Source organism: Burkholderia pseudomultivorans (assembly GCF_902499075.1).
Classification (GTDB): domain Bacteria; phylum Pseudomonadota; class Gammaproteobacteria; order Burkholderiales; family Burkholderiaceae; genus Burkholderia; species Burkholderia pseudomultivorans.
This window is the reverse complement of the sequence record NZ_CABVPP010000031.1, coordinates 1-54,536: the sequence shown is the minus strand read 5'-3', so window position 1 is coordinate 54,536 and position 54,536 is coordinate 1. Positions and strand designations below refer to the sequence as shown.

Sequence of the window (54,536 nt, the reverse complement as noted above, 5' to 3'; positions counted from 1 at the left end):
GGGATTCGATTCCCGTCACCGTGCTGGACGTGTCGGACAACCGCGTGACGCAGATCAAGACTGTTGAAACCGACGGCTACACGGCCGTTCAGGTTGCATTCGGCTCCCGCCGCGCATCGCGCGTGACGAAGCCGCTGGCAGGTCATCTCGCCAAAGCCGGTGTCGAAGCCGGTGAAATCCTCAAGGAATTCCGCATCGATGCGGCCAAGGCAGCCGAGCTGTCGAATGGCGCCATCGTCGGTCCGGACCTGTTCGAAGTGGGCCAGAAGGTCGACGTGCAAGGCGTGTCGATCGGTAAGGGCTACGCCGGTACCATCAAGCGCTACAACTTCGGTTCGGGTCGTGCATCCCACGGTAACTCGCGCTCGCACAACGTGCCGGGCTCGATCGGTATGGCGCAGGATCCGGGTCGCGTGTTCCCGGGCAAGCGCATGACGGGTCACATGGGTGACGTGACGGTGACGGTGCAGAACCTCGAAATCGCTCGTATCGACGCAGAGCGCAAGCTGCTGCTCGTCAAGGGCGCGATTCCGGGTGCGAAGGGCGGCAAAGTGTTCGTCACGCCGGCCGTGAAGACCAAGGGGGCGAAATAATGGAACTCAAGCTCCTGAACGAAAATGGTCAGGAAGGTGCAGTGGTCAACGCATCGGACGTCGTGTTCGGTCGTGACTACAACGAAGCGCTGATCCACCAGGTCGTCGTCGCTTACCAGGCGAATGCTCGCCAGGGTAACCGCGCGCAGAAGGACCGTGAGCAAGTCAAGCACACGACGAAGAAGCCGTGGCGTCAGAAGGGTACGGGCCGCGCTCGTGCCGGTATGTCGTCGAGCCCGTTGTGGCGTGGCGGTGGTCGTATCTTCCCGAATTCGCCGGAAGAAAACTTCTCGCACAAGGTCAACAAGAAGATGCATCGCGCAGGTCTCTGCTCGATCTTCTCGCAGCTGGCCCGCGAAGGCCGTCTGTCGGTCGTGGAGGACATCCTCCTCGAAGCGCCGAAGACCAAGCTGCTGGCCGACAAGTTCAAGGCCATGGGCCTCGAATCCGTGTTGATCATTACCGACACGGTCGACGAAAACCTGTACCTGGCTTCGCGCAACCTGCCGCACGTGGCAGTTGTCGAGCCGCGCTACGCTGACCCGCTGTCGCTGATCTACTTCAAGAAAGTGCTGGTCACGAAGGCTGCGGTCGCCCAGATCGAGGAGTTGCTGTCATGAGCGAGATTCGCAAGAACGATCATCGTTTGATGCAGGTCCTGCTCGCACCGGTGATTTCCGAAAAGGCGACGCTGGTTGCCGACAAGAACGAGCAAGTCGTGTTCGAAGTCGCGCCGGATGCCACGAAGCAGGAAGTGAAGGCGGCTGTCGAGCTGCTGTTCAAGGTTGAAGTTGATTCCGTCAACGTGCTGGTTCAGAAGGGCAAGCAAAAGCGCTTCGGCCGTTCGATGGGCCGCCGCAAGGACGTGAAGAAGGCATACGTGTGCCTGAAGCCCGGCCAGGAAATCAACTTTGAAGCGGAGGCCAACTAACCATGGCAATCGTCAAAGTCAAGCCGACATCGCCGGGTCGCCGCGCGATGGTCAAGATCGTCAACAAGGACCTGCACAAGGGCAAGCCGCACGCTGCGCTGCTCGACACGCAGAGCTCGAAGGCCGGTCGCAACAACAACGGTCGCATCACGACGCGTCACCAGGGTGGTGGTCACAAGCAGCACTACCGCGTGATCGATTTCCGTCGTACGAAGGACGGCATCCCGGCGAAGGTCGAGCGTCTCGAGTACGACCCGAACCGCAGCGCGAATATCGCGCTGGTGCTGTACGCCGACGGCGAGCGCCGCTACATCATCGCGCCGAAGGGCGTGACGGTTGGCCAGCAGCTCATGTCGGGTTCGGAAGCGCCGATCCGTGCAGGCAACACGCTGCCGATCCGCAACATTCCGGTCGGTACGACGATCCACTGCATCGAGATGCTGCCGGGCAAGGGCGCGCAAATGGCGCGTTCGGCCGGTACGTCGGCCATGCTGCTCGCACGTGAAGGCGTGTACGCGCAGGTTCGTCTGCGCTCGGGCGAAATCCGCCGCGTGCATATCGAATGCCGTGCAACGATCGGTGAAGTCGGCAACGAAGAGCACAGCCTGCGCCAGATCGGCAAGGCCGGTGCGAATCGCTGGCGCGGTATCCGTCCGACGGTGCGTGGCGTGGCAATGAACCCGATCGACCACCCGCACGGTGGTGGTGAAGGCCGTACCGCAGCGGGCCGCGACCCGGTGAGCCCGTGGGGCACGCCGACGAAGGGCTTCCGTACGCGTCGCAACAAGCGCACGACGACGATGATCGTCCAGCGCCGTCACAAGCGTTAAGGAGTAGGCAATGGCACGTTCTGTTAAAAAAGGTCCGTTCTGCGACGCCCATTTGCTGAAGAAAGTTGAGGCGGCTGCAGCTTCGCGTGACAAGAAGCCGATCAAGACCTGGTCGCGTCGCTCGACGATCCTCCCGGATTTCATCGGTCTGACGATCGCCGTTCACAACGGCCGTCAACACGTTCCGGTGTACATCTCGGAAAACATGGTCGGCCACAAGCTTGGCGAGTTCGCACTGACCCGTACGTTCAAGGGTCACGCGGCCGACAAGAAGGCCAAGAAATAAGGGGCTATCAAGATGGAAGTGAAAGCAATTCATCGCGGTGCCCGCATCTCGGCGCAAAAGACGCGCCTTGTGGCTGACCAGATCCGCGGTTTGCCGGTCGACAAGGCGCTGAACGTTCTGACGTTCTCGCCGAAGAAGGCGGCTGGCATCGTGAAGAAGGTCGTGCTGTCGGCGATCGCGAATGCGGAGCACAACGAAGGCGCCGATATCGACGAGCTCAAGATCAAGAGCATCTACGTCGACAAGGCTGCATCGCTCAAGCGGTTCACCGCGCGCGCCAAGGGCCGCGGCAACCGCATTGAGAAGCAATCCTGTCACATCACTGTGACGGTCGGGAATTAAGGAGCCATACGATGGGACAGAAAATTCATCCGACTGGCTTCCGCCTGGCTGTCAGCCGCAATTGGGCTTCGCGCTGGTACGCGAACAACAACAATTTCGCGGCGATGCTGCAGGAAGACATCGGTGTTCGTGAGTACCTGAAGAAGAAGCTGAAGAACGCTTCGGTCGGTCGCGTCGTCATCGAGCGTCCGGCCAAGAATGCGCGCATCACGATTTTCAGCTCGCGTCCAGGCGTCGTCATCGGCAAGAAGGGTGAGGACATCGAACAGCTGAAGACGGAACTGCAACGCCGCATGGGCGTGCCGGTTCACGTCAACATCGAAGAGATCCGCAAGCCGGAAACCGATGCTCAGCTGATCGCCGACTCGATCACGCAACAGCTCGAGCGCCGGATCATGTTCCGTCGTGCGATGAAGCGTGCGATGCAGAACGCGATGCGTCTGGGTGCCCAGGGCATCAAGATCATGAGCGCGGGCCGTCTGAACGGTATCGAAATCGCTCGTACGGAGTGGTATCGCGAAGGTCGCGTGCCGCTTCACACGCTGCGTGCCGATATCGACTACGCGACCTCGGAAGCGAAGACGACCTACGGGATCATCGGCGTCAAGGTGTGGGTGTACAAGGGCGATACCCTTGGCCGCAACGACGCGCCGGTGGTGGAAGAAGTAGCCGAAGACAAGCGTCCGCGTCGCAATGCGCGTCCGGGCGACCGTCGTCCGCGCCGTGACGGCGAAGGCGGCGCTCCGGGTGCTCGTCGTGGCGCACCGCGCCGTGGCGCCGGCAAGCCGGAAGACGGCAAGACTGGAGAATAACGATGCTGCAACCGAAACGCAGGAAGTATCGCAAAGAGCAGAAGGGTCGTAACACCGGCAAGGCGACGCGCGGCAACGCCGTGTCGTTCGGTGAATTCGGCCTGAAGGCGATCGGTCGCGGTCGTTTGACCGCACGTCAGATTGAAGCGGCGCGTCGTGCCATGACGCGTCACATCAAGCGTGGCGGCCGCATCTGGATTCGCATTTTCCCGGACAAGCCGATTTCGCAGAAGCCGGCCGAAGTACGTATGGGTAACGGTAAGGGTAACCCGGAGTACTACGTGGCCGAGATTCAGCCGGGCAAGATGCTGTACGAAATGGACGGCGTATCCGAAGAACTGGCACGTGAAGCGTTCCGTCTGGCTGCAGCGAAGCTGCCGATCCAGACCACGTTCATCGTGCGCCAGCTCGGCGCCTAAGGAGAAAACATGAAGGCTTCCGAACTTCTCCAGAAAGACCAGGCCGCGCTCAATAAAGAGCTGGCGGACCTGCTGAAGGCGCAATTCGGCCTGCGCATGCAACTCGCGACCCAGCAGCTCACGAACACGAGCCAGCTGAAGAAGGTTCGTCGCGACATCGCACGTGTGCGGACCGTCATGACTCAGAAGGCGAACCAGAAATGAACGATAGCGTGAAAACCTCGCTGAAGCGGACGCTGGTCGGTCGGGTCGTCAGCAACAAGATGGACAAGACCGTCACCGTGCTGGTCGAGCACCGCGTCAAGCACCCGATCTACGGCAAGTATGTCGTGCGTTCGAAGAAGTACCACGCGCACGATGAAGCGAACACCTACAACGAAGGCGATCTCGTCGAAATCCAGGAAACCCGTCCTGTTTCGAAGACGAAGGCCTGGTCGGTGGCGCGTCTCGTCGAGGCAGCCCGCGTCATCTAAGCGGGCGGAGCAGTAGAAGTAACAGGCACTTCTCCACGAAGTGCTTGAAATCGCAAAGTTTTTGCTTGCGGGACCAGGATTATTTGTTATAATCCTGGTCTTCCCTCTTTATGGGAGCCCCGTCGCGGGCGAAATTGGTGGGGGAAGCGGACAGGCGCCAGCCTGCTCCGAAAGATTCACCGAATTGCGATGGCGGGTTTCGTTTGCCGTCGCTGCTGTTCCAACCCAAGCAGCCGATTGGCTGACGGGACCAAGACTGACCGAATGCATCATGGTGGTGCATCCGGATTAAGTTGGGAAAGACAAACCATGATCCAGACCGAATCTCGGCTTGAAGTAGCCGACAACACGGGTGCGCGTGAAGTCATGTGCATCAAGGTGCTCGGCGGCTCGAAGCGTCGTTATGCCAGCATTGGCGACATCATCAAGGTGAGCGTCAAAGAGGCAACGCCGCGCGGGCGTGTGAAGAAAGGCGAAATCTACAACGCCGTGGTGGTCCGCACCGCCAAGGGCGTGCGCCGTCAAGACGGCTCGCTGATCAAGTTCGACGGCAACGCCGCTGTGCTTTTGAATAACAAGCTCGAGCCGATCGGCACCCGTATCTTCGGGCCGGTCACGCGTGAGCTGCGTAGCGAACGATTCATGAAGATCGTTTCGCTGGCGCCGGAAGTGCTGTAAGGAGTCGCGATGAACAAGATTCGCAAAGGTGACGAAGTCATCGTCATCGCAGGCAAGGACAAGGGCAAGCGCGGTGTCGTGCTGGCAGTCGCCGCCGACCGCGTGACGGTTGAAGGTATCAACCTCGTCAAGAAGCACGTCAAGCCGAACCCGATGAAGGGTACGACGGGTGGCGTGGAAGCGAAGACGATGCCCCTCCACATTTCGAACGTCGCAGTTGTCGACGCGAACGGCAAGGCGTCGCGTGTTGGCATCAAGGTCGAGGAAGGCAAGAAGGTTCGCTTCCTGAAGACGACCGGTGCTGTACTGAGCGCCTGACGCAGCGGAGTAAAAAATGGCTCGTTTTCAAGAGTTTTACAAAGAAAAGGTTGTGCCCGGTCTGATCGAGAAGTTCGGTTACAAGTCGATCATGGAAGTGCCGCGCCTCACCAAGATCACCCTGAACATGGGTCTTGGCGAAGCCGTCGCCGACAAGAAGGTGATCGAGCACGCCGTCGGCGATCTGGCGAAGATCGCAGGTCAGAAGCCGGTCGTGACGAAGGCTCGCAAGGCAATCGCAGGCTTCAAGATTCGCGAAGGCTACCCGGTCGGTGCGATGGTGACGCTGCGTGGTCAGGCGATGTACGAATTCCTCGACCGTTTCGTGACGGTTGCGCTGCCCCGCGTGCGCGACTTCCGCGGCGTGTCGGGTCGTGCGTTCGATGGCCGTGGCAACTACAACATCGGTGTGAAAGAGCAGATCATTTTCCCCGAAATCGATTACGACAAGATCGACGCGCTGCGTGGGCTGAACATCAGCATCACGACGACCGCGAAGACCGACGACGAAGCGAAGGCACTGCTCGCCAGCTTCAAGTTCCCGTTCAGAAACTGAGGTTACCGTGGCTAAACTGGCACTGATCGAACGTGAAAAGAAGCGCGCCCGCCTGGTCGCGAAGTTCGCAGCAAAGCGCGAAGCGCTGAAGGCGATCATCGAAGACCAAAGCAAGTCGGAAGAAGAGCGCTACGAAGCACGCCTGGAGCTGCAGCAACTGCCCCGCAACGCAAACCCGACCCGCCAGCGCAACCGCTGCGCGATCACGGGTCGTCCGCGTGGCACGTTCCGCAAATTCGGCCTCGCGCGCAACAAGATTCGTGAAATCGCATTCCGTGGCGAGATTCCTGGCCTGACCAAGGCGAGCTGGTAATAGGAGAAACGTAAATGAGCATGAGTGATCCTATCGCCGATATGCTGACTCGCATCCGCAACGCGCAGATGGTCGAGAAGGTATCGGTCGCGATGCCCTCGTCGAAGGTCAAGGTTGCAATCGCACAAGTCCTGAAGGACGAAGGTTATATCGACGACTTCGCGGTGAAGAGCGAAGGCGCGAAGGCAGAGCTGAACATCGCGCTGAAGTACTACGCTGGCCGTCCGGTCATCGAGCGCCTCGAGCGCGTGTCGAAGCCGGGCCTGCGCGTGTACCGCGGCCGCAACGACATTCCGCAGGTCATGAACGGCCTCGGTGTGGCAATCGTGTCGACGCCGAAGGGCGTGATGACCGACCGCAAGGCGCGCGCTACGGGCGTCGGCGGCGAAGTCATCTGCTACGTCGCTTAACCGAAAGGAGAGAGAAACATGTCTCGAGTAGGTAAGAGCCCGATCGCGCTGCAAGGCGCGGAAGTCAAGCTGGCCGACGGTACGATTACCGTCAAGGGCCCGCTGGGCACGATCACGCAAGCGGTCAACCCGCTCGTGAACGTGGCGAACAACGACGGCACGCTGAATCTGTCGCCGGCGGACGAAAGCCGCGAAGCAAATGCAATGTCGGGCACGATGCGAGCGATTATCGCGAATGCCGTGCACGGCGTGACCAAGGGTTTCGAGCGCAAGCTGACGCTGGTTGGCGTCGGTTATCGTGCGCAAGCGCAAGGCGACAAGCTGAACCTGTCGCTGGGTTTCTCGCACCCGGTGGTGCACCAGATGCCGGAAGGCGTCAAGGCAGAAACCCCGACGCAAACCGAAATCGTGATCAAGGGGATCAACAAGCAACAAGTCGGTCAAGTGGCTGCGGAAGTCCGCGGTTACCGTCCGCCGGAGCCGTACAAGGGCAAGGGCGTGCGCTATTCCGACGAGGTTGTGATCCTCAAAGAAACGAAGAAGAAGTAAGGGTGCGCAATCATGGATAAGACTCAATCTCGCCTGCGCCGCGCTCGCCAGACGCGTATCAAGATCGCCGAGCTGCAGGTCGCGCGTCTCGCCGTGCATCGCACGAACACGCACATCTACGCTCAAGTGTTTTCGCCGTGCGGCACCAAGGTGCTGGCAAGCGCGTCGACGCTGGAAGCCGAAGTGCGTGCAGAGCTCGCAGACAAGTCGGGCAAGGGTGGCAACGTCGCCGCCGCGACGCTGATCGGCAAGCGTATTGCCGAGAAGGCCAAGGCCGCCGGCATCGAATCCGTCGCCTTCGACCGCTCGGGCTTCCGCTACCACGGCCGCGTGAAGGCGCTGGCTGAGGCAGCTCGTGAAGCTGGGCTCAAGTTCTAAGGAAGGAATTCGTCATGGCAAAGATGCAAGCGAAAGTTCAGGCTGACGAGCGCGACGACGGCCTTCGCGAAAAGATGATTTCGGTCAATCGCGTGACCAAGGTCGTGAAGGGTGGCCGTATTCTCGGCTTCGCCGCACTGACCGTGGTCGGCGACGGTGATGGCCGCGTCGGTATGGGCAAGGGCAAGGCGAAGGAAGTGCCGGTCGCTGTCCAGAAGGCGATGGAACAAGCACGCCGCAACATGTTCAAGGTGCCGCTGAAGAACGGCACGCTGCAGCACGAAGTGCACGGCAAGCACGGCGCATCGTCGGTCCTCCTCGCTCCGGCGAAGGACGGTACGGGCGTGATCGCCGGCGGCCCGATGCGCGCAGTGTTCGACGTGATGGGCGTTCAGAACGTCGTGGCGAAGAGCCACGGTTCGACGAACCCGTACAACCTCGTCCGTGCGACGCTGGACGGTCTGCGCAAGCAGTCCACCCCGGCAGACATCGCGGCGAAGCGCGGCAAGTCCGTCGAAGAAATTTTGGGCTAAGCCCGGGTGGTCACCATGTCTGAAAAAACTGTCAAGGTTCAGCTCGTCAAGAGCCTGATCGGGACCCGCGAATCGCACCGCGCGACCGTGCGTGGCCTGGGCCTGCGCCGACTCAACTCGGTCAGCGAGCTTCAGGACACGCCGGCGGTCCGCGGCATGATCAACAAGGTCTCGTACCTCGTTAAGGTCATCGCGTAAGCGGCCCTACGGATCAAGGAGTTGATATGGAATTGAATAACCTGAAGCCGGCCGCTGGCGCCAAGCACGCCAAGCGTCGCGTCGGCCGCGGCATCGGTTCGGGCCTCGGCAAGACGGCTGGCCGTGGTCACAAGGGTCAGAAATCGCGTTCGGGCGGCTTTCACAAGGTCGGCTTCGAAGGCGGTCAGATGCCGCTGCAACGTCGTCTGCCGAAGCGCGGCTTCACGTCGCTGACGAAGGAATTCGTCGGTGAAGTGCGCCTGGGCGACCTCGAGAAGCTGCCTGTCGATGAAATCGATCTGCTCGCACTGAAGCAAGCCGGCCTGGTCGGCGAGCTGACGAAGAGCGCGAAGATCATCGCCACGGGCGAACTGAAGCGCAAGATCGTCGTGAAGGGTCTCGGCGCCACCAAGGGTGCGCGCGCTGCGATCGAAGCGGCTGGCGGTTCGTTCGCCGAGTGACACGCGTAGCGCGTCGTCACTTGCATTCATCGGAGAAGGTACTTGGCTAACAGCCCGAGTCTTGCAAAACCCGGTCGAAGCACGGCGAAATTCGGCGATCTGCGCCGGCGAGCGATGTTCCTGCTCCTGGCGCTGATCGTCTATCGCATCGGCGCGCACATCCCCGTGCCGGGCATCGATCCGGATCAACTGGCTAAGCTGTTCCAGAGCCAGGCGGGCGGCATCCTTGGCATGTTCAACATGTTCTCGGGTGGCGCACTGTCCCGCTTCACGATCTTCGCGCTGGGGATCATGCCGTACATCTCGGCGTCGATCATCATGCAGCTGCTGGCGATCGTATCGCCGCAGCTCGAAGCGCTGAAGAAGGAAGGGCAGGCAGGGCAGCGGAAGATCACGCAGTACACGCGGTATTTCACCGTGGTGCTCGCGACCTTCCAGGCATTCGGTATCGCGGCCGCGCTGGAAAACCAGCCTGGTCTCGTGATCGATCCCGGCATGCTGTTCCGGCTGACGACGGTCGTGACGCTGGTCACCGGCACGATGTTCCTGATGTGGCTCGGCGAGCAGATCACCGAGCGAGGTCTGGGCAACGGTATCTCGATCATCATCTTCGGCGGGATCGCAGCAGGGTTCCCGAATGCCGTCGGTGGGTTGTTCGAGCTGGTGCGTACGGGTTCGATGAGCATCATTTCGGCGATCATCATCGTCGTTCTGATTGCCGCGGTGACTTACCTGGTCGTGTTCATCGAACGCGGTCAGCGCAAGATCCTCGTGAACTACGCGAAACGCCAGGTCGGCAACAAGATCTACGGCGGGCAGTCTTCCCACCTGCCGCTGAAGCTGAACATGTCGGGCGTGATTCCGCCGATCTTCGCATCGTCGATCATCCTGTTCCCGGCAACGATTCTCGGCTGGTTCAGCACGGGTCAGCCGTCGGGAAGCTGGATCTCCAACACGTTGCATAACGTCGCGGAGGCGCTGAAGCCGGGCCAGCCGGTCTATGTGCTGCTGTACACGCTGGCAATCGTGTTTTTCTGCTTCTTCTACACCGCACTGGTGTTCAACAGCAGGGAAACTGCGGACAACCTGAAGAAGAGCGGCGCGTTTGTTCCGGGCATCCGTCCGGGCGATCAGACCGCACGATATATCGACCGCATCCTCACGCGTCTGACGCTGGCCGGTGCGATCTACATCGTCTTCGTGTGTCTGCTGCCGGAATTCCTGGTGCTGCGCTGGAACGTGCCGTTTTATTTTGGTGGAACGTCGCTGCTGATCATTGTCGTCGTCACGATGGACTTCATGGCGCAGGTGCAGTCGTACGTTATGTCGCAACAGTATGAGTCGCTGCTCAAGAAGGCCAACTTCAAGGGCGGCAACATCCCAATGCGTTAAAAAGGACTTATGGCCAAGGACGATGTAATCCAGATGCAGGGCGAGGTGATCGAAAACCTCCCGAATGCGACCTTCCGCGTGAAGCTGGAAAACGGCCATGTCGTGTTGGGGCATATCTCCGGAAAGATGCGGATGCACTACATCCGCATTCTCCCGGGCGACAAGGTGACGGTTGAATTGACGCCTTACGATCTGTCTCGTGCGCGGATCGTGTTCCGGGCGAAGTGATTTGAAAAAAGGGTATTATCATGAAAGTGATGGCATCGGTTAAGCGCATTTGCCGCAATTGCAAGATCATCAAGCGCAAAGGCGTCGTTCGCGTGATCTGCAGCTCGGATCCGCGCCACAAGCAGCGCCAAGGCTGACCGCGCGTTTGTTTGCGCTTTTTGTTTGAGGAAAAACAATGGCTCGTATCGCAGGGGTTAACATCCCGAATCACCAGCATACCGAGATCGGCCTGACGGCTATCTTCGGTATCGGCCGCACCCGTTCGCGCAGCATCTGCGTGGCAGCTGGCGTCGATTTTTCGAAGAAGGTCAAGGATCTGACCGACGCAGACCTGGAAAAGCTGCGTGAAGAAGTGGGCAAGTTTGTCGTCGAAGGCGATCTGCGCCGTGAAGTGACGATGAACATCAAGCGTCTGATGGACCTCGGTTGCTACCGTGGCGTTCGTCATCGCAAGGGCCTGCCGATGCGCGGTCAGCGTACGCGTACGAACGCACGTACTCGCAAGGGTCCGCGTCGTGCAGCGCAAGCGCTGAAGAAGTAAGCGGAACTGACAGTTACAGGAAAACGTAATGGCTAAGGCTTCGAACACCGCGGCGCAACGCGTTCGCAAGAAGGTTAAGAAGAACGTCGCTGAAGGCGTGGTTCACGTTCACGCGTCGTTCAACAACACGATCATCACGATCACCGATCGCCAAGGCAACGCACTGGCATGGGCGACGTCGGGCGGCCAGGGCTTCAAGGGCTCGCGCAAATCGACGCCGTTCGCTGCTCAGGTTGCTGCCGAATCGGCCGGCCGCGTCGCGATGGAATATGGCGTGAAGAATCTGGAAGTGCGGATCAAGGGCCCGGGCCCGGGTCGCGAGTCGGCAGTGCGCGCACTGCACGGCCTCGGCATCAAGATCACCGCGATTTCGGACGTCACCCCGATTCCGCACAACGGCTGCCGTCCGCCGAAGCGTCGTCGTATCTAAGGATGTGCTGGCACGTTCGTGCTGGCACATTGCCTGTCGCCGCACAGCGTCGACGGGCGTTGCTTTTTTGATTGACTAAGCCCACCGTTCGCCCCAAAGGGCGCGAACTAGCGCGGATCCCGATCCGCGTGACTGATTGATAAAGGAATGCAACGTGGCACGTTATATCGGCCCCAAGGCCAAGCTGTCCCGCCGTGAAGGCACCGACCTGTTCCTGAAGAGCGCACGCCGCTCGCTCGCCGACAAGTGCAAGCTCGACAGCAAGCCGGGCCAGCACGGCCGTACCTCGGGCGCACGTACGTCCGACTACGGTACGCAGCTTCGTGAAAAGCAAAAGGTCAAGCGCATCTACGGTGTGCTGGAGCGTCAGTTCCGCCGCTACTTCGCTGAAGCCGACCGCCGCAAGGGCAACACGGGTGAAAACCTGCTGCAACTGCTCGAGTCGCGCCTCGACAACGTCGTGTATCGCATGGGCTTCGGCTCGACCCGCGCTGAAGCGCGTCAGCTCGTCAGCCACAAGTCGATCACGGTGAACGGCATCGTCGCGAACGTGCCGTCGCAGCAAGTGAAGGCAGGCGACGTGATTGCGATCCGCGAAAAGGCGAAGAAGCAGGCGCGTATCGTCGAAGCGCTGTCGCTGGCCGAGCAAGGCGGCATGCCGAGCTGGGTTGCAGTCGATGCGAAGAAGTTCGAAGGTACGTTCAAGCAAGTGCCGGAGCGCGCCGACATCGCCGGCGACATCAACGAAAGCCTGATCGTCGAATTGTATTCGCGTTAATCCGATTGACGGCCGAGGTACCCCGATTGCGTGCAGCAAGGGGTGACCTCGGCTGTTTATTTTCAGGGTGTTACCGGTCAGCCTTATCGGTGTAACGAGCCGAGGGTATTGAAAAGGAAAACCTATGCAAACCAGTTTGTTGAAACCCAAGATCATCGCCGTGGAATCGCTGGGCGAGAACCATGCGAAGGTGGTCATGGAGCCGTTCGAGCGTGGCTACGGCCATACCTTGGGCAATGCGCTCCGCCGCGTGCTGCTGTCGTCGATGGTTGGCTACGCGCCGACCGAAGTCACGATCGCGGGCGTGGTGCACGAGTATTCGACGCTTGATGGTGTGCAAGAGGACGTCGTCAACCTGCTGCTGAACCTGAAGGGCGTGGTGTTCAAGCTGCATAACCGCGACGAAGTGACGGTGACCCTGCGCAAGGAAGGTGAAGGCGTCGTCACGGCCGGCGATATCGAGCTGGCTCATGATTGCGAAGTCATCAACCCGAATCACGTGATCGCGCATCTGTCGAAGGGCGGCAAGCTCGACGTTCAGATCAAGATCGAGAAGGGCCGCGGCTATGTGCCGGGCAACGTGCGTCGCTACGGCGAAGACACGGCCAAGATCATCGGCCGCATCGTGCTGGACGCGTCGTTCTCGCCGGTTCGCCGCGTGAGCTATGCAGTCGAAAGCGCACGTGTCGAGCAGCGTACCGACCTCGACAAGCTCGTGATGAACATCGAGACGAGCGGCGTGATCACGCCGGAAGAAGCGATCCGTCAGTCGGCCCGCATCCTGGTCGACCAGCTGTCCGTGTTCGCGGCGCTGGAAGGCACGGAAACGGCTGCCGAGGCACCGTCGCGCGCACCGCAGATCGATCCGATCCTGCTGCGTCCGGTGGACGATCTCGAGCTGACGGTCCGTTCGGCGAACTGCCTGAAGGCCGAGAACATCTACTACATCGGCGACCTGATCCAGCGCACGGAAAACGAGCTGCTGAAGACGCCGAACCTCGGTCGCAAGTCGCTCAACGAGATCAAGGAAGTCCTCGCTTCGCGCGGTCTCACGCTGGGCATGAAGCTCGAGAACTGGCCGCCGGCCGGCCTCGACAAGTAAGCGCGCCTGTCGTCCGGTTGTAGCGGTAGTCGCTGAAGTTGGCAAAGATGCGGATTTTCCTTTAAAATCCGCATCTTGCTTTTTTTCGTTACCGGCCCGTGCTCCCCTTCGGGTGCGATAGAAGAGCTGGATCAAAACTTTGAATCAAGGAAACTGAAATGCGCCATCGTCATGGTCTGCGGAAACTGAACCGCACGAGCAGCCACCGTCTGGCTATGCTCCGTAACATGTCCAACTCGCTGATCGAGCACGAAGTCATCAAGACGACGCTGCCGAAGGCGAAGGAACTCCGTAAGGTCGTCGAGCCGCTGATCACGCTCGGCAAGAAGCCGTCGCTCGCAAACCGTCGCCTGGCGTTCAACCGCCTGCGCGATCGTGATTCGGTGGCGAAGCTGTTCGACGTGCTCGGTCCGCGTTTCGCGAACCGTCCGGGCGGCTACCTGCGCATCCTGAAGTTCGGCTTCCGCGTCGGCGATAACGCACCGATGGCACTGGTCGAGCTGCTGGATCGTCCGGAAGTCGACGAAACGGAAAACGTGCAAGAAGCTGAATAAGCTTTGCGCATGGGGCAGTAACCGGAAAGGGCTGAGCGATTGCTTGGCCCTTTTTGTTTTTGCGGCGGGCGCAGGCTGCGATCGATTGTCGCAGGTGGCCGCCGGCAGCACCGCGCGGGCTGCGATACGATACGGGGCGACCAGCGTGGGCGACCAGCGTGGGCGACCGGCGTGGGCGACCAGCGTGGGCGACTGGCGTGCGCTGTCCTCACGGTCGGTCCGTGCCGGCGCAAAGCCGGCCAATGAACCAGGAGGGCGCGTATGGTGGTGGTGCTGATGCTGACGACGGTGCCTGATGCGGCGACGGCCGCGGCGCTCGCCGACGGTGCGCTCGACGCGCGGCTTGCCGCGTGCGTGTCGGAACTCGGCGCGATCAAGTCGCGCTATCACTGGCAGGGCAAGGTCGAGACGGCCGACGAGATCCAGTTGCTGTTCAAGACGAGCGCCGTGCGGGCGCTCGAACTGGAGCGATTTATTCTCGCGCATCATCCGTACGAGACGCCCGAAATCGTGTCGTGGCAGGCGACGGCATCGCCGGCATACGGCCAGTGGGTGACCAGCGAAACTCAACGTCTATTTCATGTTTAACGGTATGGCGCTTCCCGTGCGCGTGCGCGCGCTGCGGTTCCTTGCAGTCCTGTTGTCGTTCGTGCTCGTGCTCGGCGGCATGTCGGCCGCGCGCGCGGCCGACGATTTCCTCGATCCGTCGGTCGCGTTCAAGTTCAGCGCGAGCGAGTCGCCCGGGCAGGTCGATGTCCGCTTCAAGGTCGCGGACGGCTATTACCTGTACCGCGAGCGCTTCGCGTTCGCCGTGAAGAGCGGGCAGGCGACGCTCGGCGAGCCGCAGCTGCCGGCCGGCCACGTGAAGTTCGACCAGACCTTCCAGAAGAACGTCGAGACCTATCGCGGCGAGCTCGTGATCCACGTGCCCGTCAAGCAGGCGGCGGGGCCGTTCGAGCTCGCGGTGACGTCGCAGGGATGCGCGGACGAGGGGATCTGCTATCCGCCCGCCGAGCACGTCGTGAAGGTCGACGGCGCCGCGCTGGGCGCAACCGCCGCGGCGCCCGGCGACACGGCGGCCGGCGGCAGCTGGTTCGACAAGGTCACGAGCGCCGATTTCGCGCAGTCGCTGCTCGAAGGGCACGGCTTCTTCACGATCGTCGCGCTGTATTTCGTCGCGGGCGTCGTGCTGAGCCTGCTGCCCTGTTCGTATCCGATGATTCCGATCGTGTCCGCGATCATCGTCGGCCAGGGCACGCGCGTGACGCATGCGCGCGGCTTCGCGCTGTCGCTGACCTACGTGATCGGGATGGCGCTCGTCTATACGGTGCTCGGCGTGGCCGCGGCGCTGGTCGGCCAGAGCCTCGGCGCATGGCTGCAGAACCCGTGGGTGCTCGGCGCATTCGGCGTGCTGCTCGCCGTGTTCGCGGTGTTGCTGATCTCGGGCAGGGACATCGCGTTGCCGCAGCGCTGGCAGAACGGCGCGGCCGAGGCATCGAGCGCGCGTCAGGGCGGCCATTTTGCGGCGGTCGCGGCGATGGGCGCGCTGTCGGCGCTGGTGGTCGGCGCCTGCATGACGGCGCCGCTGTTCGCGGTGCTCGCGTTCATTGCGCACACCGGCAACGCGCTGCTCGGCGGCGCGGCGCTGTTCGCGATGGGGCTCGGCCTCGGCGTGCCGCTGCTGGTGGTCGGCGTCGGCGCGGGCACGCTGCTGCCGCGCGCGGGCACGTGGATGGACGGCGTGAAGGTGTTCTTCGGCATCGTGCTGCTCGCCGCCGCGTTGTGGATCGTGTGGCCGGTGCTCGGCGGCGCAGCGAAGATGGTGCTGGCCGCGTTGTGGCTGCTCGTCGCCGCCGCGGCGCTCGGACTGTTTACGCCCAATGCAGGCGCCGCGACGATCTGGCGCCGACTCGGCCGCGGTCTCGGCGCAGCGCTCGCGATCTGGGCCGCGACGCTGCTGGTCGGGCTGGCCGCGGGCTCGACCGATCCGGTCAAGCCGCTGGCGGTGCTGGCGTCGCGCACGGTGGCGTCCGGCGGCGACGCGTCCGTTGCCGGGCCCGCCGCGCATGACGGGCCTGCGTTCGCGGCGGTGCGCTCGGGCGCCGAGCTCGATGCGCTGCTGAAGACCTCGCCGCAGCCCGTGATGCTCGACTTCTACGCGGACTGGTGCGTGAGCTGCAAGGAGATGGAGCATCTGACGTTCACCGATTCGCGCGTCCGGGCGCGGCTCGCGCAACTGCACCTCGTACGCGCGGACGTCACCGCGAACAACGCGGACGACCAGGCGCTGCTCAAGCGTTTCGGCCTGTTCGGGCCGCCGGGCATCATCTTCTTCGATCGCAACGGCAAGGAGATTGCGCGCGTGGTCGGCTACCAGGCCGCGGACACGTTCCTGCGCAGCCTCGATCGCGCGTCCGCGCCGACGGTCTAACCGCGCTGCCGGCGGCGCGGCGCTGCCGACCCGAATCGGCGCCGGACGGCGCCAGCCGGCCCGGGAAGTTCATCGGGCAACAAAAAACGGCGGAACACCGAAGTGTTCCGCCGTTTTTTTTCGGACGACCTACTGCAGCGCGGTTCAGCGCTGCGCTTTCAGCAGACGCGCCGCGTCGAGCGCGAAATACGTGAGTACGCCGTCGGCACCCGCGCGCTTGAACGCGAGCAGCGATTCGAGCACGACCTTGTCGTGGTCGAGCCAGCCGTTCATCGCGGCGGCCTTCAGCATCGCGTATTCGCCGCTGACCTGGTACACGTAGGTCGGGAAGCGGAATTCGTCCTTCACGCGGCGCACGATGTCGAGATACGGCATGCCGGGCTTGACCATCACCATGTCGGCGCCTTCGTCGATGTCGAGGCGCACTTCGCGCAGCGCTTCGTCGCTGTTCGCCGGATCCATCTGGTAGGTCATCTTGTTGCCCTTGCCCAGGTTGGATGCGGAGCCGACCGCGTCGCGGAACGGACCGTAGAACGCCGACGCGTACTTCGCCGCATAGGCCATGATGCGCGTATGGATATGGCCGTCGCTTTCGAGCATCTCGCGGATCGCGCCGATGCGGCCGTCCATCATGTCCGACGGCGCGACGATGTCGACGCCGGCTTCCGCCTGCGCGCGCGCCTGGTCGATCAGGATCTCGATCGTGTCGTCGTTGATCACGTAGCCGTTTTCGTCGAGCACGCCGTCCTGGCCGTGGCTCGTGTACGGATCGAGCGCGACGTCGGTCAGCACGCCGAGTTCGGGGAAGCGCTTCTTCAGCTCGCGCACCGCGCGCGGGATCAGCCCTTCCGGATTGGCCGCCTCGCGGCCGTCCGGCGTTTTCAGCGCGGGCTCGATGGCCGGGAACAGCGATAGCACCGGCACGCCGAGTTCGACGCACTGCTCGGCGACCTGCATCAGCAGATCGACCGACACGCGCTCGACGCCGGGCATCGACGGCACCGGCTGCCGTTCGTTGGTGCCTTCGACGACGAACACCGGATAGATCAGGTCGTCGGTGGTCAGGCGGTTTTCGCGCATCAGGCGGCGGGAGAAGTCGTCGCGGCGCATCCGGCGCGGACGATGAAGCGGATGAAAGCTCATGGCGGATCGGGAAGAAAACAGGGCAATAAGGACCTTACGGAACCCTTAGGTCATTTTCGGGAACGTTGGTATATGATAGCGATCGAGCGCCACGCGTTGCGTGATGCTCCCCGCTTCTCCTCCCTGAGCGGGTGCCTGTCGTTATTCGATTAGGCTGTTTGACCCGCCGTTCGACGGCGGGTTTTTTTATGAGCCGGCCGAATCGCAGGCGCCGTCAGGTGCGCACAGCCGCTGCGGCCGCGCGTTGCCCGATCATTGTGCTACAGGCTCGTTTTTTTCGTCGGCGACGGACGGCCGCACCCAGCTCTCGATCAGCGCATGGGCTTCGTCGAGCCCGGTGCGCTTCAGCGCCGAGAACAGCTGGACCGTCAGCTTGCCGGTCACGCCCTGGTCGCGATACGCATCGAGCCCCTTTTGCGTGGTGCGCAGCGCGTTGATGCTCTCCTGCCGCGTCAATTTGTCGCACTTCGTCAGCAGCGTATGGATCGGCTTGCCGGTCGGCGCGAACCACTCGATCATCCGGCGATCGAGATCGGTCAGCGGGCGGCGCGAATCCATCATCAGGATCAGGCCGCAAAGCTGCGAGCGGGTTGCCAGATAGGACGACAGCAGCATTTCCCAGTGCGCCTTCGCGGCGCCCGGCACTTCCGCGTAGCCGTAGCCGGGCAGGTCGACGAGATTCGCGACGGGCTCGGCGGCCGGACCCACGGAGAAGTAGTTGATGTGCTGCGTGCGGCCGGGCGTCTTCGACGCGAACGCCAGCCGCTTCTGGTTGCACAGCACGTTGATCGCCGTCGACTTGCCGGCGTTCGAGCGGCCCGCGAACGCGATTTCCGGCTGCACCGTGGGCGGCAGGTCGCGCAGGTGGTTGACGGTCGTGTAGAAGCGGGCTTGATGGAGCAGAAAGGCCATGGGAACCGGACGGACGGGCGGCGCGAGCCGCTTGGTGGAGGCGGGGTAGCCCCGATAGGCGCAGGGGCTTTCAGCGCGATATTGTACAATACGGCGGTTTTACCGAAGCCCTCCGGGCGCCGGTCGCGCGCTTTTATGCAGCTTCTGCGGTAGACTGAACGCCGTCGTTTTTTGCAGAACCTCAAATTCCCACAAGACGAAACAGGGTGTGCGAATGAATCGACTGTGCAAGTCTCTGATGGTGCTTCAGGTTGCAGCAGGGTTCGTAGGTTTTGTAGCAGAGGCAAATGCGGCGGATGCGGCCAAGAAGCCGGATCTGGACCGCGGCAAGGCGATTGCCGGGCAGGTGTGCGCGTCGTGTCACGGCGCCGACGGCAACAGCGCGTCGGGCAGTTTCCCGAAGCTCGCCGGCCAGCATCCCGAATATCTGGTCAAGCAGTTGAACGACTTCAAGGCGCAGCCGGGCGCGAAGGGGCCGGCGCGCAACAACGCGGTGATGGTCGGATTCGCGAGCGCGCTGAGCGCGGACGACATGCGCAACGTCGCCGCGTACTACGGGTCGCAGACAGCCAAGCCCGGCACCGCGCGCGACGCGGCGACCGTGCCGATCGGCCAGAAGATCTACCGCGGCGGCATCGCGGACAAGGGCGTGCCCGCCTGCGCGAGCTGCCACGGGCCGACGGGGCAGGGGATTCCCGTCCAGTATCCGCGTCTGTCGGGGCAGTGGGCCGACTATACGGTCGCCCAGCTGACGGCGTTCCAGCAGGGCGTCGGTGCGCGGAACAACAACGAGGCGATGCATCAGATCGCCTCGCGTCTGTCGGACAGCGAAATCAAGGCCGTCGCGGATTACATCGCCGGCCTGCATTGAGCGGTCCGTTGCGAACGGAATGACCGGGCGCCGTAACGGCGGCCGGAGTCAGAACAAGAAAAGGGTGGGGCGCCGCGCCGTTGCGGCTGCCTTGCCCTTTTTTGTTGTCAGTCGGAGTTTGAATGAGCGTTACCACGTCGGGGTTGCAGTCGAAGTCGGGCCAAAGCGCAGCGAAGCGCGCTGTCGAGCTGATCAGCTCGATGCGTTTCGCGATCGCGCTGCTGGTGGTGCTGTCGATCGCGAGCATCATCGGCACGGTCCTGACCCAGGACGATCCGTATCCGAACTACGTGAACCAGTTCGGGCCGTTCTGGGCCGACATCTTCCGCTCGCTCGGCCTGTACAACGTGTACAGCGCGTGGTGGTTCATGCTGATCCTGATCTTCCTCGTCGCGTCGATCTCGCTGTGCGTGATCCGCAACGCGCCGAAGATGCTCGCCGACGCGAAGAGCTGGAAGGACAAGGTTCGTGAAGGCAGCCTGCGGGCGTTCCACCACAAGGCCGAATACTCGGCCGCCGGCACGCGCGCGGCCGCGACGGCGACGCTCGCCGCGTTCGTCACGAAGGCCGGCTACAAGCACGTCGTGCGCGAGAACGACGGCGCGACGCTGATCTCCGCGAAGCGCGGCGCGATGACGAAGTGGGGCTACATTTCCGCGCACCTCGCGATCGTCGTGATCTGTATCGGCGGCCTGCTGGACAGCAACCTGCCGATCAAGTTTCAGATGTGGATGTTCGGCAAGAGCCCGGTCAACACCAGCGCGACGATCAGCGAGATCTCGCCCGACCACCGCCTGTCCGCGTCTAACCCGACGTTCCGCGGCTATGCATGGGTGCCCGAGGGCCAGTTCGTGTCGACCGCGATCCTGAACCAGCCGAGCGGGTCGCTGATCCAGGACCTGCCGTTCTCGATCCAGCTCAACAAGTTCATCGTCGACTACTACACGACCGGGATGCCGAAGCTGTTCGCGAGCGACATCGTCGTGATCGATCGCGAGACGGGGCAGAAGATCCCGGCGCGCGTCGAAGTCAACAAGCCGTTCACGTACAAGGGCGTGTCGATCTACCAGTCGAGCTTCCAGGACGGCGGCTCGCAGATGCAGATGACGGCCTACCCGATGACCGGCGACAGTGCGAAGTCGTTCCCGGTGAACGGCACGATCGGCAGTTCGGCGCCGCTGCAGGCGCCGGGCGCCGACGGCGATACGATCGAGTTCTCCGACTTCCGCGCGATCAACGTCGAGAACATGGCGGACGCGAACGGCAAGCCGGACGTGCGCGGCGTCGCGAAGACGGAGTCGCTGAAGGAAGCGTTCGACGAGCGACTCGGCTCGGGTGCGAAGACGTCGAAGCCGATGCAGCTGCACAACATCGGCCCGTCGGTGCAGTACAAGATCCGCGGCAGGGACGGCCAGGCGCGCGAATTCAACAACTACATGCTGCCGGTCGACATGAACGGCGAGCGCGTGTTCCTCGCGGGCGTGCGCGCGAGCCCGAACGATCCGTTCCGCTACATGCGGATCCCGGCCGACAGCCAGGATTCGATCGGCGAATGGATGCGCCTGCGCGCGGCACTCGAGGATCCGGCCGTGCGCGCGGAAGCCGCTGCGCGCTTCGCGCAGCGTTCGCTGCCGGCCAACGATGCGTCGCTGCGCGATCGCCTGCAGGACAGCGCGTCGAAGGTGCTGACCCTCTTTGCGGCACGCGACGACAGCGTCGGGCGCGGCGCGGACGGCCAGCCGATCGGCGGCTTCCAGGCGGTGGCGACGTTCATCGACCGGTCGGTGCCGAAGGAAGAACAGGAGAAGGCCGCGAGCCTGCTGCTGCGCATGCTCGAAGGCTCGATGTGGGAAGTCTGGCAGATCGCCCGCGAACGCGCCGGCGAGCCGGCCGCGCCGCGGAGCAACGATACGGTCCGCTTCGTGCAGAACGCGATCAACGCGCTGTCCGACAGCTTTTTGTATGGTTCGCCGGTCTATCTGCAGCTCGACTCATTCAAGCAGGTGCAAGCTTCGGTATTTCAGTTGACGCGCGCACCCGGCAAGAATCTGGTGTATCTTGGCAGCCTGCTGCTGGTCGCCGGCATCTTCTCGATGTTCTATGTGCGCGAGCGGCGCCTCTGGTTCTGGCTCAAGGATGCCGGCTCGGGCGTCGACGTGGTGATGGCGATGTCCACGGCCCGCAAGACCTTCGATTTCGAGAAAGAATTCGTGCAGACGCGCGACGCGGCCGGCGTCGCATTGCGCGCCGCACCTCGAGACGCCGCGCCCGCAGGCGCAGCATCGACGGCCCGCCCGCCCGCCGGCGGCGGTTCCGACTCCGAGAATTCCACCCGGTAACATCATGGATCTCACTCAAGTTTCTTCTGCCCATTCGGCGTCGACCCAGGCCCCGGTTGCGGCCGCGCCGTTCGACGATCGTCCGTTCTTCGCGCGCCTGTCGCTGGTCGACTGGCTGTTCGCGCTGGTGCTCGTGGCGGGCGCGGGTTATGCGCTCGTGCACTACAACGCGCACATGAATTACTACGACAAGGCCGTGCTGGTCGGCACCGTGCCGGCGCTGATCGCGCTCGGCTGGCGCTGGAAGCCCGCGCGGCTGCTGATGGCGTCGATCGCGGTGCTGGCGCTGCTGGCGATCCGGATCTACCAGGGCGACCTTGCTCGCGCCGATTCGGCGTTCTTCCTCAAGTATTTCCTGTCGAGCCAGTCGGCGATTCTGTGGATGAGCGCGCTGTTCGTGCTCGCGACGCTGTTCTACTGGATCGGCCTGCTCGCGCGTTCGGAATCGGGGTCGGCGATCGGCCAGAAGCTCACGTGGGTCGCGGTGCTGATGGGCTTCACCGGGCTGATGGTGCGCTGGTACGAGTCCTACCTGATCGGCGCCGATGTCGGGCACATCCCGGTGTCGAACCTGTACGAAGTGTTCGTGCTGTTCAGCCTGATCACCGCGCTGCTCTATCTGTATTACGAAGGCCACTACGGCACGCGTGCGCTCGGCGCGTTCGTGCTGCTGGTCATCAGCGCGGCGGTCGGCTTCCTGATGTGGTACTCGGTCGCACGCGATGCGCAGCAGATCCAGCCGCTCGTGCCGGCGCTGCAGAGCTGGTGGATGAAGATCCACGTGCCGGCGAACTTCATCGGCTACGGCAGCTTCGCGCTGTCGGCGATGGTGTCGGTCGCGTACCTGATGAAGGAACGCGGCGTGCTCGCCGATCGCCTGCCGACGCTCGACGTGCTCGACGACGTGATGTACAAGTCGATCGCGGTCGGTTTCGCGTTCTTCACGATCGCGACGATCCTCGGCGCGCTGTGGGCGGCCGAAGCATGGGGCGGCTACTGGAGCTGGGATCCGAAGGAAACCTGGGCGCTGATCGTGTGGCTCAACTACGCGGCGTGGCTGCACATGCGCCTGATGAAGGGGCTGCGCGGCACGGTGGCCGCATGGTGGGCGCTCACCGGCCTGCTGGTGACGACCTTCGCGTTCCTCGGCGTCAACATGTTCCTGTCCGGGCTGCACAGCTACGGCAAGCTGTAAGATTTCCGACGCTCGTCCGACTAAAAGACCGCCGGCGCACCGTGTGCCCGGCGGTTTTCTTTTTGTAACGGGCGGGCGGTCCGGGCGTCGAACGGCGCATGATGGATCGGGTCGAACGCCGGTGCGGCTCCGGCTGCAGCGGAGCCCGCCCCTGACGAAGCGTGCGCGCGGCGCGCGCAGGAGGAACTGCACGATGTGGATCAAGCGTCCTTTCCGGAACGTACTGCTCGGCGACGACATAGCGCGCAGCGAGATCACGCCGCGCGCGCTGTTCGAGAATCGGCGGCGCGTATTGCAGGCGGCCGGCGTGGCGGCGGCGGGCGGGCTGTTCGGCGGCAGCGGCGGCGCGTTCGCCGCGTATGCGTCGCCCGATGCGCGGGCGGCGAAGCTGGTCGCGAAAACCAACCCGAAGTTCGTCGCGGCCGACAAGGTGACGTCGTTCAAGGACATCACGACCTACAACAACTTCTACGAATTCGGCACCGACAAGGGCGATCCGGCGCAGAACGCCGGCACGCTGAAGCCGCGCCCGTGGCGCGTGAGCGTCGAGGGCGAGGTGCTGCACCCGAAGGTGTTCGATCTCGACGAGCTGCTGAAGCTCGCGCCGCTCGAGGAGCGCGTGTACCGGCTGCGCTGCGTCGAAGGCTGGTCGATGGTGATTCCGTGGATCGGCGTGCCGCTGTCCGAGCTGATCAAGCGCGTGCAACCGACCGGCAACGCGAAATACGTGCAGTTCGTCACGCTTGCCGATCCGTCGCAGATGCCGGGCCTGTCGACGCCCGTGCTCGACTGGCCGTATTCGGAGGGCCTGCGGATCGACGAGGCGATGCATCCGCTGACGCTGCTGACGATGGGCGTCTACGGGCAGGTGCTGCCGAACCAGAACGGCGCGCCGGTGCGGATCGTGGTGCCGTGGAAGTACGGGTTCAAGAGTGCGAAATCGCTGGTGAAGATCCGCTTCGTCGACCGGCAGCCGAAGACGAGCTGGAACACCTATGCGCCGAACGAGTACGGGTTCTATTCGAACGTGAACCCGAACGTCGATCACCCGCGCTGGAGCCAGGCGACCGAGCGGCGTATCGGCGAGGACGGCTTCTTCACGCCGAAGCGCAAGACGCTGATGTTCAACGGGTACGGCGATCTCGTCGCGTCGATGTATCAGGGCATGGACCTGAAGAAGAATTTCTGAGTGCGACGGTGAGAAACGACATGACGCCCACGACGCTGACGCCCGCGCGCGCGGACGGCACGCGCTCGGCCGCCGGCACCGCCCGCGGCGGCACGGTGCGCACCGCCGTGCCGCGCTGGCTCGCGCCGGCCAAGCTGCTGGTTTTCGCGGCGGGGCTGTACCCGCTCGCGCGTCTCGTGCTGTTCGGGCTGACCGACCGGCTCGGCGCGAATCCGATCGAATTCGTCACACGCTCGACCGGCCTGTGGACGCTCGTGCTGCTGTGCGTGACGCTCGCCGTCACGCCGCTGCGACGCGTGACGGGCGTCGCGGCGCTGCTGCGCTTTCGCCGGATGATCGGGCTGTTCGCGTTCTTCTACGCGACGCTGCACTTCACGACCTATCTGTGGTTCGACAAGTGGTTCGACGTCGTCGCGATCCTGAAGGACGTCGGCAAGCGGCCGTTCATCACGGTCGGCTTTGCCGCGTTCGTGCTGCTGATCCCGCTCGCCGCGACGTCGCCGCGCGCGATGGTGCGCCGCCTCGGCCGCCACTGGGCGACGCTGCATCGCGCGATCTATGCGATCGCGGCGTTCGGCGTGCTGCATTTCTGGTGGATGAAGGCCGGCAAGCACGATCTCGCGCAGCCGAAGCTGTATGCGGCGATCGTCGCGGTGCTGCTCGGCTGGCGGCTGATTGCGTGGGGCTGGCGGCGCCGGCGCGCGTGACGGCGCCGGCCTGAAAAAAACGAAAGGCGACGACCGGACGGTCATCGCCTTGTTTGCCGGGCCGGGCGCGTTACTGGGCGGACGGGCTGGAGGCCGGGGCGGGAGCTTTGCCGGCGCCGCCCGACAGTTCGGGCGACAGCGTGAGCGAGCTACCGGACGTGCTGTCGTCGGACGCGTTTTCGTCGGTCGGCGTCACGTCCGACGGCGGCGTATCCTGCTGCTGGATCGGCTTTTGCGGCAGTGGCGGCACGGTGGGCAGATAGAGCGGACCGCGTTGACCGCAGCCGGCAAGAATCGCCAAAGCCGCTACAATCGCGCTCATCCGGAAAACGACTCGCATGATCGTCCCTGAACAATTGAACCGATAGAGTTTAGCATGTCCGATACCGAATACCTGACCCGTGCCGAGGCCGTGCTGGCGGCCGTCGAGCGTACCGTGGACGCCGCCAACGACGGCGATCACGACATCGATCTGGAGCGCAACGGCAGCGTCCTGACGCTGACGTTCGAGAACGGCTCGAAGATCATCGTCAACCTGCAGCCGCCGATGAAGGAAGTGTGGATCGCCGCGAAGGCCGGCGGTTTCCACTACCGCTACATCGACGGCGCATGGCGCGATACGCGCTCGGGCACCGAGTTCTTCGCGGCGCTCACCGACTACGCGACCCAGCAGGCCGGCCTGCCGATCACGTTTAGCGCGTGACGCGCAGGGCTGTCGCCCGGCCTCGGGCGGGCATCGCTCCGAGATCCGAGACGTCGCACCCATGACAAAAGCGCCCCGCGGGGCGCTTTTGTCGTTTTCGGGCGTTCGTCAGTGGCCGCGGAACAGGTTCATGATGTCCTGCTTTTCCTGCTCGTCGACATGCGGCACGGCCTCGTCGGTATTTTGCGCAGGCGCCGCCTGCGGCACGCCGACCGTCGACACGAAGCCGTGGCCCGGCGTGAAGTCGGTGAAGTACAGCTCGCCGCCCAGCGATTCGACACCTTCGGGCATCGTCGGCTTGTACTCGGGCACGCCCTTCAGCGCGGCGCCCATGTAGTCGATCCACACCGGCAGCGCGAGGCCGCCGCCCGTTTCGCGATCGCCGAGGCTGCGCGGATTGTCGTAGCCGATCCACGCGATCGCGGCGAGCGTGTGCTGGTAGCCGGCGAACCATGCATCGTGCGAGTCGTTGGTCGTGCCGGTCTTGCCCGCCAGGTCGGTGCGCTTCAGCACGTTGGTCCGCGCCCCCGTGCCGCGCTGCGCGACGCTCTGCAGCAGGCTGTTGGTCACGTACGCGTTGCGCGCATCGATCGCGCGCGGCGCGTTCTGATCCGCGACGAGCGGCTGCGCGCGCGCGACGATCGCGCCGTTCGGATCGGTGACTTCGGCGATCAGGTACGGATTGATGCGGTAGCCGCCGTTCGCGAACACCGAGTACGCGCCGGCCATCTGCAGCGGCGTGACCTGGCCCGCGCCGAGCGCCATCGGCAGGTAGGCCGGGTGACGATCGGCGTCGAAGCCGAAGCGCGTGATGTATTGCTGCGCGTACTTCGTGCCGATATGGTTCAGGATCCGGATCGACACGAGGTTGCGCGAGCGCTGCAGCGCGGTGCGCATCGTCATCGGGCCCTCGAAGCCGCCGCCGTAGTTCTTCGGCTCCCACGGCTGGCCGCCCGTCTCGGCGGCGCTGAAGTACAGCGGACCGTCGTTGATCACCGTGGCCGGCCCAAGGCCCTTGTCGAGCGACGCCGAGTAGATGAACGGCTTGAACGACGAGCCGGGCTGCCGCCACGCCTGCGTGACGTGGTTGAACTTGTTCTTGTTGTAGTCGAAGCCGCCGACGAGCGAACGGATTGCGCCGTCCTGCGGGACGATCGAGATGAACGCGCCCTCGACCTGCGGCAACTGCGTGATCGACCACTTGCCGGCATCGTTCTTCACGACGCGGACGATCGCGCCGGGGCGGATCCGGCGGTTCGGCTGCGCATTGGCGGACAGCGCGCCCGACGCGAAGCGCAGGTTGTCGCCGTCGATCGTCGCGCTGCTGCCGTCGATGAACGCGACCGTGATCTGCCGCGGGCTCGCAGCCGTGACGACCGCCGCGATCAGTTCACCGTTGTCCGGGTGTTCGAGCAGCGCGTCGTCGATCGCCTGTTCGCGGTCGTCGGCGGCGGCCGGCAGCTCGATGAAGCCTTCCGGCCCGCGATAGCCGTGGCGGCGCTCGTAATCCATGATGCCCTTGCGCAGCGCGGTGTATGCGACCTGCTGGTCGGCGGAGTCGATCGTCGTGACGACGTTGAAGCCGCGCGTATAGGTTTCCTCGCGGTACTGCGCATACATCATCTGCCGGACCATTTCCGCGACGTACTCCGCGTGCACGCTGTATTCGCGGCCTGCGCCCTTCACGACGAGCGGCTGCGCGACGGCTTCGTCGTACTGCTCGCGCGTGATGAAGTTCAGCTCGAGCATCCGCTGCAGGATGTATTCCTGGCGCACCTTCGCGCGCTTCGGGTTGACGACCGGGTTGTAGGCGGACGGCGCCTTCGGCAGGCCCGCGAGCATCGCGGCTTCCGCGAGCGTGATGTCCTTCAGGTCCTTGCCGAAATAGACCCGCGCGGCGCTCGCGAAGCCATAGGCGCGCTGGCCGAGATAGATCTGATTCATGTAGACCTCGAGAATCTGATCCTTCGTCAGCGCGCGCTCGATCCGGTACGCGAGCAGCATCTCGTAGATCTTGCGCGTGTAGGTCTTCTCGCTCGACAGGAAGAAGTTGCGCGCGACCTGCATCGTGATCGTGCTGGCGCCCTGCGACGCGTGACCATTGGTCAGCGCGACGAAGCCGGCGCGGACGATGCCGGTCAGGTCGACGCCGCCGTGATCGTAGAAGCGCGCGTCCTCGATCGCGAGGATCGCCTTCTTCAGCGAGTCGGGCACGTCCTTGAAATGGACGATGTCGCGGCGCTCCTCGCCGAATTCGCCGATCAGCACGTGATCGGACGTGTAGATGCGCAGCGGCACCTTCGGCCGGTAGTCGGTCAGCGCGTCGAGCGACGGCATGTTCGGCCACGCGACGACGAGCGCATAGCCGAGCACGAGGCCGCCGGCGACGACGAGCGCGACGCACATCGCGGCGAGCCCGAGCAGGGCTTTCTGCCACCAGGGACGCTTCTTCGGTTCCGGGGCGGGAGGCGGGGACGTAGGAGACGTGGATTGCATAGGCATACCGGAAAACAGTCCCGCGATTATAGCTGCCCGGTAAGACCGGTCCTGACGCGGGGGCCGCCGGGAAACCGCGGGCCGCGATGTCGCCAGCATAGCCCGTCGGCGGCCGCTGCGAACCTGGGCTGGCCGTTCGGCCGACTGTCGGCCGCGTGCGCCGCTCCGCAGAATCAGGCCTCGGATCGCGGCATGGGCCGCGACGATCGCGGGAGGCTGGGATGACAGGACGATGGACGGCTGCGCGGTTCGTGCAGGGCCGGCACCGGTCGACGGGAATCGACGTCGGCGAGGACGAGGTCAGGGTGGTGGTGCTGAGCCGGCGCGGCCGGATTGCGGACGTTCGCATCGAGGGGCTCGAGCGCGAGCCGGTCGCATTGTCGGCCGGGCCGGAAGCGGCGCGCTGGGCGGCGGTCGCACGGGCACTGGCGGCAGCGGCGGAGCGGCTGTCCGCGGCGGGCGTGCGGTGCGACGCGCGCGGCGTGATGGCACTGCGCGACGACGAGATGCATGTCGCGACGCTCGATCTGGCCGGGCGCGCCGACGTCGCGGATGCTGCGCGGCAGGCCGCCGAGCAGATCTCGGGGCTGGCGCCGGACGCCGTGGCGTACGACTGGCGGCAGGGCGACGGCGAGCAGGCGGGCGAAATCGCGGTCGCGGCGGCGCCGCTGGCGCTGCTCGAAAGGCGGATCGACGTCGCCGCGCAGGCCGGGATCGACCTGACGGCCGTCGACGGCGAGTCGGCCGCCGCGCTGCGTGCACTGCGTTATGCCGCGCAGTTCGAGCTCGACGCGCAAGGCGCTTACGCGGCGCTCTGGTTCTCCGATACGGGTGTGCGCGGCTGGCGGGTCGACGGGGCGCTGGCGTCGCCGGCGCTTGCGCTGTCCACCGGCATGACGGCGGCATTTGCCGATGCGCTGCGCCACGGCACGCTCGGATCGGCCCGCTGCGTGCTCGTGGCCGGCGACGCGCGCAGCGTCGGGCGTTTCGGCCTGTCCGTCGCCGATATCGGCGACGTGCTCGGTGCGAACGCGGTGCCGTTCGACTGTACCGGGTGGGACGGGCGGCCGTCGGCTCCGGCCGGGGCGTCGAGTTGCCCGGCGTTTGCGGTCGCGTTCGGGCTGGCCTTGCGCGGGGTGTGGGAATGAGGGCCGGGCGCGTGGGTGCGGCGGGGTACGGGCTCGGTGGCTTCAACCTGCTGCCGTACCGCGAGCGGCTCGCGCAGGCGCTGCGGCGGCGCCGGGCTGCGCAGTGCGGGGCGGCGATACTGCTCGGTGTGCTGGGCGTCGGCCTGTGGACTGCGGGCGCGGCATGGCGGCGGACGGGGCTGGATGCCGAGCGCGCCCGGGTGGAGGCGCGCTTGCGGCGGGTGCAGCCGCAGGTCGATGCGGCCACGCGCGCTGCGAGCGCGGCTGCCGGCGTCGCGCAGCGCGATGCGCAGGCGGCCGTGCTGGCCGCGCCATACCGGCGCATTGCCGCGCTGCTGGCGATGCTGGCACGGGCACGCGACGGCGCCGTGAGGCTCGACGCGCTGCACGTGACGTTTTCCGGCGCGACGCTCGACTTGCATGCGACGAACTATCGGGCGGCGGCGCAATGGCTCGCCGGCGTCGCGCGCGAACGGCAGGACTGGCGAATCGATGTCGGCTCGCTGAAGCCGGCTCCGGCCGCGCAGGCAGACGCGGCCGCGGCACCGTTCCGGTTCTCCGTGCAACTGCGCTGGCGCGACGAAGCGCCGCCGCAACCGGGCGCGGCGGGAGGTGGCGCATGACGGCGATCGCGCACCGCTTTGCATTGGCCGGCGAGGCGCGGCCGACCGGGCGGCGCCTGCCGCCGGCCGTCGCACATGCGGCCGGCTGCGCGCTGGCATTTGCGGTTGTGCTGGCGGGCGGCATGCATCTGGCCGATGCGGGCGACTGGAGCGGGCTCGCGCGCAGTCGTGCGTTGCTGGAAACGACGCGGATGCGCGCGGCCGACGCGGAACGCGTGCTCGCCTCAGCGTCGCAACATCGCGGCGCGCCGCCGGCGCATGGCGATCGCCCGGCGCGGGCGCTCGAGTGGGCCGCGCTGATGCTGGAACTGGCCGACCTCGCTGCGTCGAGCGGGCTGCAGATCGTGTCGATCGAACCGCAGCGACCGGACGAGGCGGCGCCGGACGGGCGCCGCGCCGTGCGTCTCGTCGCGGACGGCGGCTTTCCGGCGTTGCTGCGCACGATCGACGGGCTTGCCGGTTTGCCGGTGCTCGCGGTGCCGGCGACGCTGCGCATCGAGCGGGCGGCATCGATGCCGCGCGTGGACATGTCGCTGGACGTTTTTCCTGCGTTTCCGGGCCTCGCGGTCGTGCAGTCTACGGCGTCGGTTCCCGATGTCGTGCCAGATCACGACCCGTTCGGCCGCGCCGAAGCATTCGCGGCAGGCGGCGGTCGATCACCCCGCCTGGCCGGCGTGATCCGCGATGCGCGCGCCGGTCTCGCCCTGTTCGACGACGGCGACGGTGCGTTCACGGCGGTGGCGCCCGGTGACGCGCTCGGAGCGTCGCATGTCGCGCGGGTCGACGCCCGGACCGTCACGTTCGCGACGGTGGGCGGGCCGAAACGGTTTGTCCTCGACGACGGAGGCCGGCCATGACGAAGTACATATGGCGCACGATCGCGGTCTGGATCGGACTCGGCATTGGTGCAGCGCGCGCGGCCTTGCCGCCGCTGCCGGCCGTCTGGCCGGTCGCCGCGACGCAGGACGCGGCGGCGCCCGACGTGCCGCTGCCGCAGCGCCTGCCCGACGGCGCGAACCTTGCCGCGCCCACGCCGGAACCCGCTGACGCCGGTCCACCGTCGTTCGACCATGCAACGCGAGCGGCGCTGCAGGCCGGCACGGCAACTCAAGCAACCACGGCGCCCGCGCTCGAAGGGCCGCCGATTCCGCTGCTGCCGCCGGCACGCATGAGCGACGCGACCGCGCATCGGCCCGGCGACGCGGACGACGCGCGACGGATCTCGCTGAACCTGCAACAGGTCGGGCTCGCGGCCGCGTTCGATGCGTTCGCGCGATTCACCGGACTCAATATTGTCGTCAGCGAACAGGTGAGCGGCACCGTGACCTTGCGTCTGAACAATGTGCGCTGGCGCGAGGCCTTCGACACGCTGCTCGATACGCACGGGCTCGCGATGTCCCGGCGCGGCGACGTGATCTGGGTCACGCCGGCGGCCGAACTGGCCGCGCGCGAGCGCGAGCGCTTCGAAATGCATGCGCGCGCGGCCGATCTGGAGCCGCTCGCGAGCCGCACGTTCGCACTGCGCTACCCGCGCGCGCAGGAGGTGCAGCGGCTGCTGGCCGGCGCGACCGGCCAGCGCCTGCTGTCGAAGCGCGGCGCTGCGGCGGCCGATCCGCGCACGAACCTGCTGTTCGTCACCGATCTCGCGCCGCGCGTCGCGCAGATCGCCGAACTGATCGACGCGATCGACCGGCCGTCCCGGCAGGTCCGGATCGAGGCGCGCATCGTCGAGGGCGAGCAGGGTTTCTCGCGCAATCTCGGCGTGCGCGTCGCGCTGCGCGCCCAAGGCCGGCCGGCGGCGGCCGACGGCACGCCGTTCGCGGACGGTGCGCGCAACGCGCTCGACCTCGCCGCCCGTCCGACCGGCGGCTTCGACGCGGCGACGGCCGGTTTCACGCTGTTCGCCGCGCCGCTCAGCCGCGTGCTCGACATCGAGCTGAGCGCGCTCGAGGCGCAAGGGCGGGGCCAGATCGTGTCGCGTCCGCGCGTCGTGACGGCCGACCGCGCGAAGGCGGTCGTCGAGCAGGGTGCCGAATTGCCGTATCAGGCCAAGGTCGGCAACGGCGTGAGCGGCGTGCAGTTCCGCCGCGCGACGCTCAAGCTCGAAGTCGAGCCGCAGATCACGCCGGACGGGCGCGTGGTGCTCGATCTCGACGTCACCAAGGACAGCGTCGGCGAGCCGACGGCGGCCGGCCCCGCGATCCATACGAAGCACGTGCAGACGCGCGTCGAGGTCGAGGACGGCGGCACGGTCGCGATCGGCGGGATCTACGAGCGGCTGCGCCGGGATGATGTGACGCAGGTGCCGCTCTTGGGCAAAATACCGGTTCTGGGTGCGCTTTTCCGGCATCGTGCCCAGCGCGAGCAGCGCAGCGAACTGGTCGTCTTCATCACGCCGACGGTCGTGCGCGCAGGCTGCGACGCGGCCGGCGCGGGCGACGAAAACCCGGAGGAAACGGGGCCGGAAGCAGCCGGCGCAGGCTCGACAAGGCAGCCGCTTTGCCAGTAAGCTGCGCCACACACCAGCAAGATTGAAGCAGAGGAAGCCGTTGCAAGCGCGGGACCCACACGCAAACGTATTTTTCGTCGGCCTTATGGGAGCGGGTAAGACCACCGTGGGCCGCGCGGTCGCGCGCCGTCTCGACAGGACGTTCTTCGACTCCGACCACGAGATCGAGGCCCGCACGGGCGCACGCATTCCGGTGATCTTCGAACTGGAGGGCGAAGCCGGGTTTCGCGACCGCGAAACGCAGGTGATTGCCGAACTCACGCAGCGCGAGAGCATCGTGCTCGCGACGGGCGGCGGCGCGGTGCTGCGGCCCGAAAACCGCGAATGCCTGAAGCAGCACGGCATCGTCGTCTATCTGCGCGCCAATCCGCACGATCTGTGGCTGCGCACGCGCAAGGACAAGAATCGCCCGCTGTTGCAGACCGAGGATCCGAAGGCGCGCCTCGAGGCGCTCTACGAAGTGCGCGACCCGCTGTACCGCGAATGCGCGGATTTCGTCATCGAGACCGGCCGCCCGTCGGTCAACGGTCTCGTCAACATGGTGCTGATGCAACTCGAACTGGCCGGCGTCGTCGCCAAGCCGCTACAAGCATGATTACTGTCAACGTCGATCTGGGCGACCGCGCCTACCCGATTCACATTGGCGCCGGCCTGATCGGCCGCGCCGAGCTGTTCGCCCCGCACATCAAGGGTTCGTCCGTCACGATCGTCACCAACACGACGGTCGATCCGCTGTACGGCGACGCGCTGCGCGCGGCGCTGGCGCCGCTCGGCAAGCGCGTGTCGACGGTCGTGCTGCCCGACGGCGAGGCGTACAAGAACTGGGAAACGCTGAACCTGATCTTCGACGGCCTGCTGACCGAGCGCGCGGACCGCAAGACCACGCTCGTCGCGCTCGGCGGCGGCGTGATCGGCGACATGACGGGCTTCGCCGCCGCGTGCTACATGCGCGGCGTGCCGTTCATCCAGGTGCCGACCACGCTGCTGTCGCAGGTCGATTCGTCGGTCGGCGGCAAGACCGGCATCAACCACCCGCTCGGCAAGAACATGATCGGCGCGTTCTACCAGCCGCAGGCGGTGATCGCCGACATCGGCGCGCTGACGACGCTGCCCGCGCGCGAACTCGCGGCCGGTATCGCCGAGATCATCAAGACCGGCGCGATCGCCGATGCGGCGTTCTTCGACTGGATCGAGGCGAATATCGACGCGCTGAACCGCCGCGAGCCGGCGGCGCTGGTCGAGGCGGTGAAGCGCTCGTGCGAGATCAAGGCGAGCGTGGTCGCGGCCGACGAGCGCGAAGGCGGCCTGCGCGCGATCCTGAATTTCGGCCACACGTTCGGCCACGCAATCGAGGCCGGGCTCGGCTACGGCGAATGGCTGCACGGCGAGGCGGTCGGCTGCGGCATGGTGATGGCGGCCGACCTGTCGGTGCGGCTCGGCCTGCTCGACGAAGCGTCGCGGCAGCGGCTCGACGCGGTGATCGCGGCCGCGCATTTGCCCACGCAGGGGCCGGCACTCGGCGACGCGCGCTACATGGACCTGATGCGCGTCGACAAGAAGGCCGAGGCCGGCGCGATCAAGTTCATCCTGCTGAAGCGCTTCGGCGATACGCTGATCACGCCGGCGCCCGACGAAGCCGTATTCGCCACCCTGGCGCAGACGACCCGGTAACCGCGGCCCGGATGCCCCGGCGCCCCTGACACGGAGGAGACGTGAGCGAGACATCCAGCAGCACATCGACTCAGGCCGGCAGCCGCGCATCCGTCGCGGCGGTGGCCGAGCCGCCGACGCTGGCGGCGCTGGAAGCCCATCTCGCTCCGTATGCCGCACATGCGTCGCAGTCGCGCGGCCGCCGCCATCCGGAAACGCCGCCGGCGGCGCGCACCGAATTCCAGCGCGACCGCGACCGCATCGTCCACTCGACCGCGTTTCGCCGGCTCGAATACAAGACCCAGGTCTTCGTCAATCACGAAGGCGACCTGTTCCGCACCCGCCTCACGCACAGCCTCGAAGTCGCGCAGATCGCGCGTTCGGTCGCACGCAACCTTCGGCTAAACGAGGATCTGGTCGAGGCGATCTCGCTCGCGCACGATCTCGGCCATACGCCGTTCGGCCATGCGGGGCAGGACGCGCTGAACGCGTGCATGCGCGAACATGGCGGCTTCGAGCACAACCTGCAGAGCCTCGCGGTCGTCGACGAGCTCGAGGAGCACTACGGTGCGTTCAACGGGCTGAACCTGTGCTTCGAGACGCGCGAAGGGATCCTCAAGCACTGCTCGCGCGACAACGCGCGCAAGCTCGGCGCGCTCGGCGAGCGCTTCCTGCAGGGCCGCCAGCCGTCGCTCGAGGCGCAGCTCGCGAACATCGCCGACGAAATCGCCTACAACAACCATGACGTCGACGACGGCCTGCGCTCCGGGTTGATCACGATCGAGCAGCTCGCCGAAGTCGAGCTGTGGCAGCGCCACTACGAAGCCGCGCTCGCCGAGTTCCCGCACCTCGAAGGCCGTCGTCTCGTGCACGAGACGGTGCGCCGCATCATCAACACGCTGATCGTCGACCTGATCGACGAGACGACGCGCAAGCTCGCGCGCGTCGCGCCCGCATCGCTCGACGACGTGCGCGCGGCGCCGCCGCTCGTGTCGCACAGCGAGACGGTCGCCGCGCAGGCGGCCGCGCTCAAGCGCTTCCTGTTCAAGAACCTGTATCGCCATTACAAGGTGATGCGCATGGCGAGCAAGGCGCAGCGCGTGGTCACCGGGCTGTTCGACGCGTTCATCGACGATCCGCGGCTGTTGCCGCCGCCGTACCAGTCCGAAGACGCCGCGCAGCAGCCGCGCCTCGTCGCGCACTACATCGCCGGGATGACCGACCGCTTCGCGCTGAAGGAGTATCAGCGCCTGTTCGTCATCAGCGACAACTGACTGTCACAAACGATCACTAGACTTCGCCGGTTCAATGGCGACGGGAATGTTGCACACGCTGTTGGTAACGTTTTCATAGGAGAGAGGTCGATGAAGAAGCCTGCGGGGACCGTGGTTCGTTCGATCGCGCTGGGCGGCGCGCTGATGTTCGGTGTGCAGCACGCGGCATTCGCCGTGACCGAGATCCAGTTCTGGCATGCGATGGAGGCCGCGCTCGGCGAGCGGGTCAACGCGATCGCCGAACAGTTCAACGCGTCGCAGAGCGACTACAAGATCGTGCCGGTCTTCAAGGGCACCTACGACCAGGCGCTCGCGGCCGGCATCGCCGCGTATCGCAGCGGCAACGCGCCGGCGATCCTGCAGGTCTACGAAGTCGGCACGGCCACGATGATGCAGGCGAAGAAGGCCGTCGTGCCCGTCTACGATGTATTCAGGCAGGCCGGCGTGCCGCTCGACGAGAAGGCGTTCGTGCCGACCATCGCCAGCTACTACAGCGATGCGAAGACGGGCCACCTCGTGTCGATGCCGTTCAACAGCTCGACGCCGGTGCTGTACTACAACAAGGATGCGTTCAAGAAGGCCGGGCTCGACCCGAACCAGCCGCCGAAGACCTGGGCCGACGTGAAGGCCGACGCCGAGAAGCTGCGCAAGTCGGGGATGGCGTGCGGCTTCACGACGGGCTGGCAGGGCTGGATCCAGCTCGAGAACTACAGCGCCTGGCATGCGCTGCCGTTCGCGAGCCGCAACAACGGCTTCGACGGCGCCGATGCGGTGCTCGAGTTCAACAAGCCGCAGCAGATCGCGCACGTCGCCTTCCTGCAGCAGATGGCGAAGGACGGCACGTTCACGTACGCGGGCCGCAAGGACGAGGCATCGGCGAAGTTCTACAGCGGCGACTGCGGGATCATGACGACGTCGTCGGGCGCGCTGGCCAACGTGCAGAAGTTCGCGAAGTTCAACTATGGCACCGGCATGATGCCGTACGACGCGAACGTGAAGGGCGCGCCGCAGAACGCGATCATCGGCGGCGCGAGCCTGTGGGTGCTGGCCGGCAAGGATCCGGCGACCTACAAGGGCGTCGCGAAATTCCTCGCGTACCTGAGCACGCCGGCCGTCGCCGCGAAGTGGCATCAGGACACCGGCTACCTGCCGGTGACGACGGCCGCATACGACCTCACGCGCGAGCAGGGCTTCTACGCGAAGAACCCGAGCGCCGAAACGGCGATCAAGCAGATGCTGAACAAGCCGCCGCTGCCGTACACGAAGGGGCTGCGGCTTGGCAACATGCCGCAGATCCGCACGATCGTCGACGAGGAGTTCGAGCAGGTCTGGGCGCAGAAGAAGTCGCCGAAGGACGCGCTCGACTCGGCCGCGTCGCGCGGCGACGAACTGCTGCGCCGCTTCGAGAAGTCGGGCGGCTGAGCCCCGGGTCGCGCCGTGCTGCCGGCCGCGCCGCGCAAGCGCGCGTGCCGGCGGGCGGCGCGGCGCCCGTTCCGTTTTCGCCTGACCGGATTCCCGCGATGCAATCCCGTTCCCGTTTCGGCACGAGCCTGTTGCCGTATCTGCTGATCGCGCCGCAGCTCGCGATCACCGCCGTGTTCTTCCTGTGGCCGGCCGGCGTTGCGCTGTGGCAGTCGACGCAGATGCAGGACGCGTTCGGCACGTCGAGCGAGTTCGTCGGCTTCGCGAACTTCACGCACCTGTTCGCGGATCCGCTGTACCTCGACTCGTTCCGCACGACGCTCGTGTTCAGCGCGCTCGTCACGGTGAGCGGGCTCGTCGTGTCGCTGCTGCTCGCCGCATGCGCGGATCGCGTGATCCGCGGGGCGCGCATCTACCGCACGCTGCTGATCTGGCCGTACGCGGTCGCGCCGACGATCGCGGCCGTGCTGTGGGCGTTCCTGTTCAACCCGAGCATCGGGCTCGTCACCTACGCGCTCGCGAAGCAGGGCATCGTGTGGAACCACGCGCTCAACGGCGGGCAGGCGATGTTCCTGGTCGTGCTCGCGTCGGTGTGGAAGCAGGTCAGCTACAACTTCCTGTTCTTCTATGCGGGCCTGCAGGCGATTCCGCGCTCGCTGCTCGAGGCGGCCGCGATCGACGGCGCGGGCCCGGTGCGGCGCTTCTTCAATATCGCGCTGCCGCTACTGTCGCCGACGAGCTTCTTCCTGCTGGTCGTGAACCTCGTCTACGCGTTCTTCGACACCTTCCCGGTGATCGACGCGGCGACGGCGGGCGGCCCCGCGCAGAGCACCAGGACGCTGATCTACAAGATCTTCGCGGAAGGCTTCCAGGGGCTCGACATCGGCAGCTCGGGCGCGCAGTCGGTCGTGCTGATGGTGATCGTCGTCGGGCTCACGGTGATCCAGTTCCGCTTCGTCGAACGCAGGGTGCAATACGCATGATCGAGAATCGCAAGGGCTTCGACCTGTTCTGCCACGCGGTGCTGATCGCGGGCATCGTGCTGATCGTGTTTCCGGTCTACGTCGCGTTCTGCGCGGCGACGATGAATGCGCAGGAAGTGTTCACGGTGCCGCTGTCGCTGGTGCCGAGCACGCATCTGGCCGACAACGTCGCGTACATCTGGCGGCACGGCAGCGGCGGCACGGCGGCGCCGTTCGGGCGGCTGCTCGTCAACAGCTTCGTGATGGCGCTCGGCATCGCGGTCGGCAAGATCGCGGTGTCGATCCTGTCCGCGTACGCGATCGTCTATTTCCGCTTCCCGTTCCGCAACACGGCGTTCTGGCTGATCTTCGTCACGCTGATGCTGCCGGTGGAAGTGCGGATCTTTCCGACCGTGCAGGTCGTGTCGACGCTGCATCTGACGAACAGCTATGCGGGCCTCACGCTGCCGCTGATCGCATCGGCGACCGCGACCTTCCTGTTCCGCCAGTTCTTCATGACGCTGCCCGACGAGCTGATGGACGCCGCGCGCATCGACGGCGCGGGGCCGCTGCGCTTTTTCCGCGACGTCGTGCTGCCGCTGTCGAAGACGAGCATCGCGGCGCTGTTCGTGATCACCTTCATCTACGGCTGGAACCAGTATCTGTGGCCGATCCTGATCACGACCGAGGCGTCGCTGTCGACGGCGGTCGTCGGCATCAAGACGATGATCGCGAGCGGCGACGCGGCGACCGAATGGCAATACGTGATGACGGCGACGCTGCTGGCGATGCTTCCGCCGCTCGTCGTCGTGCTGGCGATGCAGCGCTGGTTCGTGCGCGGCCTCGTCGATTCCGAGAAGTAACCGACGAACGGCAACCGGGAGAAGGACCAGGTATGGCTGCGCTGAGCTTGAAGGGCGTCAGGAAATCCTACGACGGCAAGCAGCATGTGCTGCACGGCATCGACGTGGAGATCGCCGACGGCGAATTTATCGTGCTGGTCGGCCCGTCGGGCTGCGGCAAGTCGACGCTGCTGCGGATGATCGCGGGGCTCGAGACCGTGACCGACGGCGAGATCGCGATCGGCGATCGCGTCGTCAACGCGCTGGAGCCGAAGGATCGCGACATCGCGATGGTGTTCCAGAACTATGCGCTGTACCCGCACATGACGGTCGCGCAGAACATGGGCTACGGGCTGAAGATCCGCGGCGTCGAGCGCGCGACGATCGACGCGCGGGTGGCCGCGGCCGCGAAGATCCTTGAGCTCGAGGCGCTGCTCGCGCGGCGGCCGCGCGAGCTGTCGGGCGGGCAGCGGCAGCGCGTCGCGATGGGCCGCGCGATCGTGCGCGAGCCGTCGGTGTTCCTGTTCGACGAGCCGCTGTCGAACCTCGATGCGAAACTGCGCGTGCAGATGCGCCTCGAGATCCAGCGGCTGCATGCGCGCCTCGCGACCACGAGCGTCTACGTGACGCACGACCAGATCGAGGCGATGACGCTCGCGCAGCGCGTGATCGTGATGAACCGCGGCTACGCGGAGCAGATCGGCGCGCCGGTCGACGTGTACGAGAAGCCGGCAACGGTGTTCGTCGCGGGCTTCATCGGTTCGCCGGCGATGAACCTGATGCAGGGCCGGCTGTCGGACGACGGTGCGACGTTTACGGTCGCGGGCGGCGGCCCGGCGCTGCCGGTCGCGGGCGCGCCCGGGATCGGCGCGGAGATCGCCACCGGGCGCGACTGGGTGCTCGGCGTGCGTCCCGAACACATGACGCCGCAGCCGGGCGTCGCGCAGGCGACGCTGCCGGTCGACTCCTGCGAGCTGCTGGGCGCGGACAACCTCGCGCACGGCCGCTGGGGCAGTCATGACGTCGCGGTGCGCCTGCCGCATGCGGACCGTCCCGCGCGCGGCACCGCGCTGGCCGCGTCGCTGCCCGCGCACCGGCTGCATTTCTTCGATCCCGAGACCGGCAGGCGCGCCGGCTGAACCCGCTTCACTTCCCGAGAGGCTGACGATGATTTCCCGCTTCGACTGGCCGTATCCGCGCATCGTCGCCCACCGCGGCGGCGGCGCGCTTGCGCCCGAGAACACGCTCGCGGCGCTCGACGAGGGCGCGCGGCGCGGCCACCGGATGGTCGAGTTCGACGCGAAGCTGTCGGCCGACGACGTGACGTTCCTGCTGCACGACGACACGGTGGACCGGACGTCGAACGGTCACGGCCCGGCGGCGGGCATGCGTTATGCGACGCTGGCGACGCTCGACGCGGGCGCGTGGTTCGATGCGCGCTTCGCGGGCGAGCGGATGCCGACGCTCGACGCGGCCGCGGCGCGCTGCATCGCGCACGGCCTCGCGGCGAACGTCGAGATCAAGCCGTGCCCGGGCCGCGAGCGCGACACCGGCCGGCGCGTGGCGGCCGACGCGGCGGCGTACTGGCGGGACGCCGCGGTGCCTCCGCTGCTGTCGTCGTTCTCGTTCGACGCGCTGCAGCAGGCGCGCGCGATGGCGCCTGGATTGCCGCGCGGGATGCTCTACGAGGCCGTGCCGGACGACTGGCACGCGCAGGTCGTCGGCGCGCTCGGCTGCGTTTCGTTGCATGCGGACCACAGTCGGCTCGACGAACCGCTGGTGCGCGCGATCAAGGCGGCCGGGCTGCGCATCCTCGTCTACACGGTCAATGAGCTCGCCCGCGCGCGCGAACTCGTGCGCTGGGGTGTCGACGCGGTCTGCACGGACCGGATCGACCTGATCGGCCCCGGCGCGTTGGACGATATCGACCCGGCGCGCGCGTAGCGCAAGCGGCTGCCCGCATCGGGTCCAACCCGAAGCCGGAGCGAGCCTGACGCGAAAAAACGACGCCCCGGCGGGATGCCCGCCGGGGCGTTTTGCATCGTGGAGACGTTACGGCCGGAAAAATCCGCTACAAATTGCAGCAGGATTAACCATTCCCCAAATATTCGACTACGCTTAGAAACGGTAGCCGACGTTCAGGTACGTCACGATCGGATTCAGCGAGATGTGCGCCTTCGACGTCTCGGTCAGGGTGCCGACCGGCGTGCGACGGGCCGTGGTGAAGGTCGCGGTCACGCTGACCGGGACGTACGAGAACGAAAAGCCGGCGAACCAGTGCTTCGTGAAGTTGTACGTGAAGCCGGCGTTGAACACGGGCGCCCACTGGTTGCTGGTCGTCGCGCTGGTCGGGCCGCCGAGCACGCCGTTCTCGAACGCGCTGTTCGTGATCTTTGCGCCGGTGAACCACACATACGTCGCACCGACGCCTAGATACGGCCGGAACTTCGCGTTGGCGTCGTTGAAGTAGTACTTGAGGAGGAGAGCGGGGCTCCACTGGTAGGCGCGGCCGAGCGTGCCGAAATTCGAGAACTGGCCCTTGCCGGTGATGTCGAACTTCGGCGGAATGCCAGCGATGAACTCGGTGGCGATGTGGTCGGTCACGAAGTAACCGGTCGCCAGTCCGAGCGTGTCGGCGTCGCTGATGCCTGCACCCGTGTTGGGAACCGACTGGTTGATGGGCGTGCCGCCGACGCCGTACACGAACAGCGGGTCGCTGCTGTCCTGCGGCGAAAGGTGCAGCCAGCCGGTGCTGACGTAGAAATCACCTGCGGATTGTGCGTGTGCCGTACCGCCCGCGAATGCAAATGCGAGCGCTGCGGCCCCCGTAATGGCCAGTTTTCGTTTCATTGTGTCTCCTCCGATCTAAGGCGTGCTCATTATGACGACTGCGTTTAAAACCAAACAAGCTCGGAAGTTAGAGTTTTCACCCTAGGATTAGTACGACCGTACGCTTCCGCGCCCTGCCAGGACGGGCATTCTACGCAGGTGCGCACTTTCGGACCCCCGGGTATTTCCTAACGCGTTCAAACGGACATTCAGCATGGCACGGTTAGCACGACTCTACGTTCCCGACCAGCCGCAGCACGTGATACTGCGCGGCCTGGATCAGCAACCCGCGTTCGTTGACGACCAGGACTACGAACTCTTCATCGACTGCCTGAAGGCCGCCGCGCGCGATCACCATCTTTCGGTGCACGCTTACGTGCTGCTGCCGCGTCAGGTGCAGCTGCTCGTCACGCCGAGCGACGAGGCGAGCCTGCCGAAGGCGATGCAGGCGGTCGGTCGCCGCTACGTCGCGCATTTCAACCGCCGCTATTCGCGGCGCGGCACCCTGTGGGAAGGCCGCTATCGGGCGACCGTGATCGAGGGCGAGCGCTATTTCCTGCTCGCGAGCCGCGTGGTCGAGCTGAGCCCGGTGCGCGCGCAACTCGTCGCGACGCCCGACGCGTATCGCTGGTCGAGCTATCGGCACCACATCGGCCTCACCGTCGACAGCCTGATCACCGACCATCCGCTCTACTGGGCGCTCGGCAATACGCCGTTCGAGCGTCAGCGCGCGTACAAGGAGCTGTGCGAGCAGCCGCTCGACGAGCGGCAGGCCGACCAGCTGCAGCAGGCGACGCTGAAGGGCTGGGTGCTCGGCGGCGAAAACTATCGCGAGTGGGCGGCGCGCACCGCGAACCGGCGCGTATCGCCGCTGCCGCGCGGGCGCCCCAGAAAGGTGCGCGAGAACACGCCGCCGGTCCAGCAGTAACGCGGGACAGGCGGTCCAGGAGGCGGCGCTGCGGGCGCCGCTTCTTTTTGCACCAAAACGATGCGGCCCCAATAAAATGACACCAGAACGACGCATCGTTTTAATTGGGGTTCGATCAAGCGGTTTTTGTTGCTATTCCTTTGATTCGTCGCGTATATTCCGAATTCCGGTGGCCCGGGCGCAGCTTGCCCAACCACTGTCGGCCGCGCCGTCTCCCGCCGGGAGCGGGATCGGCGGCAACAAGAAAACGGTTCAACGGCCCTCGAGGCCCCTTTACGACGGTGTCCCCATGAACGACCACCAGCAGCCGCTCGCCGCGGTCCCCGCCGCGCAAGGTCTGTACGACCCGCAGAACGAACACGATGCCTGCGGCGTCGGTTTCGTCGCCCACATCAAGGGCAAGAAGAGCCACGAGATCATCGAGCAGGGTCTGAAGATCCTCGAGAACCTCGACCACCGCGGCGCGGTCGGCGCCGATCCGCTGATGGGCGACGGCGCGGGCATCCTGATCCAGATCCCGGACGCGTTCTATCGCGAGGAAATGTCGAAGCAGGGCGTGACGCTGCCGCCCGCCGGCGAATACGGCGTGGGGATGATCTTCCTGCCGAAGGAAAACGCGTCGCGTCTCGCGTGCGAGCAGGAGCTCGAGCGGACCGTGCGCGCAGAGGGCCAGGTCGTGCTCGGCTGGCGCGACGTGCCGGTCGACCACGCGATGCCGATCTCGCCGACGGTCAAGGCCAGCGAGCCGCTGATCCGCCAGATCTTCATCGGCCGCGGCAAGGACATCATGGTGACCGACGCGCTCGAGCGGAAGCTGTACGTGATCCGCAAGACCGCGAGCCACCGCATCCAGGCGCTGAAGCTCAAGCACGGCAAGGAATACTTCGTGCCGTCGATGTCGGCGCGCACGGTCGTCTACAAGGGGCTGCTGCTGGCCGGCCAGGTCGGCGTGTACTACCGCGACCTGCAGGACGCGCGCGTCGTGTCGGCGCTCGCGCTCGTGCACCAGCGCTTCTCGACCAACACGTTCCCGGCGTGGGAACTCGCCCACCCGTACCGGATGATCGCGCACAACGGCGAGATCAACACCGTGAAGGGCAACGTGAACTGGCTGAACGCGCGCACCGGCGCGATCGCGTCGCACGTGCTCGGCGACGACCTGCCGAAGCTCTGGCCGCTGATCTATCCGGGCCAGTCGGATACCGCCTCGTTCGACAACTGTCTCGAGCTGCTGGTGATGGCCGGCTATCCGCTCGTGCACGCGGTGATGATGATGATCCCGGAAGCGTGGGAACAGCACACGCTGATGGACGAGAACCGCCGCGCGTTCTACGAATACCACGCCGCGATGATGGAGCCGTGGGACGGCCCGGCCGCGATCGCGTTCACCGACGGCCGCCAGATCGGCGCGACGCTCGACCGCAACGGCCTGCGTCCGGCGCGCTACATCGTCACCGACGACGACCTCGTGATCATGGCGTCGGAAGCCGGCACGCTGCCGATCCCGGAATCGAAGATCGTCAAGAAGTGGCGTCTGCAGCCGGGCAAGATGTTCCTGATCGACATGGAACACGGCCGCATCATCGACGACAAGGAGCTCAAGGACAACCTCGCGAACGCGAAGCCGTATAAGAGCTGGATCGACGCGGTGCGCATCAAGCTCGACGAAATCGAGCCGAAGGCCGAGGAAGTCGCGGCCGGCCGCACGCAGGGCGCGGCGCTGCTCGACCGCCAGCAGGCGTTCGGCTATACGCAGGAAGACCTGAAGTTCCTGATGGCGCCGATGGCGCAGCAGGGCGAGGAAGCGGTCGGCTCGATGGGCAACGACTCGCCGCTCGCGGTGATGTCGAACAAGAACAAGACGCTCTATCACTACTTCAAGCAGCTGTTCGCGCAGGTCACGAACCCGCCGATCGACCCGATCCGCGAGAACATGGTGATGTCGCTCGTGTCGTTCATCGGCCCGAAGCCGAACCTGCTCGACACCAACAACATCAACCCGCCGATGCGTCTCGAAGTGTCGCAGCCGGTGCTCGACTTCAAGGACATCGCGAAGATCCGCGCGATCGACCAGTACACGGGCGGCAAGTTCAGCGCGTACGAGCTGAACATCTGCTACCCGGTCGCCTGGGGCAAGGAAGGCATCGAGGCGCGCCTCGCGTCGCTGTGCGCGGAAGCCGTCGACGCGGTGAAGTCGGGCTACAACATCCTGATCGTGTCGGACCGCAAGACCGACGCCGATCACGTCGCGATCCCGGCGCTGCTCGCCACCTCGGCGATCCACACGCATCTCGTCCAGCAGGGCCTGCGCACCAGCACGGGCCTCGTCGTCGAGACCGGCTCCGCGCGTGAAACGCACCACTTCGCGCTGCTCGCGGGCTACGGCGCGGAAGCCGTGCACCCGTACCTCGCGATGGAAACGCTCGCGAAGATGGCCGAAGGGCTGTCGGGCGACCTGTCGCCGGAAAAGGCGATCTACAACTTCACGAAGGCGGTCGGCAAGGGCCTGCAGAAGGTGATGTCGAAGATGGGCATCTCGACGTACATGTCGTACACCGGCGCGCAGATCTTCGAAGCGCTCGGCCTGTCGACCGACCTCGTCGAGAAGTACTTCAAGGGCACCGCGTCGAAGGTCGGCGGCATCGGCCTGTTCGAAGTCGCGGAAGAAGCGATCCGCCTGCACCGCGACGCGTTCGGCGACAACCCGGTCCTGCGCGACATGCTCGACGCGGGCGGCGAGTACGCATACCGCGTGCGCGGCGAAGACCACATGTGGACGCCCGATTCGATCGCGAAGCTGCAGCACGCGACGCGCAGCAACTCGTACCAGACGTACAAGGAATACGCGCACCTGATCAACGACCAGACCAAGCGTCACATGACGTTCCGCGGCCTGTTCGAGTTCAAGGTCGAGCCGACCAGGGCGATCCCGATCGACGACGTCGAGCCGGCGAAGGAAATCGTCAAGCGCTTCGCCACCGGCGCGATGTCGCTCGGCTCGATCAGTACCGAAGCGCACGCGACGCTCGCGATCGCGATGAACCGGATCGGCGGCAAGTCGAACACCGGCGAAGGCGGCGAGGACGAGAACCGTTACCGCAACGAGCTGCGCGGCATTCCGATCAAGGCCGGCGAGACGCTGAAGTCGGTGATCGGCGACGAAGTCGTCAGCGACATCCCGCTGAAGGAAGGCGACTCGCTGCGCTCGAAGATCAAGCAGGTCGCGTCGGGCCGCTTCGGCGTCACGGCGGAATACCTCGCATCGGCCGACCAGATCCAGATCAAGATGGCGCAGGGCGCGAAGCCGGGCGAAGGCGGCCAGCTGCCGGGCCACAAGGTGTCGGAATACATCGGCAAGCTGCGCTACTCGGTGCCGGGCGTCGGCCTGATCTCGCCGCCGCCGCACCACGACATCTACTCGATCGAGGATCTGGCGCAACTGATCCACGACCTGAAGAACGTGAACCCGGCCGCGAGCATCTCGGTGAAGCTGGTGTCGGAAGTCGGCGTCGGCACGGTCGCCGCGGGCGTCGCGAAGGCGAAGGCCGATCACGTCGTGATCGCCGGCCATGACGGCGGCACCGGCGCATCGCCGCTGTCGTCGGTCAAGCACGCGGGCACGCCGTGGGAGCTCGGCCTGGCCGAAACGCAGCAGACGCTGGTGCTGAACCGCCTGCGCGATCGCATCCGCGTGCAGGCCGACGGCCAGATGAAGACGGGCCGCGACGTCGTGATCGGCGCGCTGCTCGGCGCGGACGAATTCGGCTTCGCGACGGCGCCGCTCGTCGTCGAAGGCTGCATCATGATGCGCAAGTGCCACCTGAACACGTGCCCGGTCGGCGTCGCGACGCAGGATCCGGTGCTGCGTGCGAAGTTCAAGGGCCAGCCCGAGCACGTCGTGAACTACTTCTTCTTCGTCGCCGAGGAAGTGCGCGAGATCATGGCGCAACTCGGCATCGCGAAGTTCGACGACCTGATCGGCCGTGCGGACCTGCTCGATACGCGCAAGGGCATCGAGCACTGGAAGGCGAAGGGCCTGGACTTCTCGCGCGTGTTCTACCAGCCGGAAGGCTGCGAGGGCGTCGGCACCCGTCACGTCGACGTGCAGGATCACGGCCTCGAGCGCGCGCTCGACCACGTGCTGATCGAGAAGGCGAAGGCGGCGATCGAGAACGGCGAGCATGTGTCGTTCATCCAGCCGGTGCGCAACGTGAACCGCACGGTCGGCGCGATGCTGTCGGGCGTGATCGCGAAGAAGCACGGCCACGAAGGCCTGGCCGACGACGCGGTGCACATCCAGCTGAAGGGCACGGCCGGCCAGAGCTTCGGCGCGTTCCTCGCGAAGGGCGTCACGCTCGACCTCGTCGGCGACGGCAACGACTACGTCGGCAAGGGCCTGTCGGGCGGCCGGATCATCATCCGTCCGACCAACGACTTCCGCGGCAAGTCCGAGGAAAACATCATCTGCGGCAACACGGTGATGTACGGCGCGCTCGAAGGCGAAGCCTTCTTCCGCGGCGTCGCGGGCGAGCGCTTCTGCGTGCGCAACTCGGGCGCGACGGCGGTCGTCGAAGGCACCGGCGACCACGGCTGCGAGTACATGACGGGCGGCACGGTGGTCGTGCTCGGCGAGACGGGCCGCAACTTCGCGGCCGGCATGTCGGGCGGCGTCGCGTACATCTACGATCCGGAAGGCACGTTCGCGGCGAAGTGCAACAAGGCGATGGTCGCGCTCGACCCGGTGCTGCAGCAGGCCGAGCAGGAGCGCACGGTCGATCGCGCGCTCTGGCATGCGGGCACGACGGACGAAGCGCTGCTCAAGGGGCTCGTCGAGCGTCATTTCCAGTTCACGGGTTCGCCGCGCGCGAAGTCGCTGCTGGAAAACTGGGACGCCGCGCGCCGCCAGTTCGTGAAGGTGTTCCCGCACGAATACAAGCGCGCGCTGGGCGAGATCGGTGCGAAGAAGGCGGCGAAGGAAGTGCTGGCCGCCTGAGCGACGAACGACATAGCGAAGGCCGCGCGCGCATGAACGCCGCGCGCGGCTCCCCCACCCGATACACCGAACAGAAGAGCACCTTATGGGCAAGGCAACCGGTTTTCTGGAGTTCGAACGCCGCCACGAGGCGTACGAAGCACCGCTCACGCGCGTGAAGCACTACAAGGAATTCGTCGCGGCGCTGACCGACGCGGACGCGAAGATCCAGGGCGCGCGCTGCATGGACTGCGGCATCCCGTTCTGCAACAACGGCTGTCCGGTCAACAACATCATCCCGGACTTCAACGATCTCGTTTACCGCCAGGACTGGCAGCAGGCGATCGAAGTCCTGCACTCGACCAACAATTTCCCCGAGTTCACGGGCCGCATCTGCCCGGCGCCGTGCGAGGCCGCCTGCACGCTCGGGATCAACGACGATCCGGTCGGCATCAAGTCGATCGAGCACGCGATCATCGACAAGGCCTGGGCGGAAGGCTGGGTGAAGCCGCTGCCGGCCGAGCACAAGACGGGCAAGAAGGTCGCCGTCGTCGGTTCGGGCCCCGCGGGCCTCGCCGCCGCGCAGCAGCTCGCGCGTGCCGGTCACGACGTGACGGTGTTCGAGAAGAACGATCGCGTCGGCGGCCTGCTGCGCTACGGGATTCCCGACTTCAAGCTCGAGAAGTGGCTGATCGACCGCCGCATGCGCCAGATGGAAGCGGAAGGCGTGACGTTCCGCACCAGCGTGTTCATCGGCAAGGATCCGCTGCCCGAGTCGATCGGCAGCCTCGCGAAGGAAACCATTTCGCCGGACACGCTGAAGGAGGAATTCGACGCGGTCGTGATCGCCGGCGGTTCGGAAACGCCGCGCGACCTGCCGGTGCCGGGCCGCGAGCTCGCCGGCATCCATTTCGCGATGGACTTCCTGCCGCAGCAGAACCGCGTGAACGCGGGCGACAAGCTCGTCGACCAGCTGCTCGCGAAGGGCAAGCACGTCGTCGTGATCGGCGGCGGCGATACGGGTTCGGACTGCGTCGGCACGTCGAACCGTCACGGCGCGAAGGCCGTCACGCAGTTCGAGCTGCTGCCGCAGCCGCCGGAAGAGGAAAACAAGCCGCTCGTATGGCCGTACTGGCCGATCAAGCTGCGCACGTCGTCGTCGCACGAGGAAGGCTGCGAGCGCGACTGGGCGGTCGCGACCAAGCGCTTCGAAGGCAAGAACGGCAAGGTCGAGAAGCTGATCGCGGTGCGCGTCGAGTGGAAGGACGGCAAGATGCAGGAAGTGCCGGGCTCGGAATTCGAGATGAAGGCCGATCTCGTGCTGCTCGCGATGGGTTTCACGCAGCCGGCCGCGCCGGTGCTCGACGCGTTCGGCGTCGCGAAGGATGCGCGCGGCAACGCGCGCGCGGCGACCGAAGGCGATCGCGCGTACTACACGTCGGTCGACAAGGTGTTCGCGGCCGGCGACATGCGCCGCGGCCAGTCGCTGGTCGTGTGGGCGATCCGCGAAGGCCGCCAGTGCGCGCGTTCGGTCGATGCGTACCTGATGGGGCATTCGGAACTGCCGCGCTGAGCATCGCGAGCGGGTTTCGAGGAAAGCCGGGCGTCCGAGAGGGCGCCCGGCTTTTTTTCGGCTGCGCGCGCCTGCGTGCATGCGGTTTCTGTTCCACGTTTCCTGGGTGCCGGCAAGCACGCCGCGCCGCCGCCCGTGTCGTGTCCCGACGCACGGGGCGCCGCATTTTCGCGAAGCGTCGCCTAACCTGACTACATTCGACCGCTATTTTTCGCGATCCCGAATTCTTTCGTTTTGTAATGATCCTCGCAAACTGTCATATCATGTCGCCCCTCGGGCCGCTCGCGCGGCCGTCGCATGTTACTGACCCTATTTGTAAGGACACTGGATGGAAGCACTCGTGCATGGGCTGATCGACGCCGTCAACGGCGTGTTGTGGAACTACGTGCTGATCGCGCTGCTGCTCGGCGTGGGCGCGTGGTTCACGCTGCGGTTCCGGATGATCCAGCTGAAGGCGCTGCTGCTCAGCATGAAGCTGGTCGGCAGCAAGGGCGAGCCGGGCAGCATCTCGTCGTTCCAGGCATTCGCGACGGGGCTGGCGAGCCGCGTCGGCACCGGCAACATCGCGGGCGTCGCGGTCGCGCTGACGGTCGGCGGCCCGGGCGCGATCTTCTGGATGTGGATGACGGCGCTGGTCGGGATGTCGTCCGCGTTCGTCGAGGCGACGCTCGCGCAGATCTTCAAGGTGTCGCATCGGGACGGCTCATATCGCGGCGGCCCCGCGTACTACATCCAGACGGGCCTGCGCTCGCGCGGCTTCGGCGTGCTGTTCTCGCTGTCGCTGATCCTCGCGTTCGGCTTCGTGTTCAACGCGGTGCAGGCCAATGCGATCGCCGACGCGTTCAACACGTCGTTCGGCTGGCGCCGCGAGACGGTCGGCATCGGCCTCGTGCTGCTGACCGCGCCGATCATCTTCGGCGGGATCCGCCGCATCGCGTCGGTCGCGCAGGTGATCGTGCCGGTGATGGCGATCGGCTACCTCGCGCTGGCGGTCTACGCGGTCGCGACGCATATCGCGCTGGTGCCGGACGTGGTCGAGCTGATCGTGAAGAGCGCGTTCGGCGTCGGGCAGGCGGCGGGCGGCGTGACCGGCTATGCGGTCAGCCAGGCGATCGCGATCGGCGTGAAGCGCGGGCTGTTCTCGAACGAGGCCGGTATGGGCAGCGCACCGAACGCGGCCGCGACCGCGAGCACGCGGCATCCGGTCACGCAGGGGCTGATCCAGATGCTCGGCGTGTTCGTCGACACGATCGTGATCTGCAGCGCGACCGCGTTCGTGATCCTGCTGTCGGGCCAGTACGAACTCGGCACCGGCATGGAAGGCGCGGCGCTCACGCAGCGCGCGATTTCGAGCCACGTCGGCGACTGGGGCGGCATCTACATGGCCGTCGCGATCTTCTTCCTCGCGTTCTCGTCGGTGATCGGCAACTACGCGTATGCGGAAGGCAACGTCGACTTCATCACGAAGCGGCGCGGCGTGCTGCCGCTGTTCCGCGTCGCGGTGCTCGGCATGGTGATGTTCGGCAGCGTCGGGCAGCTGCCGCTGGTATGGGCGATGGCCGACACGAGCATGGGTCTGATGGCGATCGTCAACCTGATCGCGATCGTCGCGCTCGGCAAGTACGCGCATGCCGCGTGGCGCGACTATCGCCGCCAGCGTGCGGAAGGCGTCGCCGATCCGGTGTTCACGCGCAACACGATTCCCGAACTCGCGCGCGTGCTGCCGGCCGACGTATGGGGCGAGCACGGCCCGCTGCCGCAGCGTGCGGCGGCCGAGGCGGTGAGCGAGCCGCGCGTGGCGGTGCGCGAATCGTGAACGGCGAGCGGCTGCGCGTGTTCGTCGCGCTGATGCCCGATGCGGCGTCGCGCGACGCGCTGTACGCGTTGCCGGTCACGCGCGGCGCACGCCGCACGCTGCCCTCGCAGCTGCATGTGACGCTCGCGTTCATCGGCGCGATCGAGCGCGAATGCTGCGACGCGCTGGCCGCACGGCTGCCGAAGCTGGCGGCCGCGCATGCGCTGCCGCCGCAGCCGGTCGAGCGGATCGCGTGGTGGCCGAGCCTGCCGCGCGCCCGGCTGATCGTCGCGGAACTGGCGCCGGAGCCGGCGTGCGCGGCGCTGCAGGCCGGGTTGGCGGCGACGCTGGATGCGCTCGGCATCGCGGCCGACCGCCGGCCGTTTCGGCCGCACGTGACGCTTGCGCGGCTGCCGCGCGACGCGCACGGGCAGCCCGCGCACGGCGGCGCGACCGGCCGGCCGGTCGCGCTGCGCTTCGACGCGCTGACGCTGTTCGAAAGCCGGCTGTCGAATGACGGCGTGTCGCACCGGCCGATCGTGTCGGCGCCGATTGCCAGTGCGGACGGCGCTGTCGGCACGGTAGGCTAGCGGCCGTAGCGCGCGAGCGTCAGTCCCGACAGGTCGATTTCCGGCGTGCGTCCCGTGACGAGATCCGCCAGCACCTTCCCCGATCCCATCGACATCGCCCAGCCGGTCGAGCCGTGGCCGACGTTGAGCCAGAGTCCGTCGATCCCGCTCGCGCCGAGCAGCGGCGGCCCGTCGGGCGTCATCGGCCGGCGCCCGACCCAGAAGCGCGCCGACGCACGATCGGCCGCTTGCGGAAACCAGTCGTCGAGCACCTTCATCAGCGTGTCGAGCGCCTGTTGCCGCAGCGCCGCGTGCCGGCTGCCGAGTTCCGCCGTGCCGGCGACGCGCAGCGTCGGGCCGAAGCGCGTGATCGCCGTCTTCAGCGATTCGTCCATCAGCGCGGCGCGCGGCGCCTTTTCGTCGTCGGCGACCGCGAGCGTCGCCGAGTAGCCCTTCACCGGATAGAGCGGCACGTCGATGCCATACGGCCGCAGCAGCCGCGCGCTGTCGACGCCGAGCGCGACCACGACTGCATCGGCGGCAAGCGGCGCGTCGTCGCTCGTGCGATGGCCGTCGTCGGGCAGGTCGCGCGCCGCGATCCGCACGCCGCGCACCCTGCCGGCCGCGACGTCGAGCGCACGGAGTTCCGTGCGCAGGCGGAACGTCACGCCGTTCGCCTCGCACAGCGCGCGCAGTTCGCGCGTGAAGCGTGCGCAGTCGCCGGCCTCGTCGTCGGGCAGGTAGATGCCGCCGACGGGCGCCTGCCGCGCCCAGCGCAGCCCCGGCTCGATGGCCGTGCAGCCGGCCGCGTCGAGTTCGCGAAACGCGATCCCGGCATCGCGCAGCACCTTCAGCGCGGGCTGCGCCATCTCGACGTCGAAGGCGCCGCGCAGCAGCTGCAGATAGCCGCGGCTCGCGCCGTAGTCGAACGGATGCCGGTCGCGAAACGCGTGCAGGCACGCGCGGCTGTAATACGCGATGCGCTGCATCCGCTGCTTGTTCACGCGAAACCGCTCGAACTCGCATTCGCGCAGCCAGCGCGCGATCCAGCGCCACTGCGCGCGATCGAGCGTGGGCCGGAAGATCAGCGGCGACGCCGGCTTGAACAGGTACTTGAGGATCTTGCCGGGCATCCCGGGCGCCGCCCACGGCGTCACGTAGCCGGGCGCGATCACGCCCGCGTTGCCGAGGCTCGTCGCCTGCGCGACGTCGGCCTCGCGTTCGACGACGGTCACGTCGCAGCCCGCTTCGCGCAGGTGCCAGGCGGTGGCGACGCCGATCACGCCGGCGCCGAGAACGATCACGTGCATGCGTGTTCCGGAACGAAAGAGGCGCTCAAGGCGCGACGGCCGGATCGTCGGCGAGCGATTTGCCGCGCGTTTCCGGCAGCACGAGCGCGGCGACGATCACGAGCAGGTAGCCGCCGCCCGCGACGAGGCCGATCGCCTTCACGAGCGACATCGACTGCGACAGCGTGCCGACGAGGATCGGGAAGAACGACCCGAGCCCGCGGCCGAGGTTGTAGCAGAAGCCCTGGCCCGAGCCGCGGATCGCGCCCGGATACAGCTCGGACAGGTACGCGCCGACGCCCGCGAAGATGCCCTGCACGACGATGCCGAGCGGGAAGCCGAGCATCAGCATCGCGGTGTCGGTGATCGGCAGCATCGTATAGGCCATGCCGAGCGAGAACGAGCCGATCGCGAACAGGATGAACGACGCGCGGCGGCCGAGCCGGTCCGACAGGATCGCGCCGACCACGTAGCCGACGAACGAGCCGACGATCAGCACGACCAGATAGCCGCTGGTGTTGAACACCGACAGGTGGCGGACGGTTTTCAGATAGGTGGGCAGCCAGGTCGTGATCGCGTAGTAGCCGCCGAGCATGCCCGTGCACAGCGCACTGCCGAACAGCGTCGCGCGCAGGTGCGGCGGCGAGAAGATCTCGAGGAAATGGCCCGACACATGGTCTGCGTCGCGCGCGCGGCGCGTGGCCGTGTAGATGTCGGGATCGCTGACGTTGCGGCGGATGTACAGGATCCACAGCGCGGGCGCGATGCCGATCCAGAAGCACGCGCGCCACGCGACCTGTTCCGGCAGCAGCGCGAAGAAGGCCCAGTAGAGGATCGCGGCCGCGGCCCAGCCGAACGACCAGCTGCTCTGCACGGTGCCGACCGCCTTCGCGCGATGCTCGGGCGAACGGATCGTCTCGGCCATCATGATCGTCACGACCGACCATTCGCCGCCGAAGCCGAAGCCTTGCAGCGTGCGCGTCGCGAGCAGCTGCCAGAACGAATGCGTGAAGCCCGACAGGCAGGTGAACAGCGCGAACGTCGCGATCGTCCACTGCAGCACGCGCACGCGGCCGTAGCGGTCGGCGAGGATGCCCGCGGCCCAGCCGCCGAGCGCCGACGAGATCAGCGAACTCGTCGCGATCATCCCGGCCTCGCCCTTCGTCATTCCCCACGCCGCGATCAGCGTCGGGATCAGGAACGAGTAGATCATGAAGTCGAACGCGTCGACCGCATAGCCGCCGAATCCGGCATACAGCGTCCTGCGCTCGCGCGGCGACAGTTCGTGAAACCACTGGATTTCCTGCATGCGTGCCGTCTCCGTCTCGTTTCGTCTCGTGTTGCCGCGTGACGAACATTCTACGGGCTGGATCGGGCGCGCCAAAAAGTCCGACGCAGGTTGGTGCGCGCGCTCAGAGCGTCAGGCCGCCGTCGACGTGGACGACCTGGCCGGTGATCTGCCGCGCCGCGTCCGACAGCAGGAACGCGATCAGCGCGGCGACGTCGTCGGGTTCGGCGATCCGGCCGAGCGGCGTCGCCTGTTCGGCCTGCGTCCAGGCCGCGGCGTTGCCGGCGCTCGGGCCGTGGTCCTTGCGCGTGAAGCCGGGCGCGACCGCGTTGACGGTGATGCCGCGCGCGGCGAACTCGACCGCGGCGGTGCGCACCAGCGATTCGAGCGCGGCCTTCGCGGCGGCGGTCGCCGCGAACGGCGCGTCGGCGCGGTAGCGGTGCGCGACGAACGAACTGACCGCGACGATGCGCGGCGCGGCCGACGCTTCGAGCAGCGGCCGTGCGCGGCCCGCGAGCGCGGCGAACGCGCCGGGCATCGCGGCGAAGGCGGCGGCGAGCGCGTCGGCGCCGAGTTCGGAAAACGCCTGCCGGGCCGCGAAGCCGGCGTTCGCGACCAGATGATCGAGCCCGCCGAAGCGCGTCGCGGCCGCATCGACGAGCGCCGTTGCGACGCCCGGCTCGGCGAGGTCGCCGCCGAGCACGAGGGATTCGGCGCCGGCCGCCGTGCAGGCTTCGGCGACGCCGGCGAGCCGCGTGCGCGACGCGTCGTC

Annotated in this window: 61 protein-coding genes (1 of these 61 running past the window's edge); 53 read left to right on the top strand and 8 right to left on the bottom strand. The window is 66.0% G+C overall.

The window, feature by feature from the left end; genetic code table 11:
- The 30 genes from rplC to dsbD form a co-directional block, all read left to right on the top strand.
- On the top strand, positions 1 to 593 hold the 3' portion of the coding sequence (gene rplC, locus BST28156_RS20220) for a 50S ribosomal protein L3 (RefSeq protein WP_009687192.1). It extends 58 nt beyond the left edge of the window; the window shows 593 of its 651 coding nt (coding positions 59–651); its start codon lies beyond the left edge, outside the window; it ends in the stop codon at positions 591 to 593.
- A complete protein-coding gene (rplD, locus tag BST28156_RS20215) occupies positions 593 to 1,213 on the top strand; it encodes a 50S ribosomal protein L4 (RefSeq protein ID WP_009687193.1) in 621 nt (206 codons plus the stop codon). Before rplC ends, rplD begins: the two co-directional genes overlap by 1 nt.
- Positions 1,210 to 1,524, top strand: a complete 315-nt coding sequence (gene rplW, locus BST28156_RS20210; RefSeq protein WP_009687194.1) for a 50S ribosomal protein L23 — start codon at positions 1,210 to 1,212, stop codon at positions 1,522 to 1,524. Before rplD ends, rplW begins: the two co-directional genes overlap by 4 nt.
- Positions 1,525 to 1,526: 2 nt before the next feature.
- Positions 1,527 to 2,354, top strand: coding sequence for a 50S ribosomal protein L2 (rplB, locus tag BST28156_RS20205; RefSeq protein WP_009687195.1), 828 nt, complete (start codon positions 1,527 to 1,529; stop codon positions 2,352 to 2,354).
- Positions 2,355 to 2,364: 10 nt separating this feature from the next.
- On the top strand, positions 2,365 to 2,640 hold the full coding sequence (gene rpsS / locus BST28156_RS20200) for a 30S ribosomal protein S19 (protein WP_004199273.1): 276 nt from the start codon (positions 2,365 to 2,367) through the stop codon (positions 2,638 to 2,640).
- Between the two features lie 12 nt (positions 2,641 to 2,652).
- The gene (rplV, locus tag BST28156_RS20195; RefSeq protein ID WP_004199272.1) at positions 2,653 to 2,982 is read left to right on the top strand and encodes a 50S ribosomal protein L22; all 330 of its coding nucleotides are present in this window, start codon (positions 2,653 to 2,655) and stop codon (positions 2,980 to 2,982) included.
- A gap of 11 nt (positions 2,983 to 2,993) precedes the next feature.
- Positions 2,994 to 3,794, top strand: coding sequence for a 30S ribosomal protein S3 (rpsC, locus tag BST28156_RS20190; protein WP_009687196.1), 801 nt, complete (start codon positions 2,994 to 2,996; stop codon positions 3,792 to 3,794).
- Positions 3,795 to 3,796: 2 nt separating this feature from the next.
- A complete protein-coding gene (rplP, locus tag BST28156_RS20185) occupies positions 3,797 to 4,213 on the top strand; it encodes a 50S ribosomal protein L16 (RefSeq protein ID WP_006400653.1) in 417 nt (138 codons plus the stop codon).
- A gap of 9 nt (positions 4,214 to 4,222) precedes the next feature.
- On the top strand, positions 4,223 to 4,417 hold the full coding sequence (rpmC, locus tag BST28156_RS20180; protein ID WP_006400652.1) for a 50S ribosomal protein L29: 195 nt from the start codon (positions 4,223 to 4,225) through the stop codon (positions 4,415 to 4,417).
- Entirely contained in the window at positions 4,414 to 4,686 is a 273-nt protein-coding gene (rpsQ, locus tag BST28156_RS20175) for a 30S ribosomal protein S17 (RefSeq protein WP_009687197.1), read from the top strand. The genes rpmC and rpsQ overlap by 4 nt, the downstream gene beginning before the upstream one ends.
- Positions 4,687 to 4,995: 309 nt before the next feature.
- Entirely contained in the window at positions 4,996 to 5,364 is a 369-nt protein-coding gene (rplN, locus tag BST28156_RS20170) for a 50S ribosomal protein L14 (protein ID WP_004197951.1), read from the top strand.
- 9 nt (positions 5,365 to 5,373) lie between these two features.
- Positions 5,374 to 5,682 (top strand): 50S ribosomal protein L24, encoded by a 309-nt coding sequence (gene rplX / locus BST28156_RS20165; protein WP_006400650.1) that lies wholly within the window; start codon positions 5,374 to 5,376, stop codon positions 5,680 to 5,682.
- A 16-nt stretch (positions 5,683 to 5,698) separates the two neighbouring features.
- Complete coding sequence (rplE, locus tag BST28156_RS20160) at positions 5,699 to 6,238, top strand: 50S ribosomal protein L5 (RefSeq protein WP_009687198.1); 540 nt, start codon at positions 5,699 to 5,701, stop codon at positions 6,236 to 6,238.
- 7 nt (positions 6,239 to 6,245) lie between these two features.
- Positions 6,246 to 6,551 carry a 30S ribosomal protein S14 gene (rpsN, locus tag BST28156_RS20155; RefSeq protein WP_006400648.1) on the top strand — a complete coding sequence of 102 codons (306 nt, stop codon included), beginning with the start codon at positions 6,246 to 6,248 and terminating at the stop codon, positions 6,549 to 6,551.
- Positions 6,552 to 6,565: 14 nt separating this feature from the next.
- Complete coding sequence (gene rpsH / locus BST28156_RS20150; protein ID WP_009687199.1) at positions 6,566 to 6,961, top strand: 30S ribosomal protein S8; 396 nt, start codon at positions 6,566 to 6,568, stop codon at positions 6,959 to 6,961.
- A gap of 18 nt (positions 6,962 to 6,979) precedes the next feature.
- Positions 6,980 to 7,510, top strand: a complete 531-nt coding sequence (rplF, locus tag BST28156_RS20145) for a 50S ribosomal protein L6 (protein WP_060246287.1) — start codon at positions 6,980 to 6,982, stop codon at positions 7,508 to 7,510.
- Between the two features lie 12 nt (positions 7,511 to 7,522).
- Positions 7,523 to 7,888: a 50S ribosomal protein L18 gene (gene rplR / locus BST28156_RS20140; protein ID WP_006400645.1), complete on the top strand. Its 366-nt coding sequence runs from the start codon at positions 7,523 to 7,525 to the stop codon at positions 7,886 to 7,888.
- Positions 7,889 to 7,902: 14 nt separating this feature from the next.
- On the top strand, positions 7,903 to 8,421 hold the full coding sequence (gene rpsE / locus BST28156_RS20135) for a 30S ribosomal protein S5 (RefSeq protein ID WP_009687201.1): 519 nt from the start codon (positions 7,903 to 7,905) through the stop codon (positions 8,419 to 8,421).
- 15 nt (positions 8,422 to 8,436) lie between these two features.
- Complete coding sequence (rpmD, locus tag BST28156_RS20130) at positions 8,437 to 8,619, top strand: 50S ribosomal protein L30 (RefSeq protein WP_006400644.1); 183 nt, start codon at positions 8,437 to 8,439, stop codon at positions 8,617 to 8,619.
- Positions 8,620 to 8,645: 26 nt separating this feature from the next.
- The gene (gene rplO, locus BST28156_RS20125; RefSeq protein WP_006482880.1) at positions 8,646 to 9,080 is read left to right on the top strand and encodes a 50S ribosomal protein L15; all 435 of its coding nucleotides are present in this window, start codon (positions 8,646 to 8,648) and stop codon (positions 9,078 to 9,080) included.
- Positions 9,081 to 9,122: 42 nt separating this feature from the next.
- The gene (gene secY / locus BST28156_RS20120) at positions 9,123 to 10,472 is read left to right on the top strand and encodes a preprotein translocase subunit SecY (RefSeq protein WP_006400642.1); all 1,350 of its coding nucleotides are present in this window, start codon (positions 9,123 to 9,125) and stop codon (positions 10,470 to 10,472) included.
- A gap of 9 nt (positions 10,473 to 10,481) precedes the next feature.
- Positions 10,482 to 10,700 (top strand): translation initiation factor IF-1, encoded by a 219-nt coding sequence (gene infA, locus BST28156_RS20115; RefSeq protein WP_004521905.1) that lies wholly within the window; start codon positions 10,482 to 10,484, stop codon positions 10,698 to 10,700.
- Positions 10,701 to 10,720: 20 nt separating this feature from the next.
- Positions 10,721 to 10,837, top strand: coding sequence for a 50S ribosomal protein L36 (rpmJ, locus tag BST28156_RS20110; RefSeq protein ID WP_004199844.1), 117 nt, complete (start codon positions 10,721 to 10,723; stop codon positions 10,835 to 10,837).
- A 38-nt stretch (positions 10,838 to 10,875) separates the two neighbouring features.
- The gene (gene rpsM / locus BST28156_RS20105) at positions 10,876 to 11,241 is read left to right on the top strand and encodes a 30S ribosomal protein S13 (protein WP_006400641.1); all 366 of its coding nucleotides are present in this window, start codon (positions 10,876 to 10,878) and stop codon (positions 11,239 to 11,241) included.
- 28 nt (positions 11,242 to 11,269) lie between these two features.
- Positions 11,270 to 11,671 carry a 30S ribosomal protein S11 gene (gene rpsK, locus BST28156_RS20100; RefSeq protein ID WP_004197937.1) on the top strand — a complete coding sequence of 134 codons (402 nt, stop codon included), beginning with the start codon at positions 11,270 to 11,272 and terminating at the stop codon, positions 11,669 to 11,671.
- Between the two features lie 154 nt (positions 11,672 to 11,825).
- Positions 11,826 to 12,449: a 30S ribosomal protein S4 gene (gene rpsD, locus BST28156_RS20095; protein ID WP_009687204.1), complete on the top strand. Its 624-nt coding sequence runs from the start codon at positions 11,826 to 11,828 to the stop codon at positions 12,447 to 12,449.
- Positions 12,450 to 12,573: 124 nt separating this feature from the next.
- Positions 12,574 to 13,551, top strand: a complete 978-nt coding sequence (locus BST28156_RS20090) for a DNA-directed RNA polymerase subunit alpha (RefSeq protein WP_006765411.1) — start codon at positions 12,574 to 12,576, stop codon at positions 13,549 to 13,551.
- Between the two features lie 158 nt (positions 13,552 to 13,709).
- Complete coding sequence (gene rplQ / locus BST28156_RS20085; RefSeq protein ID WP_006400638.1) at positions 13,710 to 14,105, top strand: 50S ribosomal protein L17; 396 nt, start codon at positions 13,710 to 13,712, stop codon at positions 14,103 to 14,105.
- A 261-nt stretch (positions 14,106 to 14,366) separates the two neighbouring features.
- Complete coding sequence (gene cutA / locus BST28156_RS20080; RefSeq protein ID WP_040126484.1) at positions 14,367 to 14,693, top strand: divalent-cation tolerance protein CutA; 327 nt, start codon at positions 14,367 to 14,369, stop codon at positions 14,691 to 14,693.
- Positions 14,686 to 16,536 carry a protein-disulfide reductase DsbD gene (dsbD, locus tag BST28156_RS20075; RefSeq protein WP_174903214.1) on the top strand — a complete coding sequence of 617 codons (1,851 nt, stop codon included), beginning with the start codon at positions 14,686 to 14,688 and terminating at the stop codon, positions 16,534 to 16,536. The genes cutA and dsbD overlap by 8 nt, the downstream gene beginning before the upstream one ends.
- Before the next feature lie 144 nt (positions 16,537 to 16,680).
- Here the strand turns inward: dsbD and hemB are convergent, their stop codons facing one another.
- The gene (hemB, locus tag BST28156_RS20070; RefSeq protein ID WP_060246284.1) at positions 16,681 to 17,679 is read right to left on the bottom strand and encodes a porphobilinogen synthase; all 999 of its coding nucleotides are present in this window, start codon (positions 17,677 to 17,679) and stop codon (positions 16,681 to 16,683) included.
- A gap of 252 nt (positions 17,680 to 17,931) precedes the next feature.
- The gene (yihA, locus tag BST28156_RS20065; RefSeq protein ID WP_060246283.1) at positions 17,932 to 18,591 is read right to left on the bottom strand and encodes a ribosome biogenesis GTP-binding protein YihA/YsxC; all 660 of its coding nucleotides are present in this window, start codon (positions 18,589 to 18,591) and stop codon (positions 17,932 to 17,934) included.
- A gap of 214 nt (positions 18,592 to 18,805) precedes the next feature.
- Between yihA and BST28156_RS20060 the strand changes: the two genes are divergently transcribed.
- The 5 genes from BST28156_RS20060 to msrQ all read left to right on the top strand — a co-directional run bounded on the left by BST28156_RS20060 (position 18,806) and on the right by msrQ (position 24,892).
- Positions 18,806 to 19,462, top strand: a complete 657-nt coding sequence (locus BST28156_RS20060) for a c-type cytochrome (RefSeq protein ID WP_040126487.1) — start codon at positions 18,806 to 18,808, stop codon at positions 19,460 to 19,462.
- A 122-nt stretch (positions 19,463 to 19,584) separates the two neighbouring features.
- Positions 19,585 to 21,801, top strand: coding sequence for a cytochrome c biogenesis protein ResB (locus tag BST28156_RS20055; RefSeq protein ID WP_174903213.1), 2,217 nt, complete (start codon positions 19,585 to 19,587; stop codon positions 21,799 to 21,801).
- Between the two features lie 4 nt (positions 21,802 to 21,805).
- A complete protein-coding gene (ccsB, locus tag BST28156_RS20050) occupies positions 21,806 to 22,996 on the top strand; it encodes a c-type cytochrome biogenesis protein CcsB (RefSeq protein WP_174903212.1) in 1,191 nt (396 codons plus the stop codon).
- Positions 22,997 to 23,189: 193 nt separating this feature from the next.
- On the top strand, positions 23,190 to 24,185 hold the full coding sequence (gene msrP / locus BST28156_RS20045; RefSeq protein WP_174903211.1) for a protein-methionine-sulfoxide reductase catalytic subunit MsrP: 996 nt from the start codon (positions 23,190 to 23,192) through the stop codon (positions 24,183 to 24,185).
- A gap of 20 nt (positions 24,186 to 24,205) precedes the next feature.
- On the top strand, positions 24,206 to 24,892 hold the full coding sequence (msrQ, locus tag BST28156_RS20040) for a protein-methionine-sulfoxide reductase heme-binding subunit MsrQ (protein ID WP_174903210.1): 687 nt from the start codon (positions 24,206 to 24,208) through the stop codon (positions 24,890 to 24,892).
- Positions 24,893 to 24,962: 70 nt separating this feature from the next.
- On the opposite strand, the gene lptM is transcribed toward msrQ, so the two are convergent.
- Positions 24,963 to 25,232, bottom strand: a complete 270-nt coding sequence (lptM, locus tag BST28156_RS20035) for an LPS translocon maturation chaperone LptM (RefSeq protein WP_060246278.1) — start codon at positions 25,230 to 25,232, stop codon at positions 24,963 to 24,965.
- Positions 25,233 to 25,268: 36 nt separating this feature from the next.
- Here lptM and cyaY point away from each other — a divergent pair, with 36 nt between their 5' ends.
- A complete protein-coding gene (gene cyaY / locus BST28156_RS20030; RefSeq protein ID WP_009691359.1) occupies positions 25,269 to 25,595 on the top strand; it encodes an iron donor protein CyaY in 327 nt (108 codons plus the stop codon).
- 108 nt (positions 25,596 to 25,703) lie between these two features.
- Here cyaY and BST28156_RS20025 read toward each other — a convergent pair whose 3' ends face one another.
- Positions 25,704 to 28,091, bottom strand: coding sequence for a penicillin-binding protein 1A (locus tag BST28156_RS20025; protein ID WP_374991876.1), 2,388 nt, complete (start codon positions 28,089 to 28,091; stop codon positions 25,704 to 25,706).
- Between the two features lie 221 nt (positions 28,092 to 28,312).
- Between BST28156_RS20025 and BST28156_RS20020 the strand changes: the two genes are divergently transcribed.
- From BST28156_RS20020 to ugpQ, 12 genes are all read left to right on the top strand, one after another.
- Positions 28,313 to 29,239, top strand: coding sequence for a competence protein ComA (locus BST28156_RS20020; protein WP_174903208.1), 927 nt, complete (start codon positions 28,313 to 28,315; stop codon positions 29,237 to 29,239).
- Positions 29,236 to 29,862: a fimbrial protein gene (locus tag BST28156_RS20015; protein WP_174903207.1), complete on the top strand. Its 627-nt coding sequence runs from the start codon at positions 29,236 to 29,238 to the stop codon at positions 29,860 to 29,862. Before BST28156_RS20020 ends, BST28156_RS20015 begins: the two co-directional genes overlap by 4 nt.
- Positions 29,859 to 30,719 (top strand): type IV pilus inner membrane component PilO, encoded by an 861-nt coding sequence (locus BST28156_RS20010; protein WP_174903206.1) that lies wholly within the window; start codon positions 29,859 to 29,861, stop codon positions 30,717 to 30,719. The genes BST28156_RS20015 and BST28156_RS20010 overlap by 4 nt, the downstream gene beginning before the upstream one ends.
- Entirely contained in the window at positions 30,716 to 32,371 is a 1,656-nt protein-coding gene (locus tag BST28156_RS20005) for a type IV pilus secretin PilQ (protein ID WP_174903205.1), read from the top strand. Before BST28156_RS20010 ends, BST28156_RS20005 begins: the two co-directional genes overlap by 4 nt.
- Before the next feature lie 40 nt (positions 32,372 to 32,411).
- Complete coding sequence (locus tag BST28156_RS20000) at positions 32,412 to 32,966, top strand: shikimate kinase (RefSeq protein WP_060246303.1); 555 nt, start codon at positions 32,412 to 32,414, stop codon at positions 32,964 to 32,966.
- The gene (gene aroB, locus BST28156_RS19995; RefSeq protein ID WP_060246272.1) at positions 32,963 to 34,042 is read left to right on the top strand and encodes a 3-dehydroquinate synthase; all 1,080 of its coding nucleotides are present in this window, start codon (positions 32,963 to 32,965) and stop codon (positions 34,040 to 34,042) included. The genes BST28156_RS20000 and aroB overlap by 4 nt, the downstream gene beginning before the upstream one ends.
- Positions 34,043 to 34,143: 101 nt before the next feature.
- Positions 34,144 to 35,295, top strand: coding sequence for a deoxyguanosinetriphosphate triphosphohydrolase (locus BST28156_RS19990; protein WP_244131466.1), 1,152 nt, complete (start codon positions 34,144 to 34,146; stop codon positions 35,293 to 35,295).
- Positions 35,296 to 35,385: 90 nt separating this feature from the next.
- Positions 35,386 to 36,717 (top strand): sn-glycerol-3-phosphate ABC transporter substrate-binding protein UgpB, encoded by a 1,332-nt coding sequence (gene ugpB / locus BST28156_RS19985; RefSeq protein ID WP_060246270.1) that lies wholly within the window; start codon positions 35,386 to 35,388, stop codon positions 36,715 to 36,717.
- Positions 36,718 to 36,815: 98 nt separating this feature from the next.
- Positions 36,816 to 37,700, top strand: coding sequence for a sn-glycerol-3-phosphate ABC transporter permease UgpA (gene ugpA / locus BST28156_RS19980; protein WP_174903203.1), 885 nt, complete (start codon positions 36,816 to 36,818; stop codon positions 37,698 to 37,700).
- The gene (gene ugpE, locus BST28156_RS19975; RefSeq protein ID WP_060246268.1) at positions 37,697 to 38,542 is read left to right on the top strand and encodes a sn-glycerol-3-phosphate ABC transporter permease UgpE; all 846 of its coding nucleotides are present in this window, start codon (positions 37,697 to 37,699) and stop codon (positions 38,540 to 38,542) included. Before ugpA ends, ugpE begins: the two co-directional genes overlap by 4 nt.
- Before the next feature lie 32 nt (positions 38,543 to 38,574).
- Positions 38,575 to 39,660 (top strand): sn-glycerol-3-phosphate import ATP-binding protein UgpC, encoded by a 1,086-nt coding sequence (locus tag BST28156_RS19970; RefSeq protein WP_060246267.1) that lies wholly within the window; start codon positions 38,575 to 38,577, stop codon positions 39,658 to 39,660.
- Between the two features lie 28 nt (positions 39,661 to 39,688).
- Positions 39,689 to 40,465 (top strand): glycerophosphodiester phosphodiesterase, encoded by a 777-nt coding sequence (gene ugpQ, locus BST28156_RS19965; protein ID WP_174903202.1) that lies wholly within the window; start codon positions 39,689 to 39,691, stop codon positions 40,463 to 40,465.
- A gap of 174 nt (positions 40,466 to 40,639) precedes the next feature.
- Here the strand turns inward: ugpQ and BST28156_RS19960 are convergent, their stop codons facing one another.
- Entirely contained in the window at positions 40,640 to 41,371 is a 732-nt protein-coding gene (locus BST28156_RS19960; protein ID WP_060246265.1) for an OmpW/AlkL family protein, read from the bottom strand.
- A gap of 193 nt (positions 41,372 to 41,564) precedes the next feature.
- Here BST28156_RS19960 and BST28156_RS19955 point away from each other — a divergent pair, with 193 nt between their 5' ends.
- The 5 genes from BST28156_RS19955 (at position 41,565) to thpR (ending at position 51,208) form a co-directional block, all read left to right on the top strand.
- A complete protein-coding gene (locus tag BST28156_RS19955) occupies positions 41,565 to 42,278 on the top strand; it encodes a transposase (protein WP_009687683.1) in 714 nt (237 codons plus the stop codon).
- Positions 42,279 to 42,567: 289 nt separating this feature from the next.
- Complete coding sequence (locus tag BST28156_RS19950) at positions 42,568 to 47,271, top strand: glutamate synthase-related protein (RefSeq protein WP_060246264.1); 4,704 nt, start codon at positions 42,568 to 42,570, stop codon at positions 47,269 to 47,271.
- Between the two features lie 85 nt (positions 47,272 to 47,356).
- Positions 47,357 to 48,823 (top strand): glutamate synthase subunit beta, encoded by a 1,467-nt coding sequence (locus tag BST28156_RS19945; RefSeq protein WP_174903201.1) that lies wholly within the window; start codon positions 47,357 to 47,359, stop codon positions 48,821 to 48,823.
- 328 nt (positions 48,824 to 49,151) lie between these two features.
- Entirely contained in the window at positions 49,152 to 50,639 is a 1,488-nt protein-coding gene (locus tag BST28156_RS19940; RefSeq protein ID WP_174903200.1) for an alanine/glycine:cation symporter family protein, read from the top strand.
- Positions 50,636 to 51,208, top strand: a complete 573-nt coding sequence (gene thpR / locus BST28156_RS19935) for an RNA 2',3'-cyclic phosphodiesterase (protein ID WP_060246261.1) — start codon at positions 50,636 to 50,638, stop codon at positions 51,206 to 51,208. Before BST28156_RS19940 ends, thpR begins: the two co-directional genes overlap by 4 nt.
- On the opposite strand, the gene BST28156_RS19930 is transcribed toward thpR, so the two are convergent.
- From BST28156_RS19930 to BST28156_RS19920, 3 genes are all read right to left on the bottom strand, one after another.
- Positions 51,205 to 52,497, bottom strand: coding sequence for a D-amino acid dehydrogenase (locus tag BST28156_RS19930; RefSeq protein ID WP_174903199.1), 1,293 nt, complete (start codon positions 52,495 to 52,497; stop codon positions 51,205 to 51,207). The two genes, thpR and BST28156_RS19930, sit on opposite strands and share 4 nt — an antisense overlap.
- Positions 52,498 to 52,522: 25 nt before the next feature.
- Positions 52,523 to 53,785 (bottom strand): MFS transporter, encoded by a 1,263-nt coding sequence (locus tag BST28156_RS19925; protein ID WP_174903198.1) that lies wholly within the window; start codon positions 53,783 to 53,785, stop codon positions 52,523 to 52,525.
- Positions 53,786 to 53,888: 103 nt separating this feature from the next.
- Positions 53,889 to 54,536 (bottom strand): SDR family oxidoreductase (locus BST28156_RS19920; protein WP_174903197.1); only part of this gene is annotated, 648 nt, incomplete at its 5' end.

Excerpts from the sequence above, each read along its gene's own strand:
- rplD (WP_009687193.1), top strand. The coding sequence starts at position 593 with ATGGAACTCAAGCTCCTGAACGAAAATGGTCAGGAAGGTGCAGTGGTC.
- rplW (WP_009687194.1), top strand. The coding sequence starts at position 1,210 with ATGAGCGAGATTCGCAAGAACGATCATCGTTTGATGCAGGTCCTGCTC.
- rplB (WP_009687195.1), top strand. The coding sequence starts at position 1,527 with ATGGCAATCGTCAAAGTCAAGCCGACATCGCCGGGTCGCCGCGCGATG.
- rpsS (WP_004199273.1), top strand. The coding sequence starts at position 2,365 with ATGGCACGTTCTGTTAAAAAAGGTCCGTTCTGCGACGCCCATTTGCTG.
- rplV (WP_004199272.1), top strand. The coding sequence starts at position 2,653 with ATGGAAGTGAAAGCAATTCATCGCGGTGCCCGCATCTCGGCGCAAAAG.
- rpsC (WP_009687196.1), top strand. The coding sequence starts at position 2,994 with ATGGGACAGAAAATTCATCCGACTGGCTTCCGCCTGGCTGTCAGCCGC.
- rplP (WP_006400653.1), top strand. The coding sequence starts at position 3,797 with ATGCTGCAACCGAAACGCAGGAAGTATCGCAAAGAGCAGAAGGGTCGT.
- rpmC (WP_006400652.1), top strand. The coding sequence starts at position 4,223 with ATGAAGGCTTCCGAACTTCTCCAGAAAGACCAGGCCGCGCTCAATAAA.
- rpsQ (WP_009687197.1), top strand. The coding sequence starts at position 4,414 with ATGAACGATAGCGTGAAAACCTCGCTGAAGCGGACGCTGGTCGGTCGG.
- rplN (WP_004197951.1), top strand. The coding sequence starts at position 4,996 with ATGATCCAGACCGAATCTCGGCTTGAAGTAGCCGACAACACGGGTGCG.
- rplX (WP_006400650.1), top strand. The coding sequence starts at position 5,374 with ATGAACAAGATTCGCAAAGGTGACGAAGTCATCGTCATCGCAGGCAAG.
- rplE (WP_009687198.1), top strand. The coding sequence starts at position 5,699 with ATGGCTCGTTTTCAAGAGTTTTACAAAGAAAAGGTTGTGCCCGGTCTG.
- rpsH (WP_009687199.1), top strand. The coding sequence starts at position 6,566 with ATGAGCATGAGTGATCCTATCGCCGATATGCTGACTCGCATCCGCAAC.
- rplF (WP_060246287.1), top strand. The coding sequence starts at position 6,980 with ATGTCTCGAGTAGGTAAGAGCCCGATCGCGCTGCAAGGCGCGGAAGTC.
- rplR (WP_006400645.1), top strand. The coding sequence starts at position 7,523 with ATGGATAAGACTCAATCTCGCCTGCGCCGCGCTCGCCAGACGCGTATC.
- rpsE (WP_009687201.1), top strand. The coding sequence starts at position 7,903 with ATGGCAAAGATGCAAGCGAAAGTTCAGGCTGACGAGCGCGACGACGGC.
- rpmD (WP_006400644.1), top strand. The coding sequence starts at position 8,437 with ATGTCTGAAAAAACTGTCAAGGTTCAGCTCGTCAAGAGCCTGATCGGG.
- rplO (WP_006482880.1), top strand. The coding sequence starts at position 8,646 with ATGGAATTGAATAACCTGAAGCCGGCCGCTGGCGCCAAGCACGCCAAG.
- infA (WP_004521905.1), top strand. The coding sequence starts at position 10,482 with ATGGCCAAGGACGATGTAATCCAGATGCAGGGCGAGGTGATCGAAAAC.
- rpmJ (WP_004199844.1), top strand. The coding sequence starts at position 10,721 with ATGAAAGTGATGGCATCGGTTAAGCGCATTTGCCGCAATTGCAAGATC.
- rpsM (WP_006400641.1), top strand. The coding sequence starts at position 10,876 with ATGGCTCGTATCGCAGGGGTTAACATCCCGAATCACCAGCATACCGAG.
- rpsK (WP_004197937.1), top strand. The coding sequence starts at position 11,270 with ATGGCTAAGGCTTCGAACACCGCGGCGCAACGCGTTCGCAAGAAGGTT.
- BST28156_RS20090 (WP_006765411.1), top strand. The coding sequence starts at position 12,574 with ATGCAAACCAGTTTGTTGAAACCCAAGATCATCGCCGTGGAATCGCTG.
- rplQ (WP_006400638.1), top strand. The coding sequence starts at position 13,710 with ATGCGCCATCGTCATGGTCTGCGGAAACTGAACCGCACGAGCAGCCAC.
- cutA (WP_040126484.1), top strand. The coding sequence starts at position 14,367 with ATGGTGGTGGTGCTGATGCTGACGACGGTGCCTGATGCGGCGACGGCC.
- dsbD (WP_174903214.1), top strand. The coding sequence starts at position 14,686 with ATGTTTAACGGTATGGCGCTTCCCGTGCGCGTGCGCGCGCTGCGGTTC.
- hemB (WP_060246284.1), bottom strand. The coding sequence starts at position 17,679 with ATGAGCTTTCATCCGCTTCATCGTCCGCGCCGGATGCGCCGCGACGAC.
- yihA (WP_060246283.1), bottom strand. The coding sequence starts at position 18,591 with ATGGCCTTTCTGCTCCATCAAGCCCGCTTCTACACGACCGTCAACCAC.
- BST28156_RS20060 (WP_040126487.1), top strand. The coding sequence starts at position 18,806 with ATGAATCGACTGTGCAAGTCTCTGATGGTGCTTCAGGTTGCAGCAGGG.
- BST28156_RS20055 (WP_174903213.1), top strand. The coding sequence starts at position 19,585 with ATGAGCGTTACCACGTCGGGGTTGCAGTCGAAGTCGGGCCAAAGCGCA.
- ccsB (WP_174903212.1), top strand. The coding sequence starts at position 21,806 with ATGGATCTCACTCAAGTTTCTTCTGCCCATTCGGCGTCGACCCAGGCC.
- msrP (WP_174903211.1), top strand. The coding sequence starts at position 23,190 with ATGTGGATCAAGCGTCCTTTCCGGAACGTACTGCTCGGCGACGACATA.
- msrQ (WP_174903210.1), top strand. The coding sequence starts at position 24,206 with ATGACGCCCACGACGCTGACGCCCGCGCGCGCGGACGGCACGCGCTCG.
- lptM (WP_060246278.1), bottom strand. The coding sequence starts at position 25,232 with ATGCGAGTCGTTTTCCGGATGAGCGCGATTGTAGCGGCTTTGGCGATT.
- cyaY (WP_009691359.1), top strand. The coding sequence starts at position 25,269 with ATGTCCGATACCGAATACCTGACCCGTGCCGAGGCCGTGCTGGCGGCC.
- BST28156_RS20025 (WP_374991876.1), bottom strand. The coding sequence starts at position 28,091 with ATGCAATCCACGTCTCCTACGTCCCCGCCTCCCGCCCCGGAACCGAAG.
- BST28156_RS20020 (WP_174903208.1), top strand. The coding sequence starts at position 28,313 with ATGACAGGACGATGGACGGCTGCGCGGTTCGTGCAGGGCCGGCACCGG.
- BST28156_RS20015 (WP_174903207.1), top strand. The coding sequence starts at position 29,236 with ATGAGGGCCGGGCGCGTGGGTGCGGCGGGGTACGGGCTCGGTGGCTTC.
- BST28156_RS20010 (WP_174903206.1), top strand. The coding sequence starts at position 29,859 with ATGACGGCGATCGCGCACCGCTTTGCATTGGCCGGCGAGGCGCGGCCG.
- BST28156_RS20005 (WP_174903205.1), top strand. The coding sequence starts at position 30,716 with ATGACGAAGTACATATGGCGCACGATCGCGGTCTGGATCGGACTCGGC.
- aroB (WP_060246272.1), top strand. The coding sequence starts at position 32,963 with ATGATTACTGTCAACGTCGATCTGGGCGACCGCGCCTACCCGATTCAC.
- ugpB (WP_060246270.1), top strand. The coding sequence starts at position 35,386 with ATGAAGAAGCCTGCGGGGACCGTGGTTCGTTCGATCGCGCTGGGCGGC.
- ugpA (WP_174903203.1), top strand. The coding sequence starts at position 36,816 with ATGCAATCCCGTTCCCGTTTCGGCACGAGCCTGTTGCCGTATCTGCTG.
- ugpE (WP_060246268.1), top strand. The coding sequence starts at position 37,697 with ATGATCGAGAATCGCAAGGGCTTCGACCTGTTCTGCCACGCGGTGCTG.
- BST28156_RS19970 (WP_060246267.1), top strand. The coding sequence starts at position 38,575 with ATGGCTGCGCTGAGCTTGAAGGGCGTCAGGAAATCCTACGACGGCAAG.
- ugpQ (WP_174903202.1), top strand. The coding sequence starts at position 39,689 with ATGATTTCCCGCTTCGACTGGCCGTATCCGCGCATCGTCGCCCACCGC.
- BST28156_RS19960 (WP_060246265.1), bottom strand. The coding sequence starts at position 41,371 with ATGAAACGAAAACTGGCCATTACGGGGGCCGCAGCGCTCGCATTTGCA.
- BST28156_RS19955 (WP_009687683.1), top strand. The coding sequence starts at position 41,565 with ATGGCACGGTTAGCACGACTCTACGTTCCCGACCAGCCGCAGCACGTG.
- BST28156_RS19950 (WP_060246264.1), top strand. The coding sequence starts at position 42,568 with ATGAACGACCACCAGCAGCCGCTCGCCGCGGTCCCCGCCGCGCAAGGT.
- BST28156_RS19945 (WP_174903201.1), top strand. The coding sequence starts at position 47,357 with ATGGGCAAGGCAACCGGTTTTCTGGAGTTCGAACGCCGCCACGAGGCG.
- BST28156_RS19940 (WP_174903200.1), top strand. The coding sequence starts at position 49,152 with ATGGAAGCACTCGTGCATGGGCTGATCGACGCCGTCAACGGCGTGTTG.
- BST28156_RS19930 (WP_174903199.1), bottom strand. The coding sequence starts at position 52,497 with ATGCACGTGATCGTTCTCGGCGCCGGCGTGATCGGCGTCGCCACCGCC.
- BST28156_RS19925 (WP_174903198.1), bottom strand. The coding sequence starts at position 53,785 with ATGCAGGAAATCCAGTGGTTTCACGAACTGTCGCCGCGCGAGCGCAGG.